This window comes from Rhodococcus sp. NPDC003383, assembly GCF_053589115.1.
Genome location: NZ_JBSFRG010000007.1, coordinates 172,258 through 212,979 on the forward strand (window position 1 = coordinate 172,258; position 40,722 = coordinate 212,979).

At 68.9% G+C, this 40,722-nt stretch carries 38 protein-coding genes (1 of these 38 only partly in view); 16 read left to right on the top strand and 22 right to left on the bottom strand.

The window, feature by feature from the left end:
• Window positions 1–1,145, top strand: partial view of an NAD(P)(+) transhydrogenase (Re/Si-specific) subunit beta gene (locus tag ACWDTS_RS09380; RefSeq protein WP_197250205.1) — the 3' portion only. Its footprint begins 286 nt before the window's first position; only the last 1,145 of its 1,431 coding nucleotides appear in the window; the start codon falls outside the window, past its left edge; it ends in the stop codon at window positions 1,143–1,145.
• 13 nt (window positions 1,146–1,158) lie between these two features.
• Here the strand turns inward: ACWDTS_RS09380 and ACWDTS_RS09385 are convergent, their stop codons facing one another.
• From ACWDTS_RS09385 to pdhA, 4 genes are read right to left on the bottom strand one after another with little or no spacing between them, the layout of a single operon-like run.
• The gene (locus ACWDTS_RS09385; protein WP_450118023.1) at window positions 1,159–2,331 is read right to left on the bottom strand and encodes an MFS transporter; all 1,173 of its coding nucleotides are present in this window, start codon (window positions 2,329–2,331) and stop codon (window positions 1,159–1,161) included.
• A 47-nt stretch (window positions 2,332–2,378) separates the two neighbouring features.
• Window positions 2,379–3,647 (bottom strand): dihydrolipoamide acetyltransferase family protein, encoded by a 1,269-nt coding sequence (locus ACWDTS_RS09390; RefSeq protein WP_197252407.1) that lies wholly within the window; start codon window positions 3,645–3,647, stop codon window positions 2,379–2,381.
• 30 nt (window positions 3,648–3,677) lie between these two features.
• On the bottom strand, window positions 3,678–4,661 hold the full coding sequence (locus tag ACWDTS_RS09395; RefSeq protein WP_197252408.1) for an alpha-ketoacid dehydrogenase subunit beta: 984 nt from the start codon (window positions 4,659–4,661) through the stop codon (window positions 3,678–3,680).
• Window positions 4,658–5,761: a pyruvate dehydrogenase (acetyl-transferring) E1 component subunit alpha gene (pdhA, locus tag ACWDTS_RS09400; RefSeq protein ID WP_197252409.1), complete on the bottom strand. Its 1,104-nt coding sequence runs from the start codon at window positions 5,759–5,761 to the stop codon at window positions 4,658–4,660. Before pdhA ends, ACWDTS_RS09395 begins: the two co-directional genes overlap by 4 nt.
• A 168-nt stretch (window positions 5,762–5,929) precedes the next feature.
• On the opposite strand from pdhA, the gene ACWDTS_RS09405 reads away from it, so the two are divergent.
• Window positions 5,930–6,400 (top strand): Lrp/AsnC family transcriptional regulator, encoded by a 471-nt coding sequence (locus ACWDTS_RS09405; RefSeq protein WP_197252410.1) that lies wholly within the window; start codon window positions 5,930–5,932, stop codon window positions 6,398–6,400.
• A gap of 108 nt (window positions 6,401–6,508) precedes the next feature.
• Here the strand turns inward: ACWDTS_RS09405 and fepB are convergent, their stop codons facing one another.
• Complete coding sequence (gene fepB, locus ACWDTS_RS09410) at window positions 6,509–7,552, bottom strand: Fe2+-enterobactin ABC transporter substrate-binding protein (protein ID WP_231610589.1); 1,044 nt, start codon at window positions 7,550–7,552, stop codon at window positions 6,509–6,511.
• A gap of 79 nt (window positions 7,553–7,631) precedes the next feature.
• Here fepB and fes point away from each other — a divergent pair, with 79 nt between their 5' ends.
• A complete protein-coding gene (gene fes, locus ACWDTS_RS09415; RefSeq protein ID WP_307846226.1) occupies window positions 7,632–8,822 on the top strand; it encodes an enterochelin esterase in 1,191 nt (396 codons plus the stop codon).
• Here the strand turns inward: fes and ACWDTS_RS09420 are convergent.
• The 3 genes from ACWDTS_RS09420 to ACWDTS_RS09430 form a co-directional block, all read right to left on the bottom strand.
• On the bottom strand, window positions 8,819–9,991 hold the full coding sequence (locus ACWDTS_RS09420; RefSeq protein WP_197252412.1) for a thiolase family protein: 1,173 nt from the start codon (window positions 9,989–9,991) through the stop codon (window positions 8,819–8,821). The two genes, fes and ACWDTS_RS09420, sit on opposite strands and share 4 nt — an antisense overlap.
• Window positions 9,992–10,092: 101 nt before the next feature.
• The gene (locus ACWDTS_RS09425; RefSeq protein ID WP_307846227.1) at window positions 10,093–10,578 is read right to left on the bottom strand and encodes an acyl-CoA thioesterase; all 486 of its coding nucleotides are present in this window, start codon (window positions 10,576–10,578) and stop codon (window positions 10,093–10,095) included.
• Window positions 10,579–10,649: 71 nt separating this feature from the next.
• On the bottom strand, window positions 10,650–11,864 hold the full coding sequence (locus tag ACWDTS_RS09430) for a benzoate/H(+) symporter BenE family transporter (RefSeq protein ID WP_307846229.1): 1,215 nt from the start codon (window positions 11,862–11,864) through the stop codon (window positions 10,650–10,652).
• A 147-nt stretch (window positions 11,865–12,011) separates the two neighbouring features.
• Here ACWDTS_RS09430 and ACWDTS_RS09435 point away from each other — a divergent pair, with 147 nt between their 5' ends.
• The 3 genes from ACWDTS_RS09435 to ACWDTS_RS09445 all read left to right on the top strand — a co-directional run bounded on the left by ACWDTS_RS09435 (window position 12,012) and on the right by ACWDTS_RS09445 (window position 14,720).
• The gene (locus ACWDTS_RS09435; RefSeq protein ID WP_450118024.1) at window positions 12,012–12,863 is read left to right on the top strand and encodes a DUF5995 family protein; all 852 of its coding nucleotides are present in this window, start codon (window positions 12,012–12,014) and stop codon (window positions 12,861–12,863) included.
• Between the two features lie 152 nt (window positions 12,864–13,015).
• Window positions 13,016–13,447: a YciI family protein gene (locus ACWDTS_RS09440; RefSeq protein WP_197252415.1), complete on the top strand. Its 432-nt coding sequence runs from the start codon at window positions 13,016–13,018 to the stop codon at window positions 13,445–13,447.
• A gap of 4 nt (window positions 13,448–13,451) precedes the next feature.
• Window positions 13,452–14,720 carry an RNA polymerase sigma factor gene (locus tag ACWDTS_RS09445; RefSeq protein ID WP_197252416.1) on the top strand — a complete coding sequence of 423 codons (1,269 nt, stop codon included), beginning with the start codon at window positions 13,452–13,454 and terminating at the stop codon, window positions 14,718–14,720.
• Between the two features lie 9 nt (window positions 14,721–14,729).
• Here the strand turns inward: ACWDTS_RS09445 and ACWDTS_RS09450 are convergent, their stop codons facing one another.
• On the bottom strand, window positions 14,730–15,548 hold the full coding sequence (locus tag ACWDTS_RS09450) for a shikimate 5-dehydrogenase (RefSeq protein ID WP_197252417.1): 819 nt from the start codon (window positions 15,546–15,548) through the stop codon (window positions 14,730–14,732).
• An 84-nt stretch (window positions 15,549–15,632) separates the two neighbouring features.
• A complete protein-coding gene (locus ACWDTS_RS09455) occupies window positions 15,633–16,298 on the bottom strand; it encodes a dihydrofolate reductase family protein (protein WP_197252418.1) in 666 nt (221 codons plus the stop codon).
• A gap of 188 nt (window positions 16,299–16,486) precedes the next feature.
• Here ACWDTS_RS09455 and ACWDTS_RS09460 point away from each other — a divergent pair, with 188 nt between their 5' ends.
• The gene (locus ACWDTS_RS09460; RefSeq protein WP_231610596.1) at window positions 16,487–16,846 is read left to right on the top strand and encodes a YciI family protein; all 360 of its coding nucleotides are present in this window, start codon (window positions 16,487–16,489) and stop codon (window positions 16,844–16,846) included.
• Window positions 16,843–18,087 carry an RNA polymerase sigma factor gene (locus ACWDTS_RS09465; protein WP_450118025.1) on the top strand — a complete coding sequence of 415 codons (1,245 nt, stop codon included), beginning with the start codon at window positions 16,843–16,845 and terminating at the stop codon, window positions 18,085–18,087. Before ACWDTS_RS09460 ends, ACWDTS_RS09465 begins: the two co-directional genes overlap by 4 nt.
• A 218-nt stretch (window positions 18,088–18,305) precedes the next feature.
• On the opposite strand, the gene ACWDTS_RS09470 is transcribed toward ACWDTS_RS09465, so the two are convergent.
• From ACWDTS_RS09470 to ACWDTS_RS09500, 7 genes are all read right to left on the bottom strand, one after another.
• Window positions 18,306–18,743: a nuclear transport factor 2 family protein gene (locus ACWDTS_RS09470; RefSeq protein WP_197252421.1), complete on the bottom strand. Its 438-nt coding sequence runs from the start codon at window positions 18,741–18,743 to the stop codon at window positions 18,306–18,308.
• 43 nt (window positions 18,744–18,786) lie between these two features.
• Window positions 18,787–20,118 carry an SLC13 family permease gene (locus ACWDTS_RS09475; RefSeq protein ID WP_450118026.1) on the bottom strand — a complete coding sequence of 444 codons (1,332 nt, stop codon included), beginning with the start codon at window positions 20,116–20,118 and terminating at the stop codon, window positions 18,787–18,789.
• Between the two features lie 106 nt (window positions 20,119–20,224).
• Entirely contained in the window at window positions 20,225–21,352 is a 1,128-nt protein-coding gene (locus ACWDTS_RS09480; protein ID WP_197252423.1) for an NADH:flavin oxidoreductase/NADH oxidase, read from the bottom strand.
• A 2-nt stretch (window positions 21,353–21,354) separates the two neighbouring features.
• Complete coding sequence (locus ACWDTS_RS09485; protein ID WP_197252424.1) at window positions 21,355–22,536, bottom strand: thiolase family protein; 1,182 nt, start codon at window positions 22,534–22,536, stop codon at window positions 21,355–21,357.
• A 5-nt stretch (window positions 22,537–22,541) separates the two neighbouring features.
• Window positions 22,542–22,970 carry a Zn-ribbon domain-containing OB-fold protein gene (locus tag ACWDTS_RS09490; RefSeq protein ID WP_450118027.1) on the bottom strand — a complete coding sequence of 143 codons (429 nt, stop codon included), beginning with the start codon at window positions 22,968–22,970 and terminating at the stop codon, window positions 22,542–22,544.
• Complete coding sequence (locus ACWDTS_RS09495) at window positions 22,967–24,589, bottom strand: AMP-binding protein (protein WP_450118028.1); 1,623 nt, start codon at window positions 24,587–24,589, stop codon at window positions 22,967–22,969. Before ACWDTS_RS09495 ends, ACWDTS_RS09490 begins: the two co-directional genes overlap by 4 nt.
• Entirely contained in the window at window positions 24,586–26,394 is a 1,809-nt protein-coding gene (locus tag ACWDTS_RS09500) for an FAD-dependent oxidoreductase (RefSeq protein ID WP_197252427.1), read from the bottom strand. The genes ACWDTS_RS09495 and ACWDTS_RS09500 overlap by 4 nt, the downstream gene beginning before the upstream one ends.
• A gap of 268 nt (window positions 26,395–26,662) precedes the next feature.
• Here ACWDTS_RS09500 and ACWDTS_RS09505 point away from each other — a divergent pair, with 268 nt between their 5' ends.
• On the top strand, window positions 26,663–27,211 hold the full coding sequence (locus tag ACWDTS_RS09505) for a MarR family winged helix-turn-helix transcriptional regulator (protein ID WP_197252428.1): 549 nt from the start codon (window positions 26,663–26,665) through the stop codon (window positions 27,209–27,211).
• Window positions 27,212–27,289: 78 nt separating this feature from the next.
• Here ACWDTS_RS09505 and ACWDTS_RS09510 read toward each other — a convergent pair whose 3' ends face one another.
• The 3 genes from ACWDTS_RS09510 to ACWDTS_RS09520 all read right to left on the bottom strand — a co-directional run bounded on the left by ACWDTS_RS09510 (window position 27,290) and on the right by ACWDTS_RS09520 (window position 29,391).
• Complete coding sequence (locus ACWDTS_RS09510; protein ID WP_450118029.1) at window positions 27,290–28,033, bottom strand: HNH endonuclease family protein; 744 nt, start codon at window positions 28,031–28,033, stop codon at window positions 27,290–27,292.
• A 40-nt stretch (window positions 28,034–28,073) separates the two neighbouring features.
• A complete protein-coding gene (locus tag ACWDTS_RS09515) occupies window positions 28,074–28,400 on the bottom strand; it encodes a hypothetical protein (RefSeq protein ID WP_197252429.1) in 327 nt (108 codons plus the stop codon).
• A 76-nt stretch (window positions 28,401–28,476) separates the two neighbouring features.
• Window positions 28,477–29,391 (bottom strand): NADP-dependent oxidoreductase, encoded by a 915-nt coding sequence (locus tag ACWDTS_RS09520; protein ID WP_450118030.1) that lies wholly within the window; start codon window positions 29,389–29,391, stop codon window positions 28,477–28,479.
• A gap of 107 nt (window positions 29,392–29,498) precedes the next feature.
• Between ACWDTS_RS09520 and ACWDTS_RS09525 the strand changes: the two genes are divergently transcribed.
• The 7 genes from ACWDTS_RS09525 (at window position 29,499) to ACWDTS_RS09555 (ending at window position 38,683) form a co-directional block, all read left to right on the top strand.
• Window positions 29,499–32,297 (top strand): DEAD/DEAH box helicase, encoded by a 2,799-nt coding sequence (locus tag ACWDTS_RS09525; RefSeq protein ID WP_450118031.1) that lies wholly within the window; start codon window positions 29,499–29,501, stop codon window positions 32,295–32,297.
• Between the two features lie 2 nt (window positions 32,298–32,299).
• Window positions 32,300–33,055, top strand: a complete 756-nt coding sequence (locus ACWDTS_RS09530; RefSeq protein ID WP_450118034.1) for an SWIM zinc finger family protein — start codon at window positions 32,300–32,302, stop codon at window positions 33,053–33,055.
• A gap of 158 nt (window positions 33,056–33,213) precedes the next feature.
• On the top strand, window positions 33,214–34,746 hold the full coding sequence (locus ACWDTS_RS09535) for a CoA-acylating methylmalonate-semialdehyde dehydrogenase (RefSeq protein ID WP_197252431.1): 1,533 nt from the start codon (window positions 33,214–33,216) through the stop codon (window positions 34,744–34,746).
• A gap of 44 nt (window positions 34,747–34,790) precedes the next feature.
• Window positions 34,791–35,945, top strand: coding sequence for an acyl-CoA dehydrogenase family protein (locus ACWDTS_RS09540; protein ID WP_248675211.1), 1,155 nt, complete (start codon window positions 34,791–34,793; stop codon window positions 35,943–35,945).
• The gene (locus ACWDTS_RS09545) at window positions 35,942–37,000 is read left to right on the top strand and encodes an enoyl-CoA hydratase/isomerase family protein (protein WP_197252433.1); all 1,059 of its coding nucleotides are present in this window, start codon (window positions 35,942–35,944) and stop codon (window positions 36,998–37,000) included. Before ACWDTS_RS09540 ends, ACWDTS_RS09545 begins: the two co-directional genes overlap by 4 nt.
• Window position 37,001: 1 nt before the next feature.
• The gene (gene mmsB / locus ACWDTS_RS09550) at window positions 37,002–37,910 is read left to right on the top strand and encodes a 3-hydroxyisobutyrate dehydrogenase (RefSeq protein ID WP_248675213.1); all 909 of its coding nucleotides are present in this window, start codon (window positions 37,002–37,004) and stop codon (window positions 37,908–37,910) included.
• Window positions 37,907–38,683: an enoyl-CoA hydratase gene (locus ACWDTS_RS09555; protein WP_197252435.1), complete on the top strand. Its 777-nt coding sequence runs from the start codon at window positions 37,907–37,909 to the stop codon at window positions 38,681–38,683. Before mmsB ends, ACWDTS_RS09555 begins: the two co-directional genes overlap by 4 nt.
• Window positions 38,684–38,755: 72 nt before the next feature.
• Here the strand turns inward: ACWDTS_RS09555 and ACWDTS_RS09560 are convergent, their stop codons facing one another.
• Both ACWDTS_RS09560 and ACWDTS_RS09565 read right to left on the bottom strand, forming a co-directional pair.
• Window positions 38,756–39,283, bottom strand: coding sequence for a MarR family winged helix-turn-helix transcriptional regulator (locus ACWDTS_RS09560; protein ID WP_248675214.1), 528 nt, complete (start codon window positions 39,281–39,283; stop codon window positions 38,756–38,758).
• Window positions 39,284–39,476: 193 nt separating this feature from the next.
• A complete protein-coding gene (locus tag ACWDTS_RS09565) occupies window positions 39,477–40,625 on the bottom strand; it encodes a sulfotransferase family protein (protein WP_197252437.1) in 1,149 nt (382 codons plus the stop codon).
• Between the last annotated feature and the right edge of the window lie 97 nt (window positions 40,626–40,722).

Genomic DNA, 40,722 nt, shown 5'->3' on the forward strand with positions numbered 1-40,722 from the left:
GCACCGTCGCGCTGATCGCGTGGGCCGAGTTCCTCGACTCGAACGGCTTCACGACCGTCGACGACGTGCCGTCGGTGCCGTTCATCGTCGGCTCGCTGTTCGCCGCGATCATCGGCTCGGTCTCGTTCTGGGGTTCGCTGGTGGCGTTCTCCAAGCTGCAGGAACTGCTGAACAAGAACTTCGAGAAGAAGGTCGTCGCGTCGGCGAAGCTGTTCCAGCTCGCCAACATCGTCCTGGCGGTCGCCGCGATCGCGATCGCGATCTACATCGGTCTGCAGGCGGACCCGGCCAACGCGCCGACCCCGGCGATCTGGATCGTCGCGCTGCTCGTCGTGGCCGGCCTGATGGGCCTGTTCGTGGTGCTCCCGATCGGCGGCGCCGACATGCCCGTCGTCATCTCGCTGCTCAACGCCCTGACCGGTCTGTCCGCGGCCGCCGCGGGTCTGGCGCTGAACAACCAGGCGATGATCGTCGCCGGCATGATCGTCGGCGCCTCGGGTTCGATCCTGACCAACCTCATGGCCAAGGCCATGAACCGCTCGATCCCGGCGATCGTGTTCGGTTCCTTCGGCGGCGACGGCGGTTCCGGCGGCGTGGTCTCCGCGTCCGGTGGCACCGTCAAGGCGACCTCCGCGGCGGATGCGGCGATCCAGATGGCCTACGCCAACCAGGTCATCGTGGTGCCCGGCTACGGTCTGGCCGTGGCGCAGGCGCAGCACGCCGTCAAGGAGATGGCCGAGCTGCTCGAGCAGCGTGGCGTCGAGGTCAAGTACGCCATCCACCCGGTCGCCGGTCGCATGCCGGGCCACATGAACGTGCTGCTCGCCGAGGCCGACGTCGCGTACGACGCGATGAAGGAGATGGACGACATCAACGGCGAGTTCAGCCGGACCGACGTCACCATCGTCATCGGCGCCAACGACGTCACCAACCCGGCCGCGCGTCTGGATTCGTCGAGCCCGATCTACGGCATGCCGATCCTGAACGTCGACCAGTCCAAGTCGGTGATCGTGCTCAAGCGGTCCATGTCCTCCGGCTATGCCGGCATCGACAACCCGCTGTTCACCGCGGATCAGACGTCGATGCTCTTCGGCGACGCGAAGAAGATGGTCGGCGAGGTCACCGAGGAACTCAAGGTCCTCTGACCCGCAGCCGCTTTCAGGGGCGCCCGCGCACATCTGCTGCGCGGGCGCCCTCGCGCACGTTCGGGGCCAGTGCCGACGCGGCCAGCACGCACGCCAGCGGCACCGCCATCGCCGCCGTCAGCGACGCCGCCTCCGACAACCAGCCGATGCACGCCGGACCTGCCAGGAAACCGATGTAGCCCATCCCGACGACCCGCGACATGTTCGCGCCCGGCGCGCCGGTCGTCATGTTCCCCGCGGCGGTGAACAACTGCGGAACCGCCCCCGAGAGACCGGCGCCGAACAGTCCCCACCCCGCCAGGGTCAGCGGCAGCCACGGCGAGACGATCACCGTGCCCATACCGACGGCGGCGACCAGCATGCCGTACCGCACCAACGCCACCGGGCCGATCCGCGCGGTGATCCGATCCGCGGTGAAGCGGCCGATCGTCATCGTCGCCGAGAACACCCCGAAAGCGAGTGCCGCCACCGAATCCGGGCTGCCCAGACGCTCCTTGACCTGCAGGGCACTCCAGTCGTTGGCGACGCCCTCGCACAGCATCAGCATGAACGCGAGCCCGCCGAGCAGCAGTACCCGCCGCGAATACCCGCCGCGCGGAGCCGCATCGACGTGGTGGGGATGCGGCGGCACCCGCACCAACTGCCCGGACGCGACCGCGACCACCAGCAGCCCCATCGCACCCGTGACGGCCAGCGACATCGCCGGAGCCCAGCCGGCGGCGAGCGTCGCCGCCCCGACCAGTGCCCCGGCCACACCGCCGACGGAGAACAGCCCGTGGAAGGCCGCCATGATCGGCCGCCGGTAACGCTGTTCGACGACGACCGCCTGCGAATTCATCGACACGTCCAGGGCGCCGTTCGCGAACCCGAACAGCACCAGTGCGACGGCGAGCTGCCAGCCCTGCGACGCCAGACCCGGACCGGCCACCGTGACCGCCAGGGCACTCGCGGCGATCGTGGTGGTGCGGTCGCTGCCGAACCGGTCGGCGAGCCGCCCCGTCGCCTGCATGCCGACGATCGCGCCGACCGCGAGCATCAGCAGCAGCGTTCCCAGGGTCGCGTTGCCGATCCCCGCGCGCTGCTGCACCGCCGGAATGTGCACGACCCACATCGCGAGCAGGAACCCGTTGAGTCCGAAGACGGCGAAGACGGCTGCTCGGGCACGCCGATAGGCGGGATCGGTCACGGAACCCGACGCTACCGGCACCGCGGCGGGTTCCTCACCCGCGCGGGTCAGCGTGCGAGCAGCGCGGGCACCGGGTCGCCGAGGAATCCGCCGATCGCCGCGAGTGCCCGCCCCGCCTGCTCGCCGTCGACGAGCCGATGATCGAACGACAACGACAGCGTGACCACCCGGCGCACCGCGAGCGCGTCGTCGACCACCCACGGACGCGGCGCGATCGCCCCGACGGCGAGGATCGCCGCCTCACCCGGCACGAGGATCGGGCTGCCGCCGTCCACGCCGAACACCCCGACGTTCGTGATCGAGATCGTGCCGCCCGTCAGGTCGGTGGGTGTTGCGCGCCCGGCGCGCGCGGTCGCGGTGACGGTGGCGATCGCGCCGGCCAGGTCGGGCAGCGTCAGGGCGTGCGCGTTCCGGATCACCGGGACCATCAGCCCCTCGTCGGTGGCGGTCGCGATGCCCAGGTTCACGTAGGTGCGCGTCGCGATCTCACCGGCGTCCTGATCCCACGTCGCGTTGAGGATCGGCTGGTCCGCGACCGCGCGCAGCAACGCCGCCGCCACGATCGTCAGGGCGGTCGGATGCCGGTCCGCGAACGACGGATGCGTGCGCAGCCGCTCGACCAGCTCGACGGTCGCGGTGACGTCGCACGTGAGGAACACCGTCGCGTGCGGCGCGGTGAATGCACTGCGGGTCACGGCCTCGGCGGTGCGTTTGCGCACCCCCGTGATCGGCACCCGCGTCTCCTCGCCGGGTTCGGTGCGGGCGGCCCGGTCCGCGGCGCGCCGCACGTCCGAGCGGGTGACGACCCCGCCGGTGCCGGTTCCGGTCACGGTCGCCAGGTCGATGCCGAGGCGTTTGGCCTCACGTCGCGCCGACGGCTTCGCGTCCGGGCGGGGTGGCTCGGCGTGCAGGTGCGGTGCGCTGTGCCCGTTTCCCGAGGTCCTGTCGGTCGTCGGCCCGGCCTGCGCGAGCGTCCGGGCGGCCCGTTTGCTCACCGGTGGGCGGCCGGGACCGTAGCCGACGAGCACCGGGGTATGCGATTCGGCACCGGCGTCGTGGGGACCCTCACTGGGCACCGCGATCCGGATGATCGGTGCCCCGACCGGCACCGTCGTTCCGGGCTCGGCGAGCAGTTCTGCCACCGTCCCCGCGAACGGCGACGGCAACTCCACCACTGCCTTCGCCGTTTCCACCTCCGCGACGACCTGGTTGAGCTCGACGCGGTCGCCGACGGCCACCGTCCAGGAGACGAGGTCGGCCTCGGTCAGTCCCTCACCGAGATCCGGCATCCGGAATTCCTTGACGGACTGGTTCATTCGGCGTGTCCCTTCAGGCGGTGTGTCCCCTCAGGCGGCGAGGCTGCGGTCGACGGCATCGAGGATGCGGTCGGGGTCCGGTAGGTGGTACGCCTCGAGTTTCGCCGGCGGATACGGGATGTCGAATCCGCCGACCCGCAGCACCGGCGCCTCCAGCTGATAGAAGCACCGTTCGGAGATCTGCGCGGCGATTTCGGCGCCGAGCCCGCAATTCACCGGAGCCTCCTGCGCGACCACGAGCCGACCGGTGCGGCGCACCGACGCCTCGACGGTGTCGACGTCGAGCGGCGACAGCGATCGCAGATCGATCACCTCGATCGAATGTCCTTCGTCCGCAGCGATATCCGCGGCCTGCAGGGTCGTCGTCAGCATCGCGCCGAACGTCACGAGCGTGACATCGGTGCCCGGCCGGGTGACGCGCGCCCGGTCCAGCGGCAGTTCCGGCGGGGTGTCGAGGTCGACCTCGCCGCGATCCCAGTACCGGTGCTTCGGCTCGAGGAAGATCACCGGATCGTCCAGGGCCACCGCCTGCTGGATCATCCAGTAGGCGTCCGACGGAGTGCCGGGGCTCACCACCCGCAGGCCCGCGGTGTGCGTGAAATACACCTCGGGGGACTCGGAATGGTGCTCGACGGCGCCGATCCCGCCGCCGTACGGAATGCGGATCGTCAACGGCGCGGTGACCGTACCCGCGGTGCGGTAGTGGATCTTCGCGACCTGCGAGACGATCTGGTCGAAGGCCGGGTAGACGAACCCGTCGAACTGGATCTCGCACACCGGCCGGTATCCGCGCAGCGCCATGCCGAAAGCCGTTCCCACGATGCCGGATTCGGCGAGGGGAGTGTCGAAGACCCGGTCGGTGCCGAAGTCCTTCTGCAACGTGTCGGTGACGCGGAAGACGCCGCCGAGCCGGCCGACGTCCTCGCCCATGATCACGACCTTGCGGTCGTGTTCGAGCGCGCGCCGCAACCCGGCATTGAGGGCGGCGCCGAGAGCCATCGTGGTGGTGGTCATGACCGTGCCTCCTCGTACTGTGCGGTGTCGAACCCGGCGAGGTATTCGCCGTAGCGGGCGCGTTGATCGGCGAGCATCCGGTGCTCGGTGGCGTAGACGTGATCGAACATCGAGAGCGGTTCGGGGTCGGGGGCGGTGAGCGTGCCCGTGCGCAGCCGGTCCGCGGCGGCGTCCGCGTCGGCCTGGACCGTGGCGAGATAGTCGTCGTCGGCGAGACCCTCGCGGTCGAGCAACAGCCGCACCCGGGTCAGCGGATCGCGTGCCCGCCATTCCTCCAGTTCGGCGGGGGTGCGGTAGCGGGTCGGGTCGTCGGACGTGGTGTGCGGACCCATGCGGTAGGTGAGGGCCTCGATGAACGTCGGTCCGCCGCCTTCGCGGGCGCGGCGCGCGGCCTGCCGGGTGACGGCCAGGACGGCGAGGACGTCGTTGCCGTCGACCTGCACGGCGGGCATCCCGAAGCCGGCGGCCCGGTGGGCCAGTGCCACCGGGCTCTGCACGTGCACCGGGGCGCTGATCGCCCAGTGGTTGTTCTGGCAGAAGAACACCACCCCGGCACTCCAGCTCACCGCGAAGCCGAGGGCCTCGGAGATGTCGCCCTGGCTGGTGGCGCCGTCGCCGAAGTAGGCGACGGTCGCGATCTCGGCACCGTCGAGACGGGCGCCCATCGCATAGCCGGTCGCGTGCAGGCCCTGCGATCCGACGACGATCGCCGGGTTGGTGGTGTTGACGGTCGCCGGATCCCAGCCGGAATGCGAGCAGCCCCGCCACATTCGCGTCATGTCCGCGGGATCGACGCCGCGGCACCAGGCCACGCCGTGCTCGCGGTAGCTGGTGAAGACATAGTCGTCGGGTTCGAGCGCGTGCGCGGATCCGACCTGCGCGGCCTCCTGGCCGAGCAGGGGAGCCCACAGGCCGAGTTCGCCCTGGCGTTGCAGGGCGACTGCCTCGGTGTCGATGCGCCGCACGACGACGAGGTCGCGGTAGAGGGTGCGCAGGCGTTCGGGGCCGACATCGGCGACGAGCGCGGAATACTCCGGGTTGTGAACCCGTCGGCCGTCCGGCTGGATCAGCTGGACCGGATAGGCAATCTTGTCGACCACCGTGACCACCTCGTTCGGGTCGGCCCGGGCGCCCTTGTGGGGCGATCCCCGGGCATACCTGTGTTGTACTTCACATCATCCACGCCGGGGACAGCTGCGCAATCGGTTCGGCCGCGACTGTGCAGAACGCACGGTTCGAGGGGGTCATGCGGTGTCATACTGCGGAATGTGACCAGTCCGGATGCGACCGACGCCCGGCTGCTGCTCGAGCTGACCCGCACGCCGCGGGCGACGGGAGTGGAGTTGGCGGCGCGGCTCGGATTGTCGCGCAACACGGTCCAGGCGCGGCTCGCGCGCTGGGAGGCGGAGGGGGTGCTCGCGTCGTTCGAGCGACGCGTCGACCCGCGCGCGCTGGGTTATCCGCTCGCCGCCTACGTTGCGACGCGGGTCGACCAGCACCGGCTCGACAGTGTCGTCGCGGCGCTGGCGGAGATCCCGGAGGTCACCGAGGTGTACGGCATGGCGGGGCAGACGGACCTGTCGGTGAAGGTCGTCGCGACCGACGCGGACGACCTGTACCGGCTGGCCGGGCAGATCCTCGAGATCCCGGGTGTCGAGCGCACCAACATGGCGTTGGTGATGCGGGAGCTGGTGCCGCAGCGCACCGCCCCGCTGTTGCGGCGGCTGGCGCAGGGCTGACGTCCTGCGGCATCGGCCGATCGGGCCGGGTGCCCAGCGTCCGGAACGGCGAGGGGCCGGGCACCTCGCAGGTGCCCGGCCCCTCGTCCTGTCCGCGTCGGACGCGAGCTACGTCAGTGCCTCCACGATGCGGTCCACGACGTTGTTCGCGCTGTAGTAGTCCAGGCGGAAGCTGTCGTAGCCCAGCGCGTAGACCTTGCCCGACTGCACCGACGGGATTCCCGCGAGCAGCGCATCGGCCTTCATTCGCTCCTCGGCGGACGCGTCCGCGCTGATGATGAACGTGATGGCGCCGGGAAGGGCGCGAGACAGGTTCTCGACGCTTGCGGGCACGACGTCGGCGCGTCCGGCCATCGTCCCCTTGTCGGCGTTCGCGATGTCCTCGGGCAGCGGTGCCGTCACGATTCCGAGGCGCTCGGCGAGTTGGCCCTGCGCCGACACGGCGGTGAAGATCCGTGAGTCCTGCGGGGAGTTGTAGGTGAGGATGTTGGCCTCGCTGGACTCCGCGAGTGCGGGTGCGATCGCGGCGCGGGCCTCGTCGACCTTCGTGTCGAACTCGGCGATCAGTTCGGCGGCGCGGTCCTCGGCGCCGATGGCGTCGGCCAGCTGGGTGGTGATCTCCTGCCACGACTTGTCGGTGTAGTCGAAGACCAGGGTGGGAGCGATCCGGGACAGCACGTCGTAGCTGTCCTTCGTCGAGTCGGCACCGCTGGCGGAGACGACGATGAGATCGGGCGCTGCCGCGGTGATCCGCTCGACGTTGATCTCGCCCTGGTACAGCGTCTCGACGTCCCGCTCGGCGGCCACGTCGGCCCACTGCCGGAACAGGCCCTGCTCGTCGGTGGCCGAGTTGCCGCCGGAGCTCGGGGGCTGGGCGCCGGTCCCGACGAGCGGTGCGTCGAGGGCGAGCAGGGAGCCGGTGAGCGTGACACTCGTCGAGACGATCCGCTCCGGCCGGGTGTCGAGCGTGACCGGGCCGTCGGCGGTCTCGACGGTGCGCGGCCATTCACCCGACTGTGCCGATGTCGGGGACGTCTCCGCGGCGTCTTCGTCCGACGAGCACGCCACGGTGGCGGCGCCGATCGCAAGCGCGCCGAGCGCCACCGCGAACCGGGTGACGAGGCCTCGGCGACGAGGCATTCTCTGGGACAACGGAATCCTCCTGTAAGGCAACAGTGGTATGCGCTGTACCCTACTGTTAGGTGAGCGTTTCCTAAGTAGGGGGGTCCATGTGCTCGATGCGGAGCTGGTGGAGCGACGCCTGCGGGACGAAGGTTCCCCGCTGATCGATCCGGGACCGCCGGGCACGGTGACCGCCACGTTCGTGTACCGGGTCCCCGCCGATTCCGGTATCCGCCACGTCTACCTCGACGCCAACGGGATCACCGACCGGCACGACCCCGAGGCGCACGCGCTGAAACCGCTCGGGGACAGCGACCTCTGGGCCGTGTCCGTCCTGCTGCCCGAGGCATGGCGCGGCGGATACGGGTTCCTTCCGCGGACCGAACCCATCATGCGTCCGTCGGAGGGCGAGACCGAGTGGGAATGGTGGCGCGGTGTCCTCGGTGATCTGGTGACCGACCCCTGCAATCGGCTGCCGAGTTTCTCCTTCATGGGTCAGCGATCCCGCTCCGAAGCGGTGATGCCCGGCGCGCCGGCCCAGCGCTGGTGGGCGCACTCGGCCGGGCCGGCGCGCGGCACCACGACCGAGGTGACGCGTGAACTCGCCGGTGTGCGTCGCCGGATATGGCTTTACGAGCCTCCCGGACTCGCCGCGGCCGACCGTCCCGTCCTCGTGGTGTTCGACGGCAAGGTCGCGGCGGTGGAGATCCCGCACGCGCCGGCCTTCGACCTGCTCGCCGAACGCGGCGTGCGTGTTCCGCTGGTGGTGATGATCGACAGCATCGATCCCGCGACGCGATCACGCGAACTTCCCTGCAGCGCAGAATTTCTCGAAGCGCTCACCGGCGACCTCCTGCCGTGGCTGCGGGCGGAGTGGAATGCGACCGGCGCGGCGGATTCCGTCCTGGTGGGTGGATCGAGCTACGGCGGGCTCGCCGCCACCTACGCGGCGCTGCACGCTCCGCAGCATTTCGGTGGTGCGGTGAGCCTGTCCGGGTCGTTCTGGTGGCCGCGACCCGGTATGCCCGGGCAACCCGACGAGACGGCGCAGTCCGTACAGCGGCAACTCGACGACCTCGCGACGCACGGCTCGAGATTCTGGATGACCGCGGGCGAACTCGAACCGCGGCTGATCGAGGAGAATCGCGAGGTTCGGGACCTGTTGCGCGCGAAGGGCTTCGACGTCGACTATCGCGAGTTCTGTGGTGGCCACGACTACGCGCACTGGCGCGATGCGCTGGTGGCCGGGGCGGCGGCACTGCTGGGCCCTGCCGCCGCCCACGGACCGTTCCGCGGTTAGAGGATCTCGTAGATGGTGGCGTTGGCGGTGCCGCCGCCCTCGCACATGGTCTGCAGACCGTAGCGACCACCGGTGCGACGCAGGTGGTGGATCAGCGTCGCGGCCAGACGGCCACCGGAGCCGCCGAGCGGGTGACCGAGCGCGATCGCGCCGCCGAGCGGGTTCAGCTTCTCGATCGAGGCACCGGTCTCGCGCAGCCACGCCAGCGGCACCGACGCGAACGCCTCGTTCACCTCGAAGGCGTCGATGTCGTCGATCGTCAGACCCGACTTCTTCAGCGCCAGCGCGGTCGCCGGGATGGGGCCGGTGAGCATCTTGACCGGATCGTCGCCGGTCACGACGGCGGTGTGGACGCGCGCGAGCGGGGTGAGGCCCAGGGCCTTCGCCTTCTCCGAGGTGGTGACGAGGACGCCGGACGCGCCGTCGGAGATCTGCGAGGCGTTACCGGCGGTGACGACGCCGTTCTCGAGGAACGGAGCCTTGAGCCCGGCGAGCTTCTCGACGGTCGAACCGCGGCGCACGCCTTCGTCGGTGTCGATCACAGTTCCGTCGGGCAGGGTGACCGGGGCGGTCTCGTCGGCGAACAGGCCCTCGTCCTGCGCGCGGGCGGCGCGCTCGTGCGACTGCACCGAGTATTCGTCGAGTTCGGTGCGGGAAAGACCCCACTGCCGGGCGATGATCTCGGCGCCGACGCCCTGGTTGAAGCGGCCGTTGAAGCCGGGAGCGGTGAGCTCCTCGGAGTAGCGGTCGCGGGCCGGGCCGCCCATCGGGCCGGTGCCCTCGGGGGAGGACGAGCCGAGCGGGATCGCGGACATGATCTCGACGCCACCGGCGACGATGAGGTCGGCCTGGCCGGAGATCACGGCGGCCGCGGCGGTCGAGATGGCCTGCTGGGAGGAGCCGCACTGCCGGTCGATGGTGAAGCCGGGGACGGATTCGGGCCAGCCGGCGCCGAGCACGGCCATGCGGCCGATGTTGCCGGACTGCATGCCCACCGACTGGACGGTGCCCCAGTGCACGTCGTCGACGAGGGCGGGGTCGATTCCGGTCCGCTCCGCGATGGTGCGGAGGATGTGGGCGGAGAGCTCGACGGCGTGGACGCCGGACAGGCCGCCGCCGCGCTTGCCGATGGGGGTACGTACAGCCTCGACGATCACTGCATCGCGCATGTCTTCGGATCACTTCCTCTGGATGGAACTGCACAGTCCCGACGAAGTCTAATCCGGTAAATGAATACCCTGCCAAGCGGATGCTTGGTAAGGGCTACGGTTCAGGATGCCGGTCGTTCCGGCGCGCCCTTGACCAGCTGCATCACGGCCTTGCGGATCTCGTCCGGAATCGGTACCGGCCTGCGCGTGCGCGCGTCGACGTAGACGTGCACGAAACGCCCGGTCGCTGCCGGTGTCAGCGCGCCGTCCGGGCCCTCGCGGAAGATCGCCAGCTGGTAGGTGATGCTGCGTTTGCCGAGGCGGTCGACGTCGATGCCCACCTGCAATCGGTCGGGGAACGAGAGTTCCGCGATGTAGCGGCAGGAGGTTTCGGCGACCACACCGATGGCGTCGAGCTCGCGGATGTCCACGCCGGTCGTCGCCATGAGCCAGCCGTTGACCGCGGAATCGAAGTACGAGTAGTAGGTGACGTTGTTGACGTGGCCGTAGTGGTCGTTGTCCGCCCAACGTGTCTGCATCGGCCACAGCGCCGGGAAGCGGGCCGGGTCGGGCTGCGCGTCGGGAGTCGTCGGCTGGCGGTTGGTCACTAGATCATTGTGTCAGGAAGCATCGAACTTCACCTGAAGAGAGACCGTCGAGGCTTGCTCGGGCCGAATCGTTACCGCTCCACAACCTTTCCTGTACCTGAATTCGACTGTTCGAACGACAGGACCGCGCGCACCGCGAGACCCGCCACCAGCGCCCAGAAGGCCGCTCCGATGCCGAAGGCGCTCAGCCCCGACGCCGCGACCAGGAACGTCACGACCGCGGCTTCGCGACCGTCGGTGTCGCGCAACGAGGATGCGAGCGCGCTGCCCAAGGTGGACAGTAGTGCAAGCCCGGCAACCGTTTCGACGACCCCGGCCGGGGCGAGCGCCACCAGGGTCGCCACCGCGGTGGACAGCAGGGCGAGTGCCAGGTACGACCAGCCGGCTGTCCACGCCGCCACCCAGCGGCGGTTCGGGTCCGGGTCGGCCTCGGGCGCCGCTGACAGGGCCGCGCTGATCGCCGCCAGGTTGATGGCGTGCCCGCCGGAGGGGGCGCCGAGCACCGTTCCGAGTCCGGTCACCGCCATCGCTGCGCGCCAGGGCGTTCGGTAGCCGAACGACGAGAGCACCGCGGTTCCGGGGATGTTCTGCGAGGCCATCGTCACGATGTACAGCGGCAACGCGATGCCGAGCAGCGCCTGCCAGGTCCACGCCGGTGCGGTGAACGAGAGCGACGGCAGCAGATCCGTCGGCGCCGGACGAGTTCCCGAGCGCGCCAAGCCGATCGCGATCACGACCGCGGCCGCGGCGAATGCGGCCGGGACCGCCCACCGCGGGCGCAACCGCAGCACGATCAGCCAGGTCAGCGCGACGGGGGCGATCGCCGCGGGATCCGCTGCCAGCGAGGTCACCGGGGCCAGACACAACGGCACCAGGACGCCGGCGAGCATGGCCTGCGCCAGCGATGTCGGGATCGCCGCGATCAGGCGTCCCAGGTGCGGTGAGAGGCCGGTCAGCACAACGGCCAGCCCGACCACGACGAACGCGCCGACCGCGGCGGGCCAGCCCCCGGCGACCGCACCGGTCCCGGCGAGCAGGGCGGCGCCCGGCGTCGACCAGGCCAGGGTGATCGGGGTGCGGTAGCGCCGTGCCAGCCACAGGATGCCGACGCCCTGTGTCACGCACAGCGTGAGCAGGCCCGATGCGGCCTCCGGCCCCGATGCGCCCACTCCGTGCAGGCCGGTGAGCACGACCGCGAACGAACTGGTGAATCCGACCAGGGCCGTGACGATTCCGGCGCCGATCGGCTGGGAGAGCGGAACCGGTGTCTGCGAGTCGGTGGTCACCGACGGGATTCTGCCGCAGCCCGGGCCGCGGCGTCCGCTCGTGCACCGCCACGGCGGACAAATAGAGGCATTCTCGGTGCACATTTATTTTCTTAGGATTTTTAATTTAGTACTTGCTTAGGGTTCAGAAATTTGTATTTTTTTAGGATGCGTAAATTGACTGGATTCGCGACATCGGCCGTAGTTCTCGCACTCGGTTGTGCCCTGGTTGCTCCCGCCGCAGGCGCCGCGGATACGGGTGCCCCTGTCTCGTCGCAGTGCGTACCCGCGGCCTCCGGATTCGAACAGGCCCGCCTCGCCGAGGTCACCGATCCCGCCGGTATCGACTCGTTCGACGCCGCGCGCGACCGCATCGCGCGGCTGCGCGAGCTGCTCGTCCACAGTGGCGACTATCGCGGCACGTTCGTGCTGGCGTTCGACGAGATCCTCGAGCTGACCGGTCCGACGCTCAACGCCGGCAGCTACGACGACGAGCAGTGGGCGAGCGATCTTGCCGTCGAGGTCGTGCGCCTGTACGTCGCGAACCTGCACGAATACGTCACCGGCGGAACCCCGGCGCCGCACTGGGCCGACGCGTTCGCGCTCACCGAGCAGTGCGATCGCAGTCCCGGCCGGGTGCTGACCGCGGCGATCGTCGCGCATCTCGTCACCGACTTCCCCGAAGCGCTCGTCACCATCGGATCCGGTCCCGAACACACCCGCGATTTCTACACTTTCGGGAACGCCCTCGTCGCCGCCGCACCGCGCATCGCCGAAGAGTTCAAGGCCGTGTACGGCACCGACCTCGGACCGTTCTTCACCGGCTGGTTCGTCGGCGATCTGCTCGGCGCCGAGCGGACCACGACGTTGATGTTCCAATCCGCCCGGACGGTCGCGTGGGTCAACAACTTCGGTCTGCAGAATCCCACGACCCGCGACGCGACACGTGCCGAGATGCGGATCGCCACCGCCGTGGCCGGCGAGGTTCTCGATCTGCTCGAGGAGGCTCGGACGATCTGAATTCGGCCCTCCTCGTCCGTGGATCCGACTACGGTCGATGCCGTCGGCCCACGGAGCCGAGAAATTCTCCGCGAAGTGTCGATCGACGGCCGCGCTGCTCGACGTGTACGTGAACGGACCGGAGATGCGGTCCCGTGACGGAGGAGAACCTCATGAAGTACATGCTGATCCTGCGAGTCACCGACCAGGCGCTCGCAGCGTCGAAGGAAGCGGATTTCACGGAAATCGTCAACGCGATGGGGCGATACAACGAAGAGCTCATCAAGGCGGGTGTCATGCTCGCCGGGGAAGGGCTGTCCGACCCCGAGGACGGATTCGTCGTCGACTTCGACTCCGATCCTCCGCTCGTGTCGGACGGGCCCTACGGCGAGACGAAGGAACTGTTCTCCGGCTTCTGGATCATCCAGACCGCGACGAAGGAAGAGGCAGCCGAATGGGCCCGGCGCTGCCCCCTGGGCCCGGGCAGCAAACTGGAAGTGCGCAGGGTGAACGAGCTCGAGGACTTCGACCAGACCAACGAGTACATCCAGAAGGAAGCGGGCTGGCGCGAGCAGCTGGGCACGGACCGGCCGATCACCGGCTGAGCCCGTGGCCGAGAACGCCGACGCAGACAGCGCACGCCGGGCCGTCGAGGCGGTGTGGCGCATCGAATCGGCGAAAATCGTTGCAGCGCTGACCCGTATCGTCGGTGACCTCGATCTCGCCGAGGACCTCGCCGGCCAAGCGCTGCTCGAAGCCCTCGAGCAGTGGCCGGCCGGCGGGGTTCCCCGTAACCCCGCGGCCTGGCTGACCGCCGTCGCCAAACGCCGGGCGATCGACGGGTGGCGGCGCCGGGACCTGCTCGACGAGCGCTACGCGGCGATCGCGCGCGACCTCGACGCGTCGCGCTTCGACGACGAGGCCTGGGATCCCGATCGCATCGACGACGACGTGCTTCGGCTGATGTTCATCGCGTGCCACCCGGTCCTGGGCCGCAAAGCGCAGGTCGCGTTGACGCTCCGGGTGGTCGGCGGCCTGACCACCGAGGAGATCGCCCGCGCCTTCATGATCCCCACCGCGACGGTGCAGCAACGCATCGTTCGCGCCAAGAAGACCCTCACCGCGGCCAAGGTTCCGTTCGAGGTGCCGCCGCGTGCGGAGTTCGCGAACCGGCTGGGCGCCGTTCTCAATGTGCTCTACCTGGTGTTCAACGAGGGATACGCCGCGACCTCGGGGTCCGAATGGATGCGGACGGATCTCGGGGCCGAGGCGTTGCGGCTCGCCCGGATCCTCGCCGAGCTCGTGCCGCAGGAACCCGAAGCCCACGGGCTCGTCGCCCTGATGGAACTCACGGCGGCGCGATTCGGTGCCCGCACCACGCCGACGGGGGAACCGATCCTGCTGGCCGACCAGGACCGCACGCGCTGGGATCGCGCCCAGATCACCCGCGGCGTCGCGGCTCTCGCCCGGGCCGACGCGGTCGGCCGGGGTCGCGGACCGTACGCCCTGCAGGCGGCGATCGCCGAGTGTCACGCGCGCGCAGCAACTTTCGAGGACACCGATTGGGAGACGATCGTGCTTCTCTACGAGGCGCTCGGGCAGGTCGCGTCGTCGCCGGTGGTCGAACTCAACCGCGCCGCGGCCGTGTCCATGGCGTACGGCCCGGCGCCCGCGCTGGAATACGTCGACAAGCTCGTCGCCGACGGCGAACTCGCCGGCTACCACCTGTTGCCGAGCGTGCGCGGCGAGCTGCTCCGGCAGCTGGGCCGCATCGACGAAGCCCGCGCCGAGCTGCTCGAGGCTGCGCGGCTGACCGGCAACGAACGGGAGCGCGCCGTTCTGCTCGCGAAGGCCGAGGAACTGCGCGACCGGCCGTGAGCGGCAACGTCAGGAGCGGGAGAACTCCGACGCGCGGCGCACCTGGTCGGGTGTCGGGGTCACGCCCGTGTACAGCGCGAACTGCAGCGCCGCCTGCAGCGCGATCACCTCGGCGCCGGTGATGACCGTGTGACCGTGGGCGCGTCCCGCCCGGATCAGCGGTGTCTCGGGTGGCATCGCGACCACGTCGAAGACCACCGTCGCGGCCTCGACCGCGGCGGACGGGAACGGCAGCGCGTCGGCGTCGGGACCGCCCGCCATGCCGATCGGGGTCGCGTTGATCAGCGCGGCGGGGGAGGAGTCGCCGAGGCCGGCGCGCCACACGTATCCGTACCGGTCGGCGAGGGCGGTCCCGGCGGCCTCGTTCCGCGCGACGACGGTGACGTCGGTGAAGCCGTGTTCCCGGACCGCCGCGACCACCGCCTTGGCCATGCCGCCGCTGCCCGCGACCGCGACCGACAGAGCCGGATCGACGCCGTGGTCGCGGAGCAGGTCCAGCACCGCCTGGAAGTCGGTGTTGTAGGCGTGCAGCACCCCGTCCTCGTTGACGATGGTGTTGACCGAATCGATCGCGCGGGCCGACTCGTGCATCACGTCGACGAGCGGGATCACCTTCTCCTTGAACGGCATCGACACCCCCGCACCGCGGATACCGAGCCCGCGGATGCCCGTGACCGCGGCCTCGATGTCCGTGGGCGCGAACGCCTTGTACACGTAGTCCAGGCCGAGTTCGTCGTACAGGTAGTTGTGGAATCGGGTGCCGATGTTGCTGGGCCGGCCCGAGAGGGAGATGCACAGCCGGGTGTCCTTGTTGATCCGCGGAGCCATGACCTCCAACCTAAACCCGTCGCACACCGCCAGGTACTCCGTCCGCGCCGGAGATGACGATCGGTGTACAGAAATATCGGTACATCAACCGTCATAAGGGGCGCTTCCGACGCGGACGAATCGGGCATGCGCGACCGAGGGCGACGCGACGAACTCGACGCACTCGAAATCGGTGGTGAGCACATCGTCGTCGAACACGCGCTCGCCGCGGCCGAGCAGCACCGGCACGATCGCCAGGTGCATCTCGTCGACCAGCCCCGCGCGCAGATACTGCCGGACGGTCGCGGGACCGCCCCCGACCCGCACGTCCGCGCCGCCGGCGGCCTCGACGGCCTGTGCGAGCGCGTCCTCGATGCCGCCGGTGACGAAGTGGAAGACGGTGCCGCCGCCCAGGGTGATCGGATCGCGGGGATGGTGGGTGAGCACGAAGACCGGGTGGTGGAACGGTGGTTCGTCGCCCCACCAGCCCGACCACTGGTCGCTGTCCTCCCACCTTCCGCGGATGGGAGCGAACATGTTGCGGCCCATGATCGTTGCGCCGATCCCGTCGATCCCGCGGGCCATGAAGTCGTCGTCGATCCCGGTCTCTCCGCCGTCCTTCCCGAACGACCGGTGGAACGACCGGGTCTCGTGCACCCACCCGAGGATCCGTTCCCCGCCGATCCCGCCGGGGTTCTGCAGGCTCTGATCCGGCCCGGCGGAGCAACCGTCGACCGTGATCGCGAAATTCTGTACCCGAAGCCGTGCCATCGTCGAACTCCTTCGAATCGTCCGGTGGAAATCGTTCCCGTGTCACAGTGAAGTCGGAGACCGCGACGTCGTCCGGACATCGGCGAACAGAAATGCGCGATCCGCGATGTCCGGATCTGCTCCGCAGATCCGACTTCAGGGGTGAAGCCCCATCCGGGGGCACGGCAGAGGAGACGACCGTGAAATACATGCTGTTGATCTACAACCGTCCCGACTTCGTCGAGGACCTGAGCGACAACGCGCGGGAGGAACTGTTCGCGGAGGTCGACGCGATCATGGCCGAACTCACCGAATCCGGTGAACTCGTCGGCGGACAGGCATTGACCGACCCGTCGACGGCCCGCACCGTGCGGCAGGGGACGACCACCGCGCACACCGTCACCGACGGGCCGTTCATGGAGAGCAAGGAACAGTTCTGCGGCTACGTCGAGGTCGATGTCGACAGTCTGGACCGCGCCGTGGAGATCGCCGCGCGCTGGCCCGACGTGCGCTACGGCGGGGCGATGGAGGTCCGGGCCGTGATGCACGACGGCGGGGCCGAGATGTGAGCGACCCGCAGGACCTGCTGCGCACCCTCGCGCCGCAGGTCCTCGGGTACCTCGCGGCGCGGCACGGACAGTTCGACGCGTGCGAGGACGCGGTGCAGGAGGCGCTGCTCGCGGCGCACCGGCAGTGGCCGGCGGAGGGTGTGCCGTCGAATCCGCGCGGCTGGCTGATCACAGTCGCGCAGCGGCGGCTCACCGACGAGTGGCGCAGCGACAGTGCCCGCCGCGACCGCGAACATTCCTGGGCGGCAATGGAATCGGACCGGTCCGTCATCGATCTCGCCGACGTGGGGCACGACGGCGACGACACGTTGACGCTGCTGTTCCTGTGCTGCCATCCGGCGCTGTCACCGTCCTCACAGATCGCGCTGACCCTGCGCGCGGTCGGGGGGCTCGACACCGTGTCCATCGCGCGGGCGTTCCTGGTGCCGGAGGCGACGATGACCCGGCGCATCACCCGCGCCAAACAGGCGATCCGCGACGCCGGCGCGATCTTCACCCTGCCCGCTGCGGCCGACCGCGCCGCACGGTTGCAGGCGGTTCGCCACGTGCTCTATCTGATCTTCAACGAGGGCTACACCAGCTCCGGCGGACCCGACCTGACCTCCCACGAACTCAGCGCCGAAGCGATCCGCCTGACCCGGCTGCTGCACGCGCTGTTGCCGGAGGACGCCGACACCACCGGCCTGCTCGCGCTCATGCTGCTCACCGATGCCCACCGCGACGCCCGGACCGACCCGTCCGGCGCGCTGATTCCCCTCGCCGAACAGGACCGGACCCGCTGGGACCGGAAGCAGATCGACGAGGGAATCGCGCTGGTCACCGCCGCGCTCAGCGCCGCCCCGCCCGGGCCCTACCAACTGCAGGCCGCGATCGCCGCGGTGCACGCGGAGGCCGCCCGCGCCGAGGACACCGACTGGGCGCAGATCGTCGCGCTGTACCGGGTGCTGTCGCACGTCGCACCCAACCCGATGGTCACGGTGAACCGAGCGGCCGCCGTGGGCATGCTCGCCGGCCCCCGCGCCGGGCTGGATCTCCTCGCGACGGTGGCGGACGACCGGCGGCTCGCCGGCAACCATCGCGCGGTCGCGGTCCGGGCGCATCTGCTGGAGATGGCGGGTGAGGCGGCCGCGGCGCGCGCGGCGTACCTCGTCGCGGCCAGGCTGACGGCGAGCGTTCCGGAACAGCGCTACCTGCAGGGCCGTGCTGCGCGCCTGGCTCCGATCCGGAAGGACTCGGGATGACCGCGTCGGGCTGCAGCAGTGACAGGAGTGGTTGGCGGGGCCGAACTCGTGGCCGTCACGTGAAACAGACCGTGCGGGCCGAACCGGAGTGGGTTCGGCCCGCACGGTGAATGGCGAGGCGGCACTGAGCTATCGAGGTGGCGCTTTCGACGGGCGACGTGGCACTTGTCTCCGCCTGTACTGCGGTGGCAACGGATCCCGTCTGAGCGGCGGTGGTCTCACCGGTCGGGGTGCACGGTACGGCGTCGGATCTTCCATCCGTCCGCGGTCATCTCGATCTCGTCCTCCAGCACGGTGATTCGGTGGAGTCGAACCGAATCACCTGCGGGGGTGCCGACGATCTGCAGGTATGCCCGAGAGTGCAGTGCGCCCGGGCCTGCCGGTCGAACCTCCACCGTGCCGAGCACGTGACGCAGGACTTCGCCACGTGCTCGGCAATCGGCATGGAACCGTTCGGCGAACGCGACCAGCTCGTCGGCTCCGCGGGCGGGAGCGGGGTAGCTCGGCGAGAGGAATTCCCCGTCGACGGTGAAGGTGGCAGCCCAATCCTCGGCCCGACCGGAGTCGATGGCGTGACTTTGGCGTCCGTAGAGCTGGTGCACGGCGACGACGTCGTCCGTCGACACCTGGGACGGGCACGGGATCTGGGCGTTCATCCGAATTCTCCTTGTCGGTTTTCCTGCTCGTCGGCTGTGCGGTTCACAGAACGGTCAGCAGCAGCCACGCCAGCGGGGGACCGAGGAGAACCATGGTGCCGGCCCACAGCAGCATCGAGCGCAGCAACTTCGGACGAGCTTCGGGCTCGGCCGTCGCCAGAGCGAGGGCTCCGATGATGCCCAGCGGGCTCGCGTCGACGATCGTCGTGGACACGGTGACCGGGCCGACCACCGACAGGGTGCTCATGTCACCCGAGACGAGCGGCATAGCGAGCTGCAAGGTCGCACCGATGACGGTGATCGACGAGGCGAACGCCGAGATGATGCCGCTGAGCCAGGACAGGGCGAGGACGGCGCCGGACGCGGAGCCGATGCTGGACAGCGAGTCGTTGATCGCGTCGATCGTGCCGATCTCGGTCAGAACGCCGATGTAGATCAGGACACCGGCGAGCATCAGCATGACGCCCCAGGGCATGGTGTTGATGAAGGTGTTCTGCTTGCGCTCGAAGAGCAGCGTCAGCAGCAGACCCAGTGCCAACGCGCTGAACCCGATGTCCATGCCGAAACCGAGCGAGGCGACGAGCAAGGTGGCCAGCGCGATCAGCGTGGCGATCTGGTAGGTGTTCGGCCGTCCGTGTCCTGTGCCCCGGCCTGCAGCGGGGGACGGGCCGTCGAAGTCCGGAGTATCGGCGGAGCCACCGGCGGATCCGGACACCGGCCCGCCGCCCACCGTGGCCAACGCCGGCTGCGCCACCGACATCCGGCCGGCACGCACCAGCTTCGCACCACCGAACAGGAAGTAGGCGATGACCGCGACGAGACCGTTGATCGCCACATGGCTCACGAACAGCTGGAGGGTGATCGGCTCGAGTCCGGCTTCGGTGAGTTGCTTCGCGGTGAACACAGCCGGAGTCGCCAGCGGGCCGAAATTGCCGGCCAGGATGCCGTGCACGACCATGATCGTCACGAGGAACCGGCTGATGTCGTAGTCCCTGGCCAGTCGCATCGCAACCGGGATGACGAGAGCTGCCACGGCCGGCGGATAGGCACCGATCGCGGTCGCCGCGGCCGAGAGCACGAACAGCAGCGGAGGCACCAGCGCGATCGAGCCACGCAGCAGGCGCAGCAGCCCGTCGACGATGAAGTCCATCGTCTTGCTCGACTCGACCACGGCGAAGAAGTATGTGATGCCGATGATCAGGATGAAGGTTTCACTCGGGAACGAGTCTGCGACGACATCCAGCGAGATTCCGCTGAAGTATGCGATCGCGGTGCCGCCGACCAGGAGCAGCAGTCCCATGTTGATCGTCCACACCGATGCGACGATGAACGATCCGAGGAGTATCACCACGGAGGCGATTTGGAGGAAGGTCATGCGAAAGTCCACTTCGTTTAAAGGGGAAGGATGCGTTGGGCTTTCAAGGTGTTCGGTTCGTGTCGCGCCGTGGCGCGAAGAAGGTCTGTAAGCCCCGACAGTCTGTTCACGTGGTCGGCTGTACCTCCTGGCGGCCGAGATGTTGCCATGACTTCGGGGGTTCGAACGTGCTGGTTCTGGCCCGGGCGTACTGGTACGGCACATCGAGGTGATGGCCCAGAATTTCCGCCGCCGACCAGGTCCAGTGCGGATTGTGCAGGTGGCCTCGGCCGATTCCGACCAGGTCCACGCTGCCGTCCGCGACCAGCTCGTCGGCGAGGACCGGGCTGCTGATCAGACCGACTCCGATGACCGGGATGTTCACGTGCCGGCGAATGAGCCGTGCCGGCGGGATCTGGTAACCGGGACCGAGGGGGATGTCCCCGCGCGCGTTGCCACCACTGCTGACGTGGACGAAATCGGCCCCGCGCCGTTCGAGGTCGACGGCGAATCGGCATGCCTCCTCGGGAATGATGCCACCGTCGACCCAGTCGGTTCCATTGACGCGGACACCGAGAGCCACGGTCGACGGAACGGCCGCGCGCACCGCCTCGAAGACCCGCAGGGGGAAGCGCGCACGGTTGTCGTACCCGCCGCCGAACTCGTCGGTTCGCCGGTTCGCCAACGGGGACAGGAACGAGCTGAGCAGATATCCGTGTGCTCCGTGCAGCTCGATCAGGTCGAACCTGGCATCGACCGCTCGATTCGCGGCGGCGACGAAGTGCTCGACCACGCGGTCCATATCGTCCACGGTCAGTGGCATCGGAACAGGCCACCGCTCGGACACCGGGACGGCGCTCGGACCGATCGTCGGCCACCCCTCGGTCGCGTCCAGGGGGCCCGAGCCGCCGGTTCGTGGGCTGTGGCTGGAAGCCTTGCGACCGGCGTGCGACAGCTGGATACCGAGCCGGATCGGCGATTGGGATCGTACCGTTTTCACCAGTGCAGCCAGGGCTTCGGACTGGTCGTCGCGCCACAGGCCGAGGCAGTCCGGCGTAATCCGTCCTTCCTCGGAGACCGCGGTCGCTTCCATGATCAGTAGTGCTGCGCCGGACAGGGCCAGGCTGCCGATGTGGATCAGGTGCCAGTCGGTGGCCAGTCCGTCGCGGGCACTGTACTGACACATGGGAGGGATGACGATGCGGTTGGGCAGGGACAACGGACCGAGGTCGATGGGATCGAACAGATTCGGCATCGTCAGTCCTCTCTCATCAGCAGTGCGCAGCCGAGGCCGTAGGCGCCCATGCTGACTGCGGCGACGTCCGGCTCTCGGCCGACCTGCCGCGTTCCTCCACGTCCCCACAGCTGGACACAGGCCTCGTGGAGATGTCCCAGTCCGTGCAAACGCCCGGCCGAGAGCTGGCCGCCACCGGTGTTCATCGGTAGTTCTCCGTTCAGTCCGATATTCGTGCCACCTTCGACGAACGCCCCGACCTCGCCCTTGGCGCAGAAGCCCAGAGCCTCCAGCCAGTGCACCGTCAGGATGCTCATGCCGTCGTAGATCTGCGCCACGCGCACGTCGCGACGAGAAATCCGGGACCGATCCCAGAGCATCGCAGCCGCCTTCTCGGCCCCGAACGAGGTCAGGTCGCGAGGGTCGCGCAATCCGCCGGCCCCCATCGCGGTGCCGACGGCCTCGAAGCGTAGGGGTGGATTGGTCATGTGCCGGGCGTCGTCGAGCCGGGAGAGCACGAAAGCGACCGATCCGTCGACCGGGACGTCGCAATCGTAGAGGCGGAGGGGCCAGGACACGACGCGGCTGTCGAGGTAGTCGTCGAGCGTGAGCGGGTCGCGGTAGACAGCCGAGGGGTTGCCCGCCGCATTCGTACGGGCGTTCACGGCGATCGCACCGAGCTGCTCGTGGGTCAGCTTGTGCTCGTACATGTACCGCTGTGCGTAGGTCGCGTACCAAGGCACGGGGGATTCGACACCGTACGGTGCGGTCCATTCCCAGAAGCCGTGGATCTCCCCGGATGATCCGGCCCAACTCTGCGCCTGCTTGTCCAGCGCCCGGGACTGTGCCTCGGTCACGGTGCGGAAGACCAGGACGTGACGGGCGAGCCCTGCGGACAGTGCACCGATCGCATTGACGATCGCGCTGAACTGGCTCGGCGAGTCCAGGGCGGCGGCCGAGTACCAATTGACGTTCAGTCCCAGCGCAAGACGCAGGTCCTGTGCGCCGACGGGAGCGAACCCGCCGCCGGTGTTCGCGGCTCCCGGATAGGTCGAGATGCCGTCGATGTCGTCGACCGTGAGCCCGGCGTCGGTGATCGCGGTCAGGGCCGCGTCCACGGTCAGGGACAGGGCGCTCGCGGTGGTGCGGCGCCCCACCTCGGACAAACCGATACCGGTGATGGCTACATTTCGTTCGGCATGCACCGGCGTCACTCCTCGTCCGTGATCTCGAAAACGGGCAGCCACGCCTCACCCTGCTGCTGGAAGCGGGTGACGACGGGCTTGTCGGTGGGGTCGTCGATATCGGTGCCGCCGATCAGACCTCCGAAGACGTACAGGCCGGGTTGTTCGACCAGTTCGACGTATCCGACACGAAAAGGCACCGGCTGGCCGGGAAACCAGGGCTGCTCGTTGGTGGTCCACGATGCGACGCGGCCGTGTCCGCTGACAGCTTCGAATGCCAGATGCGTGCTGGTGCGACACAGTCGACAGACCGGACTCGGCGGGTGCTGCCAGTGGTTACACGCGGTGCAGTGCTGAATGCGCAACTCCCCGGCCGCTCCGCCGGTCCAGTAGTCCGCCGTATCCGCGGTGATTCCGGGTACGCGCCGGCCGTGGCTCCAGATCGTGCTGCTCATTGCGACCTCCGGTAGGGCTCCATCGCGGCGGCACTCGCGTATCGATCCCGCAGTTTGTACTTCTCGATCTTGTGGCTGGCGTTGCGGGGCAACGTGTCGACGGGCACGTAGAACTCCGGCCGCATGTAGCGGGGCAGTGCCTCCTCGCATTCCTTCTGCAGAGACGAGAGGGCCTCCGGGCTGCTGTCCTCGAGTTCGAGGAACAGCGCGATCTCGTCTTCCTCGAGCTCGGACGGAACCGCGATCGCGGCGACGTCGCGCACGCCGTCGATCTTCGAGACCATCCCTTCGAGTTCGAATGCCGAGATGTTCTCTCCGCGCCTGCGGATCACATCCTTGAGCCGATCCTCGAACCACATGTAACCGTCGGCGTCGATGCGGCACAGGTCGCCGGTGTGGAACCATCCGTTCCGCCGACTGAGCAAGGTGGCTTCCGGCATCCCGTAGTACCCGAGGGACTCGTTCCACGGAACGGCGGACCGGATGACCAGTTCCCCCTTCGTATCCGGGGAGACCTCGAGATCGTTGGTGTCCACGATCCTGGCCTCCATCCCGGGGCGGAGTCGACCGGCCGAGCCGAGTTTCTCCGGCGGATCGGCGAGGGTGTACGCATGGCTCGGCCCGTAGTCGGTGAGGCTGTATCCGGACGTGAAACGCAGTCCGAACCGACGTTCGAAGGCCGTGGCGTATGCGGGGATCGGCACCGTCATCACCATGCGCAGGGAGTTGTCCGAGTCCGTCGGCTGCGCATCCCGCTTCCACAGGATCGCGGCCATCGAACCGAGCAGGTTCGTGGCGGTGATGGAAGCATCGCGCACGTCGTCCCAGAACTTGGAGGCGGAGAACCTGCGTCGGAGAAAGACCTGCAGACCGGCACCGATCGCGCAGTGCAATGCGCCTTGAAAAGCGTTGACATGGAACAGCGGCAAGCAGATGTACACCCGATCGTCGGCGCGGTAGCCGAACGACACGGCGTGGCTGAAACCCCACAGCATCGCGCGGATGTGCGTCATCATCACGCCCTTCGACGGGCCTGTCGTCCCGGACGTGTAGTTGATGTAGCCCAGGCTCGTCGGGTCGACGGCATCGAGTGGCAGTGGCGCGGTGGAGTCGGCCTCCTGGCAGATCGTGGCGTGGGTGATTCCCTCGGCCTCGGTTTCGCTCCACGGACCTGTCAGTCCGATCGCCGCGATCCCGGCGTCCTGTGCGATGCGGGCCGACTCGTGGTTCGAGGCGTCGTGGACGAGCATCGACGCATCGGAATTGGTGAGGTAGTAGGCGAGAAGGTCGCCGGCGGCCTGGGTGTTGAGCGGCACTGCGACAGCCCCGAGACGGCTGAGCGCGATGTAGAAGAGGATGTGCTCGACGCTGTTGGGCAATTGCGCGGCGACGTGTGCGCCCCGGGACACTCCGCGGGCGGTGAGCCAGCGTGCGTACAGTTCGGCTTCCTCGACCAATCGGGTGTAGGTGTACTCGACACCGGTATCGAGGTCCGTCAGGAAGATTCGATCCGGATCCCGGCGCGCTCGCGTGGAGAGGGACTCGAAGAGAGTCAACTGGTGGAAGTCGAATCCCATTCGGAGACGGTCGAAGTCGGAGACCGATTCGGACAGCGTCACGAGGCTGCTCCTTCGAGTGCAGCGGCACGCAGGGTGTCCCGGGCAGCAGCGGTACGGCTGCCGTCCACACCGAGGGCAGACATCGAGTCGGACAGTTCGACGAACACGCGCTGCAGAGCCGAGTGCGGGCGATCGTCGGCGGGAGCGACCGAGGCGTGGTCCTGGACGTACACGATCCGATCGGGTCGGCCGGCCAGGGCATCGCCGGCCACGGTCAGTCCCAGGCGTTCGCGCACCGCATCGTCGGGCGCATATACGACATGCGTCGCCGCCGGCTCGGGGGTGTCGGTGGAGGGATACTTCGATCCCTCGTCGTGGAGCAGCAGCGCGGCGGTACCGGGGGCGTCGCTCGGGTCGGTGAGGCGTTCGATGCGGAAGTACCGCGGAGGCAGAAGCTCGGTGAGATACCGTTCCTCACCCGACTGCGTGGTCACGCGAAGCTCGCTGAGCGGGCGACCGACGACGCCGCTGTCCGCAGCGTCCACGGGGAAGTCCGAGATGTGTGCGGCGGCATGGCCGTCGATGAGTTCCCGCAGGGCAGGGGCCTCGGGAAGCAGAGACATCACCTCACGACGGAGTGTGCGGGAGGCTTCGTCGGCGCTGGTCATGAACAGGGACACCGGTGTCAGGGCGTCGAGGGTGCGGCTGACGACATGGGTCCGCTCGGCGGAATACTCGTCGAGTGGGGTGTCGTCGCCGGCCAGTGCGAAAGGCAGGCGCCAGGCCAGGGCATTGACGTCACCGAATCCCATGTTCAGGCCGCGTCCTCCGAAGATCGGGGACTGATGCGCGGCGTCCCCCGCGAACAGCACCCGGCCCTGCCGGTAGCGGGGAAGAGTGCGTCCCAGGGCCCGGTAGGTGGTGACCCACAGAATCGTCGGTTCCGCATCGATACCCATCATCGACAGGTGTTCGCGGACACGGGTTTCGGCTGTCTCGGGCGTGGCGGCCGCTTCGGGATCCGTGCCTTCGGGCACCTGGTAGTCGAGGCGCCAGACGTCGAACGGCTGCGAATGCAGGATCGCTACGGAATCGGGTGCGTAATCAGGTCCGATGAAGAGCCGGCGGCCCGGCTGCAGGTCGTGGTCCATGGAGAAGTCGCAGATGATGAACCGGGCATCGGCGCTGCGGCGAGGGACTACGTCCTCGTATCGAAGGCCGAGGAGGCGTCGGGTGACGCCCCGAGCCCCGTCGGCACCGATCACGTAGCGGGCTCGAAGTTGGTAGTTGCTCCCGTGCGCGTCGACGTCGATGCGCACCTCGTCACCGAGATCGTCTATGCCCGTAACGGTGTGGCCCCACCGGATCGCGTGAGGCGCACGGGCTCGGAGGTTGTCCAACAGCACGTGCTCCAGCCAGCATTGCTGCAGGAGCGCCAGCTGGGGAAAGCGCTCGTGCAGTTCGGTTTCGTACTCGGTACGCCACAGTTCGGTGCTGCCATGGAACACGATGCTGCGGCTGCGCGGCTGTGCGAGCTTCATGAAGTCCTCGCTCACACCGATGGTGTCGAGGAAATGCAGGCTCTCTCGATTGAGGGTGAGCGCGCGGCTTCCGTCCGAGAGTTGGGTACGGGCCTCGAGAACTACGGCGTCGATTCCCCGTCGCTGCAGTGCGATCGCCATGGCAAGACCGACCGGTCCTCCACCGATCACGGCCACGTCGTGAACTCGATCGCTCTCGGCGGTATCGGGGACCGGTGACGGATCGAATTGCTGCCATTCGTAATACATTGCGTGCTTCTTCCTCTTCGCGCGCCGGCTGGGGCGCACCGGCTTCCCGGACGGGGACTCGGTGGTGGGCGTCATGGCGCGACTTCACTGAGTCGCAGGTCACATAAAGTGATACGAGTCTGAATTACATGCATCCGGATGTCAAGGCGACCGAATGGGTGTCTGCATCCCTCGCTCTGCCGAGGCATGGGGAGTGATGGACTCTTTTAGCAGGTAATCGGCCCCAAATTGGCAGGTCGGCGGACGCCGCCCGGTAGCTCATCCGCTGGAACTGCGGCGGAATCAAGTTCGAACCCGAATCAGTTTCTGGTCATGCCGAACTACATGCGGCTAGTGTGTCCACGTGCCCAACGACTCATCGAACGTCCCCAACAGCGATGTGGCGGACTATTGGAGCCTGGTCGACCGTGCGCAGGGGCTGATCCCCAGCCACGTCGATGGTGTGGACATGGAGGCCAGCCGCCTCGTCATGTCGCTGAACCGGGCCACCCGGACCGTGATCTACGACCTCGAGGTCCAGACACTGCGACCGCTTCATCAAACGGACTCGACATTCCGAGTGCTGTTCGTCCTGTGGGTGGCGGGACCGCTGAGTCCGCACATGGTGGCGAGTTTGTCCTCGATGCCCAGGCCGACGGTGTCCAGTCTGGTGGCCAGTTTGCGCAAAGCCGGCCTGATCGATCGGCAGGACGATCCTGAAGACGGGCGGGGTGCGACGCTCAGCCTGACCTCCGAAGGCACTGCGGTCATCACGAAGGCATTCGCAGATCACAATCGGCGCGAACACGAGTGGGCATCTCTGCTCACGCCGATCGAACGCCAGCTCCTGATCATGCTGTTGGAAAAGCTGATGAACGGTCGTCGGGACATCGGGGCAGTCGAGCGGCACTGAAGACGGTTGTATACCGTACGTCGACCCCGTGGACAGCTCGAACTCGATCGCTCGGCGGCGTGTGTGTCCTACCGGCGATCACGGCACATTCGGCGTCATCGGCGAGAGCTGATTCGCGTCGGGGCAGGTTGCGGCCGCGTCGGTGAGCGCGCGGTGGTCGGCCGCGGTCACCGGCAGTCCGTACCGCACCGCGACCGTCAGATACTTGCCCGCGAACCAGCAGCGGGTGCTCGACGCGGGCGGCAGCCAGTCGGCGGGAGTGCGGTCGCGTTTGTCCTCGTTGGCCTCGCCGTCCACGGCGACGAGGTTGAAGTCGATGTCGTTGGCGAACTGCCGGCGCAGCTGCGGTGGCCACGTCGCGGCGCCGAGATCCCACGCCGCTGCCAAGGGAAATATGTGGTCGACGTGCACCGCACGGGCGTCGCTGCGCCGGAACAGGATTCGCTCTCCCGTGTACGGGTCGTCGAGGGTTCCGGACAGCACGACGCACTCGCCGGTGCCGGGACGGAACGTCGTTTCGCGCAGGTCGCGCGCGAGCACGTTGTTGCGGGTGTCGCAGCCGTCGTGCCCACCCCGACCGGGATGGTCGTCCGACCAGGCCGGCCCGAAGACGCACACCTCGCCGGTGTCGCAGCCACGCTGATATCCCGGCACGTGCGGGCGCCGGAACACCACCTCGACGCCGGCGAGCAACCGCCCGAGGTCTTCGCGGGACGGGCTGCCGGGCGCGGCCGGCCCCGTGGGTCCGGTTCGTTCCCACCCCAACGACGCGACGATCGCGACCGCCACCACCACGACCCAGATGCCCTTGCCCCCGCGCACCGGACGATCGTCGCAGCGGGCACCGACAACGATCAGTTGCTCATCCGTCGACCGTCAGCGGAAACCGGGCGGCGTGGATGGACGAGACCGTCCGGCCGTCGTGCCCGATGATCCACGAGCCTCCGCTCTGCTTGCACTGGGCGATCCGGTCGAACACGGTGAGCAGGAAGAAGATCGCCTGCTCGGGACTCGCGGTCGCGGCGAGGCGATGGGATTCGCCGTGCTTGGTGCCGTCGAGCCACACCCCGCACTGGCCGTCCAGCCGCAGGGTGGTGACATGACCGGAATCGACGAACGCGTACTTGACCTGTTCCCAGGGGGTGTTGGAGCTGTAGGTCTGCTCGAGGACCTGGATCAGAATCGTCATGGCGGACTCCTGGTGAGGGACCTGGTCACCAGTGTCCCAGTGTCGTTCCCGCTGCGCGTCCGATCCGCGGGTGCGCTCAGCGAACCACGATGACGACCTTGCCGCGGGCGTGGCCGCCTTCGACGACGGCGAGCGCCGCACCGGCCTCCCGCAGCGGGAACGTCCGCTCGATGTGCGGGTCCACGGTGCCGTCCGCGACGAGAGCCGCAACGGCCGCGAACACCTCGGTGGTGCGCCGCCGCTCCACTCCGGAACCACCCAGTTCCGCTGCTCCGGCCGGATCGGCGACGCTGACGATGCGGGCTCCGGGAGCGGCTGCGGCGAACGTCCGGAGGGTCGCGCCGCCGACCAGGTCGACGATCGCGGTGATGTCGGAAGCGGCGGCGGAAACACGGTCGGCCGCGTCGTCGCCGGATTCGATCCAGGTGGCGCCGTTGCCTTCCACCAGGTCCCGTTTGCCGGCCGACGCGACCCCGAGCACGGTCGCGCCGCGTGTCCGCGCGAGCTGGGTCGCGGCGGATCCGACACCCCCGCCGGCGCCGATCACGAGCACGGTGTCCTCCTCCGAGATCGCGAGCGCGTCGACGATGTCGAACGCGGTGCCCAGGGCCACTGGGACGGTCGCGGCGGCGGCGAAACCCACCTGCTCAGGTTTGTGGGCGGCGCTGTGCGCGTTGAGCAGCGTGTACTCGGCGTATCCACCGAACCCGGTCGCGGTCGCGCCGAACACCGCGTCCCCGACCGCGAAGCCGTCGACGCGGTCGCCGACAGCGGTGACGACACCGGACACCTCCCGGCCCAGCACGGCCGGCAGCGTGACCGGCACCGTGTCCTTGCGGGTGCCCGCCCGGACCTTCCAATCAGCCGGATTCACGCCCGCCGCGTGCACCGCCACCAGCAACTGCCCGGGACCCGGTACGGGGACGTCGGGGTCGAGGAACTGCTGGGTTTCGGGGCCGCCGTATTCGGCGAAACCGTAGGCGAGGGGCATGCGCTCAGCCTAGGGCGGCTCCGCCGCCGGTGTGTCTTTGTGGCGGCCCTGACCGCCACAAAGACACACCGGCGCCGGAGGCGCACTCGCCTGGCACCATGGTGGGCATGTTGCACGGGGTCTGGTCACCGGGATCGGGTCTGTTGTTGTGGCGCGACCCCTCGGCCCCGCCCGACGACGACGTGCTGCCGTCGGCGCTGCGGCGCTGGATCGACCGCCCGTTCCGGCATCGCGTCGAGCTGACCTTGCCCGGGGACGAGGAGTCGCGCACCCTGCCCGCGGTCGCCGTGGCACCTCCGGATGCTGCCCAGCTCCTGCTGGATCTGCCGCGCCGGCCCGACGGCGTGTCGGGGGACCTGCGTTTCCTCGCGCACGTCGCCCGAGGCATCGAACGCTGGGCCCAGGCAGGCCGCGTCGCACCGCAGATGCATCGCGCCGAGAAACAGTGGTGGGTGCGCTGGCAGCTGCTCGGCGGGGAACGGACCCGCGCGTGGAAGGCCGAACTGGTCGCCGCGATGCCGCCGGTGCAGCGGCAGCTGGGCAATCCGTCGCGGCTGCTCGAGAACCTGTGCACCGAGCTCACCGACCCGATCACCCGGGCGATGCTCGGGTCCGGCACCTCGCTGCATCCGCTGATCGCGGCGCTGACCGAGGGCACGCCGCACCACGCCGGCACCCAGCGCATGGCCGACGCGCTCGACGAGTGGCGCGCGAGCCTGTCCGGCAACGAACCCGACCTGGTGCTGCGGCTCGTCGAACCCGACGAGGCCGATGATCCCGCGGACGCCCTGTGGCGGCTCGAGGTGTGCCTGCGATCGGAGGGTCAGGCCCCGGCACCGGTGCCGATCGGCGGCACCGACGCGGAACTGCTGCAGATCGGCATCCGCAAGCTCGGCGCCGCGCTGAAGGCCTACCCGCGGCTGCAGGACGTGCCCCGCGACCCCGACAGCCTGGATCTGCTGCTGCCCACGCCCGTCGTCGTCGATCTCGTCGAGCACGGCGCGCGTGCCCTGCAGGACGCCGGGGTGGCCCTGCTGCTCCCGCGCGCGTGGGCGACGGTCGAACCGTCGCTGCGGCTGCGTGTCGAGTCCGCCGCCGCCCCGGTCGCGGCCGAGGAGAGCGCGGTCGGCATGAACGCGATCGTCTCGTACGAATGGCAGCTCGCGGTGGGCGACATGCTGCTCAGCGCGGCCGAGATGGAACAGCTCGTCGCCGCCAACAGCGACCTGGTCAAGTTGCGCGGCAAGTGGGTCAAGGCGGACGCCGCCGCACTGGCCCAGGCCGCCCGCTACGTGACCCGCAATTCCGGACAGGACACCACCCTCGGCTCGTTGTTCGCGCAGTTCACAGGCGACGACGTGCCGCCCGCCGAGGTCACCGACATCAGCGCCTCCGGGTGGGTCGCGACCCTGCTCGACGGGCAGGCGCACCCGGAACCGGTCCCGGCCCCGCCCGGCCTGCACGCGACCCTGCGGCCCTACCAGCAGCGCGGCCTGGACTGGCTGGCGTTCATGAGCGGGCTCGGGCTCGGTGCGGTGCTCGCCGACGACATGGGCCTGGGCAAGACCGTGCAGGTGCTGGCGTTGCTGGTGCACGAACGCACCCGCGGCCCGGTCCGGCCGACGCTGCTGGTGTGCCCGATGTCGGTGGTCGGCAACTGGCAGCGCGAGGCCGCGAAATTCGCGCCCGGCCTGCGCGTCCACGTCCACCACGGGTCGGGCCGGTTGCGTGACGACGACCTGGCCGCGGTGGTCGACGACAGCGACCTGGTCATCACCACCTACGCGATCGTCGCCCGCGACCTGGCGCACGTGCGGGCTCTGACCTGGCATCGGGTGGTGCTCGACGAGGCGCAGCACGTGAAGAACGCGAATACCGCGCAGTCGCGCGCGGTGCGGTCGGTTGCGGCCTCGCATCGCATCGCGTTGACCGGCACACCCGTGGAGAACCGGCTCGAAGAACTGCGGTCGATCCTCGACTTCGCGAATCCGCGGCTGCTGGGGTCGCCCGCGTCGTTCCGTGCCCGGTTCGCGGTGCCCATCGAACGCGAACGCGACGTGGCGGCCGCGGCCCGGCTGCGGGCGCTGACCGCCCCGTTCGTGCTGCGGCGCGTCAAGACCGACCCGGACGTGATCGCCGACCTGCCGGAGAAGTTCGAGCAGACCGTGCGCGCGAACCTCACCGCGGAGCAGGCCGCGCTGTACCGGGCGGTCGTCGACGACATGATGCGCAAGATCAAGGAGAAGGAGGGGATGGCCCGCAAGGGCGCGGTCCTCGCGGCGCTGACCCGGCTCAAGCAGGTGTGCAACCATCCGGCGCACTATCTCGCCGACGGATCGCCGGTGCTGCGCCGCGGCCGTCACCGCTCCGGCAAGCTCGGCTTGGTCGAGGACATCGTCGAATCGGTGCTCGCCGACGGCGAGAAGGTCCTGCTGTTCACCCAGTTCCGCGAGTTCGGGGAGCTCATCGCCCCCTATCTCGCCGAGCGGTTCTCCACGCAGGTGCCCTTCCTGCACGGCGGGGTGTCCAAGACCCGCCGCGACGCGATGGTCACCGGGTTCCAGGAGCCGGACGGGCCGCCGATCATGCTGCTCTCGCTCAAGGCCGGTGGAACCGGACTCAACCTGACCGCGGCCAATCACGTTGTGCACCTGGATCGATGGTGGAATCCCGCGGTGGAGAACCAGGCCACCGACCGGGCGTTCCGGATCGGCCAGCGGCGCGACGTGCAGGTGCGCAAGCTCGTCTGCGTCGGCACCGTCGAGGAACGGATCGACGAGATGCTCACCGGCAAACAGGAACTCGCGGATCTCGCGGTCGGCGTGGGGGAGAACTGGATCACCGAGCTGTCCACCGACCAGCTCCACGCCCTGTTGACCCTGAGCGACGACGCGGTGGGTGAATGACCATGGCGCGAAACAATTTCCGCAGATACGGCACACCGATCCGCGTCGACGGCGGTATCGAGGCCCGCACCAAACGCGGCGCGATCGGGCGCAGCTGGTGGTCGAAGGAACTGATCGGTGCGATGGAGCAGGTCGCCGACAAGGGCCGGCTGACCCGCGGCCGCACCTACGCGCGCTCGGGGCAGGTGCTCTCGATGCGGCTCGAACCGGGCGCGGTCGTCGGCGACGTGCAGGGCAGCCAGCTGCGCCCGTTCACCGCGACCGTCACGGTCCGCACCCTCGACGAGGAGGCGATCGCCGAACTGGTCGCACAGGTGCGTTCGGCGCCCGGGATGCTCGCGCGGCTCGCGGCCGGGGCGCTGCCGGAGGAGCTGGGGCCGCTGCTGCTGCCGCGCCGCGCCGGTGAACTCGACTTCGACTGCACGTGCCCCGACGACGGCTGGCCCTGCAAGCACGCCGCGGCCGTGGCGTATCTGCTGGCCGAGCACGTCGACGAGCACCCGCTGGCCGTGCTCACCCTCCGGGGCGTGGGTCTCGAGCGGCTGATCGGCGAGGTCGATGCGTCGGAGCCCCCGGTCGACGACTTCTACGGCGACGACACGGAACTGCCGGAACTGCCGATGGAGCGGTTCCGCCCGGCGCTCGAGGATCTGGACCCGATGCTGCTGCGGCGTGCGCTGCGCGCGGGCGGCACGGACGAGGCCGTCGTCATCCGCGCGGTGTCCGACCTGGAGGATCTGTACCGCCGCCTGCGGTGACGCGGCGTTCCCTGGGGGTGACGCGGCGTCGCGGGGGGACCGCCGGGATGTGACGGTAGACATACATGGACTTCCAACTATAGGATGGACACAGACTTCGAGGGGCCCGCTTTCGGCGCCCTGTGTCCGAACCGTCGATCAGCAAAGGACTCGCGACAATGAGCATTCGTGAACTCACCCACTTCATCGGCGGCGAGCACGTCGCCGGGACGTCCGGGCGATTCGGGGACGTCTTCGACCCCAACACCGGCGCGGTGCAGGCACGCGTCCCGCTCGCCACCCAGAGCGAGGTCGAGGCCGCCATCGCCAACGCCGAAGAGGCCCAGAAGGAATGGGCGTCGTGGAACCCGCAGAAGCGCGTCCGGGTGCTGATGCGGTTCCTGCAGCTCGCGCAGGACAACATGGACGAACTCGCGCGGCTGCTGTCGAGCGAGCACGGCAAGACCATCCCCGACGCCAAGGGTGACGTCCAGCGCGGCCTCGAGGTCGTCGAGGTCGCTCTCGGCGCCCCGCACCTGCTCAAGGGTGAATACACCGAGTCCGCCGGCACCGGCATCGACGTCTACTCGATGCGCCAGCCCCTCGGTGTCGTCGCCGGCATCACCCCGTTCAACTTCCCCGCGATGATCCCGCTGTGGAAGGCCGCCCCGGCCCTCGCCTGCGGCAACGCGTTCGTCCTCAAGCCGTCCGAGCGCGACCCCTCGGTGCCGCTGCGCCTCGCGGAGCTGTTCATCGAGGCCGGCCTGCCCGCCGGTGTCTTCAACGTCGTCAACGGCGACAAGGAATCCGTCGACGTCCTGCTCAACGATCCGCGTGTCAAGGCCCTCGGCTTCGTCGGCTCGACCCCGATCGCGCAGTACATCTACGAGACCGCCGCGAAGAACGGCAAGCGCGCGCAGTGCTTCGGCGGCGCGAAGAACCACGCGATCATCATGCCCGACGCCGACCTCGACCAGGTCGCGGACGCACTCGTCGGTGCCGCCTACGGCTCGGCCGGTGAGCGCTGCATGGCGCTGTCCGTCGCCGTCCCGGTCGGCGAGGAGACCGCCGACCGCCTCGTCGCCAAGCTCCAGGACCGCATCGCCGAGCTGCGCATCGGCACCAGCTTCGACGAGAAGGCCGACTTCGGTCCGCTCGTGACCGCCGCCGCCCGCGACCGCGTCCACGACTACATCGCCAAGGGTGTCGAGGAAGGCGCCGAGCTCGTCGTCGACGGCCGCGGCTTCGTCCTCGAGGGCAACGAGAACGGCTTCTTCTCCGGCGCGACCCTGTTCGACAAGGTCACCACCGACATGTCGATCTACCGCGAGGAGATCTTCGGCCCGGTGCTCACCGTCGTGCGCGCCCGCGACTACGAGGACGCGCTGCGTCTGCCGACCGAGCACGAGTACGGCAACGGCGTCGCCATCTTCACCCGCGACGGTGACACCGCCCGCGACTTCGCCACCCGCGTCCAGGTCGGCATGGTCGGCGTCAACGTCCCGATCCCGGTCCCGATCGCCTACTACACCTTCGGCGGCTGGAAGGCCTCCGGCTTCGGCGACCTCAACCAGCACGGCCCCGACGCCTTTCGCTTCTACACCAAGACCAAGACGATCACGCAGCGCTGGCCGTCCGGCGTCAAGGAGGGCGACCTCGAGGGTGCCCACGTGAGCGACACCGACCACTTCGTCATCCCCACGATGGACTGAGCGCCTCGGACCGGACCGGACGACAGACCCCAGACAGGATCAGCATGTTCACCCTCACCGACGACGACCGGGCGATCCGCGACACCGCCCGCGACTTCGCCACCGAGTACCTGGCACCGAACGCAGTGGAATGGGACCAGGCCAAGCATTTCCCGGTCGACGTGATGCGCAAGGCCGCGGCACTCGGCATGGGCGGCATCTACGTCCGCGAGGACGTGGGCGGCTCCGGACTGCGTCGACTCGACTCGGTGCGGATCTTCGAGGAACTCGCCAAGGGCTGCCCGTCGATCGCCGCGTACATGTCCATCCACAACATGGTCACGTGGATGATCGACAAGTTCGGCAACGACGATCAGCGGCGTCGCTGGGTGCCGGGGCTGTGCTCGATGGAACAGTTCGGCAGCTACTGCCTCACCGAACCGGGCGCAGGCTCGGACGCGGCGGCCTTGAGCACCAAGGCCGTCCGCGACGGTGACGACTACGTGCTGACCGGCGTCAAGCAGTTCATCTCCGGCGCCGGCACGTCCGACGTGTACGTCGTGATGGCGCGGACCGGCGAACCCGGCCCGCGCGGCATCTCGGCGTTCATCGTCCCGAAGGACACGCCGGGTCTGTCGTTCGGCGCGAACGAGAAGAAGATGGGCTGGAACGCCCAGCCCACCCGCCAGGTCATCCTCGAAGGCGCGCGGGTACCGGCGGAGAACCTGCTCGGCGCCGAGGGCGGCGGCTTCCGCATCGCGATGCAGGGCCTCAACGGCGGCCGTCTCAACATCGCCGCGTGCTCGGTCGGCGGCGGCCAGACCGCCCTCGACCGGACCGTCGCCTACCTCGCCGAACGCAAGGCGTTCGGCGACCGGCTCCTCGACTCCCCGGCGCTGCAGTTCCGCCTCGCGGACATGCGCACCGAACTCGAGGCTGCCCGGACGCTGCTGTGGCGGGCGGCGGACGCGCTCGACCGGGGTGCCGACGACGTCGTCGAACTGTGCGCGATGGCAAAGCGTTTCGCGACCGACGCCGGTTTCGAGGCCGCGAACGAGGCGCTGCAGCTGCACGGTGGCTACGGCTATCTCGCCGAGTACGGTATCGAGAAGATCGTGCGGGATCTGCGTGTGCACCAGATCCTGGAAGGAACCAACGAGATCATGCGGGTGGTCGTCGCGCGCAGCGTGGTGGCCGCGGCGCAGACAGGAGCGGCATGACCGGGCAGGAACCGGAAGTTCTCGTCGAGGTGTCGAACGGCGTCGGCCGTCTGACCCTCAATCGCCCCAAGGCGATCAACGCTCTCAACCACGGCATGGTCCGTACCATCGCCGACAATCTCTCCGCATGGGCCGACGACGACTCGATCCGGGCCGTCGTCGTGTCCGGGGCGGGGGAGCGGGGGCTGTGCGCCGGCGGCGACATCGTCTCGATCTACCACGACGCCAAGGACGGCGGCACCGGATCGCAGGAGTTCTGGCGCGACGAGTACATCCTCAACGCCGCGATCGGCCGCTACCCGAAGCCCTACGTGGCGATCATGGACGGCATCGTGATGGGCGGCGGCGTCGGCATCTCCGCCCACGGCAACGTGCGGATCGTCACCGAACGCTCCACCATCGCCATGCCCGAGGTCGGCATCGGCTTCGTCCCCGACGTCGGCGGCACCTACCTGCTCTCGCGTGCCCCCGGCGAACTCGGCACCCACATCGCGCTCACCACCGGCCGGCTGAAGGCGGGCGACGCGATCGCCCTCGGCTTCGCCGACCACTTCGTCCCGTCCGAGTCGCTCGACAAGTTCGTCGCCGCGATCGGAAGCGCCGGGCTCGACGACGCGATCGCCGAATACTCCCGGCCCGCACCGGAATCCGAACTGCTCGCACAGCAGTCGTGGATCGACGCCGCCTACTCCGCGGACACCGTCGAGGAGATCGTCGAACGCCTGCAGGCCTCCGACCTTCCCGAAGCGCAGGCCACCGCCGAGCAGATCCTCGGCAAGTCGCCGGTCGCGCTGAAGGTCACGCTGCGCTCGCTGCGGCGGGCCCGGCAGGCCGGCAGCCTCGAGCAGGTGCTCGACGAGGAATACCGGGTGTCGCTCGCGTCGCTGAAGTCGCACGACCTCGTCGAGGGCATCCGCGCCCAGGTCGTCGACAAGGACCGCAACCCGCAGTGGTCGCCGGCAACCCTCGCCGACGTGACCGCCGCCGACGTCGATGCCTACTTCCAGCCGCTCGGCGAGCTCGAACTCGGCCTCGCCGCCTCCCAAGGAGAATGACATGAGTGCTCTCCCCACCGTCGCGTTCCTCGGTCTCGGCCACATGGGCGGGCCGATGGCCGCGAATCTCGTCAAGGCCGGCTACTCGGTCACCGGGTTCGACCCGGTACCCGCAGCCCAGGAACAGGCGACCAAGGACGGCGTGACCGTCGTGGCCTCCGCCGTCGAGGCCGTGCGCGACGCCGACGTCGTCATCACCATGCTGCCCAACGGCAAGCTCGTGCTCGATCTCTACGACGAGATCCTGCCCGCCGCCAAGCCGAACACCCTGTTCATCGACAGCTCCACCATCGACGTCGCCGACGCCCGCGAAGCGGCCGAACGCGCCCACAAGGCCGGACACCGCGCCATCGACGCCCCCGTCTCCGGCGGTGTGGCGGGTGCCGCCGCCGGCACGCTGGCGTTCATGGTCGGCGGTTCCGAGGAGGACTTCGCCACCGCGCAGCCGCTGCTCGACGTCATGGGCAAGAAGGTCGTGCACTGCGGCGGCTCCGGCGTCGGACAGGCCGCGAAGATCTGCAACAACATGATCCTCGGCGTGTCGATGATCGCGATCAGCGAGGCGTTCGTGCTCGGCGAGAAGCTGGGCCTGAGCAACCAGGCGCTGTTCGACGTCGCGTCCAACGCATCCGGCCAGTGCTGGGCGCTGACCAGCAATTGCCCGGTCCCCGGACCGGTCCCGACGACCCCGGCGAACAACGACTACCAGCCGGGCTTCGCGGCAGCTCTCATGGACAAGGACCTCGGGCTGGCCGCGAACGCGCTGCGGGCCAACGGAGTGGAGGGCGAACTCGGGCTGCGCGCGGCCGAGCTCTACCATCGGTTCAACACCGGTGGCGGTGGCGGACTCGACTTCTCCGCCATCATCACCGACATCCGTGCCCGTTCGAATGCAGAGGACAACCAGTGACCGATTTCGAGACCATCCTGCTCGACCGCAAGGGTCGCGTGGGACTCATCACGCTCAACCGGCCCAAGGCGCTCAACGCGCTCAACAGCCAGCTGATGCGCGAAGTGGTCGCGGCCGTCGAGGAACTCGACGCCGACCGCGAGATCGGCGCGATCGTCATCACCGGCTCGGAGAAGGCGTTCGCCGCCGGCGCCGACATCAAGGAGATGGCGCCGAAGACCTACTCCGAGGCGTACGGCGAGGACTTCTTCTCCGACTGGGACAAGATCTCGTCCGCCCGCACCCCGATCATCGCCGCGGTCTCCGGCTACGCGCTGGGCGGCGGCTGTGAGCTGGCGATGCTGTGCGACTTCATCATTGCGTCGGACACCGCGAAGTTCGGGCAGCCCGAGATCAAGCTGGGCGTCATCCCGGGCATCGGCGGTTCGCAGCGCCTGACCCGCGCCGTCGGCAAGGCGAAGGCCATGGACATGTGCCTGACCGGACGCAACATGGACGCCGAGGAAGCCGAACGCGCCGGCCTGGTTTCGCGTATCGTGCCGGCCGCCGAGCTGCTCGACGTCGCGCTCGAGACCGCCACCACCATCGCGTCGATGTCGCTGTCCGCGGCCATCATGGCGAAGGAAGCGGTCAACCGCGCGTTCGAGACGACCCTCGCCGAGGGCGTGAAGTTCGAACGGCGCCTGTTCCATTCGACGTTCGCCACCGCCGACCAGAAGGAAGGCATGGCCGCGTTCATCGAGAAGCGCGCGCCGGAATTCAAGCACGCCTGAGCGTGATACGACTGCAGGGCCGACCCGGAAGGGGCGGCCCTGCAGTCGTTTTCGTGATCGGAGGTGGCGCCGTCACCACTTGGTCGGCGCACCCCCGGTGTCGAAGTCCCCGGCGTCGTGCCGCATCCCGGCCAGGATGCGCAGCAGCGGCTCGAGCTGATCGTCGGGAATGCCGGGTCGCGAGAACACCTCGGTGTTGAGCTTCTCGGTCGCGGCGATCGCCAGCGCGCGACCTTCGTCGGTGAGTTCGACCAGCGTCGCGCGGCGGTCGCTCGGGTGCGGGGTCCGGCGCACCAGCCCCGCCGATTCGAGCCGGTCCACCGCGTTGGTGACGCTGGTCGGGTGCACCTGCAGCCGCGCGCTGGCCTTGGCCATCGGCAGGGCGCCCTGGCGCGTGAAGTGCAGCAACGTCAGCAGTTCGTATCGCGCGAAGGTGAGGCCGAACGGTTTGAGCACCTCTTCGACCCGCGCCATGAGGATCTGCTGGGCCCGCATCAGCGACGTCACCACGGCCATGCCGTCCGCGACCTCACCCCAGCCGTGGTCGATCCACTGGCGGTGGGCTTCGGCGATGGGGTCGAGCGGTAGCGGTGCAGGCATACGTCGATCATCCCACGACGGAACGCCTCAGCGGATAGCGGACACCGTCCGAAATCGATTCCGCGGGTGTCGCGGACGGTGATTTCGGGGCAGTGACGGCTCGAACGGCCGGCACCGGGACCCGAAACGGCCGCTGTTCCGACGGTGATCACCAACCATGGGGTGCCACCGCATGTTTCGTGCCCGCGGATGGTCAGCGGAAGGCGTAGTCGGGAAAGCGTTCGTCGACGTCTTCGACGGTGAGCCCGAACTCCGCGAGGGTGTAGCGATGCGCGGGTTTGCGGTCGCCCTGGCGGCTTTCGGTGTGCAGGGCCACCATCGCCGCTTCGGCCTCGGCGCTGAGACCGATCCCGAAGCGGTCGTAGAGGGACCCGATCGTGCCGATCGGGTCCTCGACGAAGTCGCGGTAGGCGACGTCGACGAACCGGGCCCGGTCGTGCCGGGCCCGGACCTCGGTGAACTTCTCGAAACCGCGCGCCCACAGGTCGAGCTGGCTGCGGCCGATCGCGTCGCCGACGAAGACCTCCGACCACCCCTCCGAGGCCTGCGCGGTGAGGCTGCACACCGACGGGATGACGGTGCGCGGGTCGCGATGGGTGACGACGACGAGCGCGTCCGGGTACACGGTGAGCAACTCGTCGAGCGCGAACAGGTGACTCGGGTTCTTCAGCACCCAGCGCTTGTCGGCGTCGGGCAGGCCGATGAGCTGCAGGTTGCGGCGGTGCCGTTCGTAGGCGCTCGTCCAGTCCTGGGTGGCGAGCCACCGGGAGTAGGTGGGCAGGTGCGCGAGGCACTCGTACGACACGGACCGGAAGGACTGACGCAGCAGCTGCCAGCATTCCTCGACCTCACCGGCGGACATGTAGTGCACACCCATGAACTCCGGATGCTCGATGTGGTGCTGCGCGAACCCGGCCTCGATCCCGGCGAACACCGGATTGTCCGCCCACGTGTCCCGCGGCGGCCGCGGCTGGGGCATCTCCGTCAGCCACATCTCGAGCCCCTGATGGGCCGGGTCGGCGGTGAGCAGCCGGTGCAGCGCGGTGGTGCCGGTGCGGGGCAGCCCGGTGACGAAGATCGGGCGGGTGATCTCGACGTCGGCGTGCTCGGGATGCTGCTTCCAGGCGGCCTCGGACAGCAGGCGCGCGACGAGGGCGCCGCGCAGGAACACCCGCGACATCTTGCTGCCGAGCGGCGTCAGTTTCTCGTCGCGGGCGTACGACTCGAGCAGGACGTCGAGGGCCTCGCGGTAGTCGTCGCTGCCGAAGTCGGTCAGCCCGGTGATCCGGGTTGCGGACTCGTGCAGGGATTCGGCGCTGCCGACCGTGGTGCGTTCGGACATGGTGGACTCCGTCCCCGTGTGCCTTTGTGGCGGCTCCCGCCGCCCCCAAAGCACCCCGCTGAAAGGGTGTATTAGCCGCACTTGAGGTGGCGTGACT

What these genes read in the sequence shown, in the direction of transcription:
- ACWDTS_RS09390 (WP_197252407.1), bottom strand. Translation starts at nt 3,647, where the DNA reads ATGAACCAGTCCGTCAAGGAATTCCGGATGCCGGATCTCGGTGAGGGA.
- ACWDTS_RS09395 (WP_197252408.1), bottom strand. Translation starts at nt 4,661, where the DNA reads ATGACCACCACCACGATGGCTCTCGGCGCCGCCCTCAATGCCGGGTTG.
- ACWDTS_RS09420 (WP_197252412.1), bottom strand. Translation starts at nt 9,991, where the DNA reads ATGCGCGATGCAGTGATCGTCGAGGCTGTACGTACCCCCATCGGCAAG.
- ACWDTS_RS09435 (WP_450118024.1), top strand. Translation starts at nt 12,012, where the DNA reads ATGCGTAAATTGACTGGATTCGCGACATCGGCCGTAGTTCTCGCACTC.
- ACWDTS_RS09440 (WP_197252415.1), top strand. Translation starts at nt 13,016, where the DNA reads ATGAAGTACATGCTGATCCTGCGAGTCACCGACCAGGCGCTCGCAGCG.
- ACWDTS_RS09450 (WP_197252417.1), bottom strand. Translation starts at nt 15,548, where the DNA reads ATGGCTCCGCGGATCAACAAGGACACCCGGCTGTGCATCTCCCTCTCG.
- ACWDTS_RS09455 (WP_197252418.1), bottom strand. Translation starts at nt 16,298, where the DNA reads ATGGCACGGCTTCGGGTACAGAATTTCGCGATCACGGTCGACGGTTGC.
- ACWDTS_RS09460 (WP_231610596.1), top strand. Translation starts at nt 16,487, where the DNA reads ATGCTGTTGATCTACAACCGTCCCGACTTCGTCGAGGACCTGAGCGAC.
- ACWDTS_RS09470 (WP_197252421.1), bottom strand. Translation starts at nt 18,743, where the DNA reads ATGAACGCCCAGATCCCGTGCCCGTCCCAGGTGTCGACGGACGACGTC.
- ACWDTS_RS09475 (WP_450118026.1), bottom strand. Translation starts at nt 20,118, where the DNA reads ATGACCTTCCTCCAAATCGCCTCCGTGGTGATACTCCTCGGATCGTTC.
- ACWDTS_RS09480 (WP_197252423.1), bottom strand. Translation starts at nt 21,352, where the DNA reads ATGCCGAATCTGTTCGATCCCATCGACCTCGGTCCGTTGTCCCTGCCC.
- ACWDTS_RS09490 (WP_450118027.1), bottom strand. Translation starts at nt 22,970, where the DNA reads ATGAGCAGCACGATCTGGAGCCACGGCCGGCGCGTACCCGGAATCACC.
- ACWDTS_RS09500 (WP_197252427.1), bottom strand. Translation starts at nt 26,394, where the DNA reads ATGACGCCCACCACCGAGTCCCCGTCCGGGAAGCCGGTGCGCCCCAGC.
- ACWDTS_RS09515 (WP_197252429.1), bottom strand. Translation starts at nt 28,400, where the DNA reads ATGACGATTCTGATCCAGGTCCTCGAGCAGACCTACAGCTCCAACACC.
- ACWDTS_RS09520 (WP_450118030.1), bottom strand. Translation starts at nt 29,391, where the DNA reads ATGCCCCTCGCCTACGGTTTCGCCGAATACGGCGGCCCCGAAACCCAG.
- ACWDTS_RS09525 (WP_450118031.1), top strand. Translation starts at nt 29,499, where the DNA reads ATGTTGCACGGGGTCTGGTCACCGGGATCGGGTCTGTTGTTGTGGCGC.
- ACWDTS_RS09530 (WP_450118034.1), top strand. Translation starts at nt 32,300, where the DNA reads ATGGCGCGAAACAATTTCCGCAGATACGGCACACCGATCCGCGTCGAC.
- ACWDTS_RS09535 (WP_197252431.1), top strand. Translation starts at nt 33,214, where the DNA reads ATGAGCATTCGTGAACTCACCCACTTCATCGGCGGCGAGCACGTCGCC.
- ACWDTS_RS09540 (WP_248675211.1), top strand. Translation starts at nt 34,791, where the DNA reads ATGTTCACCCTCACCGACGACGACCGGGCGATCCGCGACACCGCCCGC.
- ACWDTS_RS09545 (WP_197252433.1), top strand. Translation starts at nt 35,942, where the DNA reads ATGACCGGGCAGGAACCGGAAGTTCTCGTCGAGGTGTCGAACGGCGTC.
- mmsB (WP_248675213.1), top strand. Translation starts at nt 37,002, where the DNA reads ATGAGTGCTCTCCCCACCGTCGCGTTCCTCGGTCTCGGCCACATGGGC.
- ACWDTS_RS09560 (WP_248675214.1), bottom strand. Translation starts at nt 39,283, where the DNA reads ATGCCTGCACCGCTACCGCTCGACCCCATCGCCGAAGCCCACCGCCAG.
- ACWDTS_RS09565 (WP_197252437.1), bottom strand. Translation starts at nt 40,625, where the DNA reads ATGTCCGAACGCACCACGGTCGGCAGCGCCGAATCCCTGCACGAGTCC.